Raw genomic sequence first — 54,836 nt, forward strand, 5'->3', positions numbered from 1 at the left:
TGCCGGTGGAAGCCCGCGATCATGGCCTCGCGTCCGGGCAGGTTGAAGGCGCGGCCGAGCGTGCGCATGATCGAGTCCGCGGTCGGGCGGTAGAGGCCGCGCGGGTAGTAGCCGCCGCCCTCGTAGGCGCCGACGGTGCCGCCGTCCGGTGAGGTCTGGCCGATCCACCGGTACCACTTCTTCTTCTGCGCGGTGAGCTGGGCGGCCGTCAGCTTGCTGATGTTGGCTTCCCAGGGCTCGGCGCCCGTGTAGGTGCCGTACTCGTCGTACCAGTACTCGTCGGCCAGCTTGCCCAGCGAGTGGCCGGTCTCGTGGACGGCGACCTGGTCGGACTGGGCGTTGTCGGACGAGGCGGTGGCGATGCCGTCGTAGCCGGACGGGGAGGTGATGTCGTTGTAGCCCGCGCCGCCGTACTTGGTGGAGTTGGCGAGGACGATGACGAGGTCGGGGTCCGCGGCCTTCTTCGCGTACGACTCGACCTTGTTGGTGTCGACGCACAGCAGGCGCTCGATGCCGTCGCAGAAGAAGGCGGAACCGAGCGCGGTGTCCTTGACGGTGGTGTTCGTCGGGTCGCCGGAGACGCCGGACTGCCGCGAGACCGCGTCGACGGCCCAGACGTTGAAGAGGCTCTTGTACGAGGCGTACGGCTCGACGGCGGAGATCTTCGCCCACTTGGCGCGCACGTCGGCGTGGAAGTCCGCCTGCTGCGACGCGGTGTAGCCGTCGCCGATGAAGACGACGTCGAGCTTGGTGGCGGTCGGGCCCGCCCGCACGATCGGGACGACGTCGCCGTCACCCTTGATCTGCGCGCGCTCGCTCGGCGAGAGCTCGGGTGACGCGGGCACTTCGGTGTGCCGCGGGTGCGCGCCGGGCCCGGAGAAGTACTCGACGTGCTGGGCCTGTCGGGCGGCCGGTTCCGGGTCCGCCGCGGTGGCCGTGCCCGCGGGGCCGGTGGCGACGGCCGCCGCCGTGAGGGCGATGCCCGCGGAGAGGGCGATGCGCAGCGGCGTGCGTCTGGCACGGCCTGCTGTGCCGGGTATTCGGTCCGTGGGGGGCATGGGCGTCCTTCCGAAGTACGCGATATAAATGGCGGGTTAAGCAGAGTTAAGGCGCGGTTCAACGTAGGGGCTGTCGAGGCGCCAGGCAATGGGTGTGCGACAAGTTGCCTCTTGGGTAGACGAGTTCTCGCCGCCCGCCGTTCGGCGGCGGCGTGAAGTGACGTACGGAGAGGCAGCGGTGGCGCAGAACGTTTCCCGGGAGGGCGCACGCCCCGACGACCCGGCCGCGATCGGGCGGCGCGTCCTGCGGCTGCGCGGCGCGCGCGGCCTGACGCAGAAGCAGGTGGCGGAGCCCGCCTACACGCCCGCCTACGTCTCCACGCTGGAGTCGGGGAAGGTACGGCCCTCCGAGGCCGCGCTGCGCCACCTCGCCGAACGCCTCGGCGTCAGCTACGAAGAACTGGCCACGGGCCGCCCCGCCCACCTGGCCGCCGGACTGCGCCTGCGGCTGACCGACGCCCGGCGCGCCCTGGCCACCGGCGCTCCCGAGGACGCCGCCGAACTCTTCCGCGCGCTGCACGAGGAAGCCGTCGAGCACGACCTCGCACAGGAGCAGGCCGACGCGCTCCTCGGCCTCGGCGACTGCCTCCTGGAGGCCGGTGAGCTCACCGCCGCCCGGGACCGGTTCGCCGCGGCGGAGCGCCTGCTCGCCGACGAGCCGCTGCCGCGCCGCGTACCGGCCGTGCGGGGCCGCGCCACCGCCCACCTGCTCACCGGTGAACTGCGTTACGCCTGCTACCTCCTGGAGAGCACCCTCGACGAACTCGACGCCGCCGGACTGCACGACCCCGAGGCCCTGCTGCTCCTCTACACGGCGTCCATCGCCCCCTACATGGACATGGGTGCGCACGCGCGGGCCGCGCACGCCGCCGAGCTGGCGCTCGCCCTCGCCCCGCGCGTCGACGACCCCGCGCTGGTCGCGGGCATGCACCGCGGGGTCGCCCGTACGCTCATCGCCGAGGGCCGCATCGCCGAGGCCGACGCGTCCCTCGCCAAGGCCCAGGAGCTCTACCGCCAGCTGCACATCCGCACCGAACTCGCGCACTGCCACTGGATGCGCGGCTATGTGCACGCCCAGGGCGGCGACCTGGAGCGGGCCGAGAGCGAGCTGCGCACGGCCCACGACATCCTCAGCGCCAAACGGGCCGCGCTCTTCGCCGAACAGGTGGAGGTCGAGCTGGCCGACGTGCTGCGGCGGCGCGGCAAGGCCGGCGAGGCGGAGGCGCTGCTGCGGCCGTTGCTCACCCCGGGCGCGGACGAGGGCGGGGCCGGGGCGCTGGGAGCCGGGCGCGGGGCCGTCCACGCGGGCGGCGCGCACCGGCTGCTCGGGCTGATCGCCGAGGAGCGGGGCGACACGGATCGTGCCGAGGAGCACTACTGCGCGGCGCTCGCCCTGCTCGAACGCTCCAGCGCCGTGGGGGACTTGGCGGACCTCTGCCGTCTCCTGGGCGACCTGTTGCGCCGCACGGGCCGGGTGGAGGCCGCGATGGACGCGTACCGCACCGGTCTCGGGCACCGGGCCGCTCCCGGCACGACCACGCTGGGGCCCGCGCCCGCCACTCCCCCGATGTGAGCCCGGGCGGTGCACATAAAGATGTAGGGCCATTTCATCCCGGGCTACGACTGCCGTGATCGCGGGGGCGCAGAGGATGGTGCGTAACCCCCTGCCCCACCGGAATCAAGCGGTACCGAGGAGAGACACATGGCCGGCCCCCACCCCCGTACTCCTCCTCCCTCCTCGCGCGTCGCCGCTCTCGGGCGGGCGCTGGGCGGCGGTCTCGTCATGGGCGTGGCGCTCGGTACGGGGACGACGGTGGGGCCCGTGCTCGCCGACGCCGTCGGACTGACCGGGTTCGCGGCCAGGCTCGTCCCGGCCGCGCTGGTCAGCCTCGTGGCCGTGCCGCTCGTCGTGCTCGCGGTGCGCCGCCGGGGCGGCTCCCTCGAGGCCATCGGCTTCGGCGGGCCGCGCGAGAGCCTGTGGGCCCTGCTGGCGGGCGCGGGCGTGACGGTGGGCGCCGCCTCGCTCGTGCTCGGCGCGGGGACGGCCGCCGGGCTGCTGCGCTGGTCGCGCCCCGATCTGCCGGAACTCGCCGGATTCCTGGTGGCGAACGGCGTGGTCGCGCTGCTCCTTGAGGCCCTGCCCGAGGAGACGACGCTGCGCGGCCACGCCTGGACGTCCCTGCGCGGCCGGTTCGGCGGCGTGGCCTCGGCGCTCGGCACGACGGCCGTCTTCCTGGTCGTGCCCGGTCTGTCGACGGTGACGGAGGCCGCTGTCGCACCGCTGGTCGGCACGCGGGCGGGCCCGGTCGGGTTCGCGCCCGGCGGGCAGAACCCCGTCGACTATCTGATCCTGCTCGGCGTGTTCGGCCTGATGCTCGTCGCGGCCCGTACGGCGGTGCGGCGCGCCCCGCTGTGCACCGGCATCGGAGCGCATCTGGCCTTCCTGACCGTGAACCGGATCGTCTTCGAGGGTGACCGGCGCGGTGCGGGCTGGTCCGTGGAGCTGTCCTCCCCGGACGTGGAGCTGCTCGTGCCGGTGTATCTGCTCGTCGCGACGGCCGGGTTCGTGGTGTGGCGACGGCTGGGCCGACGGCGTGGGCAGGGCCGCGCGGCCGTGCCGGGGGCGGCGGACCGCCCGGCTCGGCGCCTCGCCCCGGCGCGCCCCGGCCGCATGGACTGATCCCGGCCGTCGCGCCGACGGCTCATGGACGACGGCGGGCGGCGTGCTGCACCATGGCGGGCAGACAGCTGTTCAGCGTTCCCCGTCACGCCATGACAGCCCAGGCCAACGCCTGGAAGGGAGCGGCCACTTGGCCTCCTCACCGTCTCCTCCGATGCCGCCGACCGGTACGTACCGCACCCTTCCCGCCACCGCGTGCGTCGTGATCGTCGGCGGGGGCGTGATGGGGGCGAGCATCGCGTTCCACCTCGCCGAGGCGGGCGTACCCGGCATCGTCGTCGTCGAGCGCGGCGAACTGGCCGGGGGCAGCTCGGGCAAGCCCATCGGAGGCGTGCGGGCACAGTTCTCCGATCCGCTCAACATCGAGCTGGGCCACCGCAGCCTGCGCGCCTTCCGCGCCTTCCCCGCCCGGCCCGGCGCGGACATCGGCCTCGACACCGTCGGCTATCTCTTCCTGCTCACCAGCGCCTCCCAGGCGGCGGAGTTCGAGGAGAGCGTACGGACGCAGAACGGTCTCGGCGTCCCCAGCCGCATGATCGATCCCCGCGAGGCCCGTGCGCTCTGCCCCTATCTGAGCACCGGGGGCCTGGTGGCCGCCACGTACTCCCCCACCGACGGTCATGCGCGGCCCGCGCTGGTCGTCCGCGGGTACGCGCGTGCCGCGGCGCGGGCAGGGGCCGTCTTCGCGACGCACACCACCGTCACCGGCCTGGACACCGCCGGGGACCGCGTCACCGTCGTGCACACCGACCGCGGCCCGGTGGCCTGCTCGGCCGTCGTCTGCGCCGCCGGTGCCTGGTCCGCCCGGATCGGCTCCATGGTGGGCGTCGAGCTCCCGGTGCGGCCGCTGCGGCGCCAACTCGCCTTCACCGTCCCGCTGGTGCCCGCAGCGCCGCGGATACCCTTCACGATCGACTTCGCGTCCTCGGCGTACTTCCACAACAGCGACGACGGGTTGCTCCTCGGTCTCGCCGACCCCGCCCAGAGCGAGGGTTTCGACACCACGTGGACACCGGACTGGCTGGAGCTGTTCCGCGCGGCGGTCCGGGAGCGGGCCCCCGCCCTCGCGGAGATGGCGACGTCCGGCGGCTGGGCGGGCCTCTACGAGGTCACGCCGGACCACAACGCGCTGATCGGCCGCGCGAGGACACCGGTCAACTTCCTCTACGCCACCGGATTTTCGGGGCACGGGTTCTTGCAGGCGCCCGCGGTGGGCGAGATCGTCCGCGACCTGTTCCTGGACCGGCGGCCGTGCGTCGACGTCGCGCCGCTGAGTGCCGACCGTTTCCGCTCCGGGTCCCAGAGCCGTCCGGAGGCCCATGTGGTGTGAGCGCGCCCGTCCGTCCTCGCCGGATCCCACCGCACCGAAAGGACCATGTGCCGATGCCCGGGCAGGGGCAACTGCGTGCCGCGTTCGCCGCGAGGCTCTCGCGGATGTACGGGCGGGAGGTCCCCGCGTACGCGACGCTGGTGGACGTCTCCCGCGAGGTCAACGAGGACGTCCTGCGCGCACGGGGCGCCGACGCCGAACGCCTGGGGACCATCGGCCGCGTCACCGCCGAGCGGCACGGCGCCATCCGGGTCGGCACCCCGGAGGAACTGCGCCAGGTCGCCCGCGTCTTCGGCGCCCTCGGCATGTCTCCCGTCGGCTTCTACGACCTGCGCGAGACCGCCGCCAGCGCGCTGCCCATCGTGTCGACCGCGTTCCGGCCGGTGGCCGAGGACGAACTGGCCCGCAGTCCGTTCCGGGTCTTCACCTCCCTGCTCACCGTGTCGGACCCCCGCTTCTTCGACGCGGACCTGCGCGCGCGCCTGACCGCGTTCCTCGCGGGCCGCGAGCTGTTCGGCCCGGAGCTCCTCGCCCTCGCCGACCGCGCCGACGCGGAGCGCGAACTGCCCGACGCGGACGCCGAACGCTTCCTCGAACTGGCCGTGCGAGCCTTCGAGTTGTCCGCCGAACCCATCGACGGGGACTGGTACGCGACCCTGGAGCGGGTCTCCGCCGTCGCCGCGGACATCGGCGGCGTACGCAGCACACACATCAACCACCTGACCCCGCGCGTCCTGGACATCGACGAGCTCTACCGGCGCATGACCGAGCGTGGCATCGAGATGATCGACACCATTCAGGGGCCGCCCCGCTGGAGGGGGCCGGACGTCCTGCTGCGCCAGACCTCCTTCCGGGCACTCGCCGAACCGCGGGCCCTGCGCGCCCCGGACGGCAGCGTGACCCGTGGCGCGCTGCGGGTGCGCTTCGGCGAGGTCGAGGCCCGCGGCATCGCCCTCACCCGCGAGGGCCGCGCCCTCTACGACCGGCTGCTCACGCTCGTCGACGAGGAGGCCGCCGACCGGTCCCCCACCGACCGCGCCGCCGTCGCCCGCTCCGTGTGGACCCGCCACCTCCCGCCGACCGAACACGGCCTGGCCGCCGCGGGGCTCGGCTTCTTCACCTACCACGCCGTCCCCGGCCGCCCCGCGGACGGCACCCGCCCGCCCGCCGGTCTCGGCGCTCTCCTGGACGGTGGCTGGCTGCGCGCCGAGCCGATCGTGTACGAGGACTTCCTGCCCCGGTCGGCCGCCGGCATCTTCCAGTCCAACCTCAGCGAGGCGGGGTCCAGGAACAGCGGCCGGGAAGGCAGCGCGTACGACGCCGACCGGCTCTCCGCAGCGATGGGCCGCGACGTCCTCGACCCCTTCACGCTGTACGAGCGGCAGCGGGACCGCTCCCTCGCCCAGCTACCCCGCGCACTACGCCCCCAGGGAGCAGCCTCATGAGCATCGTCCCGCCCTCCACCGACGAGCTGCGCGCCCGTGCCCGCGCCGGACTCGCCCGCATCGGCGTCGACGTCCCCGAGGGCCGCGCCCTGCGGGCCCGGACCCCCGTCACCGGCGAAGACCTCTTCGGGCTGGAGGCCACGGACGCGGCCGGCACCGAGGAGGCGCTCACCGCGGCCCGCGCGGCCTTCCTCGTCTGGCGCACCACCCCGGCGCCGCGCCGGGGTGAACTGGTGCGTCGCCTGGGCGAGTTGCTGCGCTCGCACAAGGACGACCTGGCAGAGCTGATCACCATCGAGGCGGGCAAGATCCGCTCCGAGTCGCTCGGCGAGGTCCAGGAGATGATCGACATCTGTGACTTCGCCGTCGGTCTGTCGCGGCAGCTCTACGGACGCACCATCGCCTCGGAGCGGCCGGGGCACCGCCTGGCGGAGACCTGGCACCCGCTGGGGGTCGTCGGGGTCATCTCCGCGTTCAACTTCCCGGCCGCCGTGTGGTCGTGGAACACCGCGGTCGCGCTGGCCTGCGGCGACACCGTCGTGTGGAAGCCGTCGGAACTCACCCCGCTCGTCTCCCTGGCCTGTGACCGGCTGCTCGCCCGGGCCGCCGACGACGTCGGGGCGCCCCGTGACGTGCACCGGCTGTTGCTCGGCGGCCGGTCCGTCGGGGAACAGCTCGTGGACGACCCCCGGGTCGCGCTGGTCAGCGCCACGGGGTCGACCCGCATGGGGCGCGAGGTCGGCCCGCGCGTCGCGGCCCGCTTCGGCCGCTGCCTGCTCGAACTCGGCGGCAACAACGCGGCGGTCGTGGCGCCCTCCGCCGACCTGGACCTCGCCGTGCAGGGCATCGTGTTCGCCGCGGTCGGCACCGCGGGGCAGCGGTGCACGACGCTGCGGCGCCTCATCGTGCACCGCGACATCGCCGACACCCTCGTCGGCCGGCTGACCGCCGCGTACCAGAAGCTGGCCATCGGCGACCCCTTCGACGACGCCACGCTGGTCGGGCCGCTCATCTCCGCGCGGGCCCTCGACGGAATGCGCGGCGCGCTCGACCGCGTGCGCGGCGAGGGCGGCGAGCTGCTCGCGGGCGGCGCCCGCCGCCCGGCCGAGTCGGCACCGCACGCCGCGTACGTCGAACCGGCCGTGGTGCGCGTCGGCCGGCAGAGCGACCTCGTCCGCGAGGAGACCTTCGCGCCCCTGCTGTACGTGCTGGCGTACGACACGTTCGACGAGGCGATCGCCCTGCACAACGACGTGCCGCAGGGCCTCTCGTCGAGCATCTTCACCCGCGACCAGCAGGAGGCGGAGCGGTTCCTCTCCGCGGAGGGCTCCGACTGCGGCATCGCCAACGTGAACATCGGGACGTCGGGCGCGGAGATCGGGGGCGCGTTCGGCGGGGAGAAGGAGACCGGCGGCGGCCGCGAGTCGGGCTCCAACGCGTGGCGCGCCTACATGCGCTCGGCCACCAACACGGTCAACTACTCCGGCCGGCTCTCCCTCGCCCAGAACGTCAGTTTCGGCTGACGTCCACCGTCACGGCGCCATCTCGTACGTACCGGCCAGCGCCTCCACGCGCTCCCAGACGCGCCCGGAGCGGGCCTCGTCGACGACCGGGCGCCGGACCGCGCCCAGCGCCCAGCTCTGCTGCTCGGCGGTGGCGGAGTCCTTGCCGTGCAGCTCGACGGCGTGCGCGGAGAAGTCCCGTACGAGGACGGCGAAGAGCTCGTCGAGCACGTCCTGGTCGAGGCCGGTGAGGCGCGCCTGCTCCAGGATCAGCTGGCCGTGCACGACGAGCGCGAACAGCTGACCGACGGCGAGGAGCAGGTCGAGGTCGCGGCTCTGCTTCTCGTCGGGGGCGGCGGTGGTGACGAACTCGCAGAGGGCGTCGGCCTGTTCGCGGAAGCGGGCGACGTTGGGCACCTCCGCGTACGCGTCGTAGGCGACGCGCCAGTCGTGGAAGCGGATGGCGCCCAGGCCGCGGGCCGCTCCCTGCCGGAAGAGGAAGTCGTCGTCGGCCGCGTCCAGGCGGGTCGGCACGGGCTCGTAATCGGCCGGGTTCAGCAGGTGGTTGCCCATGAACTTGAGGATCAGGGCGAGGTTGACGTGGACCGTGCCCTCCAGCTTCGGCAGGCCGCGGATCTCGACGGCCGCCTGCGCGAAGTAGTTGTCCTTCTCGAAGCCCTTGGCCGCGATGACGTCCCACATGAGGTCGATGACCTTCTCACCCTCCGTGGTCACCTTCATCTTCGTCATGGGGTTGAAGAGGAGGTAGCGGCGGTCGTCGGGGCCCGCGGAGCGGAAGTAGTCGACGGCCCGGTCGCTGAAGAGCTTCATCCCGACGAGGCGGACGTACGCGTCGGTCAGCTCGCGGCGCACGTGCGGGAAGGCGGTGACGGGGCGGCCGTAGAGGATGCGGCCCGTGGCGTGGGTGACGGCCTCGTACATCGCGTGCTCACAGATGCCGATGGAGGCGGTGCAGAGGTTGAACTTGCCGACGTTGACGGTGTTGAGTGCGGCGTCGAAGGCGGCGCGGCCGGTGTGCAGGACGTCGTCGGGGCCGACCGGGTAGTCCTCCAGGCGGAACTCGCTGACGAACTTGGAGGAGTCGACGACGTTCTTGACCAGGTGGTACGCCTCGTGGCGGCTGTCGGCCGCGAAGAAGACGTAGCCGTCGGGGCCTTCGATGTCGGTGCGGCGGCCGAAGACGGAGACGAGACCGGCGGCGTTGCCGTTGCCGATGTAGTACTTGGAGCCGGTCGCGCGGAAGCCGCCGTCGCCGTCCGGTTCGAGGAGCATGTCGGTGGAGTAGATGTCGGCACCGTGGGTCTTCTCGGAGAGGCCGAACGCGAACACCTCGCCCTGGTCGAGGAGTTCGGCCGCACGGTCGCGGGCCGCGGCGTTGTCGCTCTGCCAGACCGGGCCGAGCCCGAGGATGGTGACCTGCCACGCGTACCAGTAGTCGAGGCCGTAGAAGCCGAAGATCTCGTTGAGCGCGGCGATCCGGGCGGTGTCCCAGCGCTTGTCGTCCTGCCCCTCCCCCGCGGCATCGGCCGGGGTGAGGAAGGTCGCGAAGAGGCCTTCCTCGGCGGAGAACGCGAGGAAGTCCGCGAGCCAAGCGCGGGAGCGGTAGTCCTCGATCAGCCTGCGCTTGCCGCGCGCCTCGAACCAGTCGACGGTGGCGCGCAGCAGCCTGCGGGTCTCCGGGTCGAAGTGGGTCGGGTCGTAGGTGTGCGGGTTGAACAGCAGCTGGTCGGCCATGGTCGGTCGCCTTTCCGGCTCGGGAGGTCGGGGAGTTCGGGAGAGGGGGAACGGGGTGGTCTTGGCAGCGGGTTCAGCGCTCGGGAGCGAGCCGGTGGAGGGTGGCGAGCACGTCGTCGAGCCAGGCGAGCGTCATGCGTTCGTACGCGATGCCGCCGCGCAGCACGACGTGCTGGAGCTCCCGCCCGGCGTCGGGCGGCTCCGGCACCGGCGCGTCGGGGCCGGTGAAGTCGCGCAATTCTCCCGCGAGGTAGTGCGCGAGCCGGTCGGCGTGGGCCCGGCGGTGCCGCTCCACCTCGTGGATCAGCGTGGCGGGGTCGTCGAAGGCCGCGCCGCGGATCTTCACGGCGAGCTCGTGCCGGACGCTCTCGGGTTCGATCGGCTCCTGCAGCCACTGTGCGAGGGCCGTCCGCCCGAGGGCGTCGACGGAGTACTCCTTCTTGTCCGGCCTGTCCTGCTGCGCCACCTCGCGGGCGCCGATCCAGCCGTCGCTCTCCATGCGCTTGAGCACGCGGTAGATCTGCTGGTGCGTGGCGGCCCAGAAGTAGCCGATGGACCGGTCGAACCGGCGGGCCAGTTCGTATCCGGAGCCCGGCTTCTCCAGCAGGGAGACGAGGATCGCGTGCTCAAGCGCCATGCCCGAATCCTTCTATGCAACTAGTTGCATAGACAAGCCGCGCCGGGCAGGTGAGACACGGCTCACCCGGGCGGAGCACCCGCTCCCGGCTCGGCGCCGACGGGCACTTCGTAGATCCGCCCGTCGACACCGGCCCGGTAGAGCCGGCCCGCCGAGAACCCCTGCGCGCCGCGCCCGTAAGCGACGTGAGTGGAGAGGTGCAGTCCGGCCGCGACGGCGCACAGGCGCCCTTCCTCGACCCGCCAGATCTGCCCCGCCGCATGGGTCGCGATCAGTGGCCTGCCCCGGCTGTCCAGGGTGATCCCGTCGGGGAGGGCGAGAGCGTCGGAGAGCGCCGTGGAGACCCAGCGCACCGGGTGGGCGGGATCGTCGGCCGGGATGCGGTAGAGGCCGGGCGCGACGGTGGTCTGGATGACGTAGACGTACGCGCCGTCCGGGGATACGGCGACTCCGTTGGGCTGTCCCACCCGGGCCCAGGCGGGGTCGACCTGCCCGTCCGGTGTGACGCGGCCGATGTTCCGGCCGCCCAGCGTCGTGGTGTACACGGTCCCGTCGGGCGCGAGCGCGACGCCGTCGATGCCGCCGAGCCCCGAGGCGTACGGGGTGACCTCGCCGGACTCCGTATCCACCAGGAGCAGCTTCGACACCGGCAGGGCGTCGCCGGTGAGCGAATGGGCGAGGTCGTTGCCGGTGCCGACGAGGAGACGGCCGTCCGGGCGCACCACGATCCCGCCGTTGGCGCCCACGTTCCCGGTGAGGGGCACGGGCGTGCCGCCCGGTGCGTCGATGCGGTAGACGCGGCCGGTGAAGTACGCGGTGGCGAACATCCGGCCCCGCCGGTCGACGGCGATCGACTCGACCCAGTCGGGGAGGTGCGCCACCTGTTTCGGCGGCGCCGATGCGGGAGCCGGGCAGGCCGGTGCCGCCGTTGCGGAGGCAGGTGCGAGCAGCCCCGCCGCCGCGGCCAGTGCTACCGCGGACGCGATGCCGCTCCCCCGCCCGCGCAAGACTCCGCGGCGCCTCCCGCTCGCCTTCGACCGCATCGGTCCCCCTCCGTCGCCTGGCTTCCCGGACCGGCGAAGTATGGGGTGCGGGGCTCTGCCGCGCCACCCCGCCCCACCGTTCTCGGCCGCCTCGGCCGACCGCCTGGACCACGTCATCTCGGGCATCGGACATCCGAGTTGCGAGGCGGGGGCACCCGGATCTCGCAACGGCATTCGACTTTCGGCTCACGGAAGGGCTCGATCATGAGGATCACGGTCATCGGCGGCACCGGACTGATCGGTTCACAGCTCGTCACCAGGCTCCGCGAGGCCGGTCACGAGGCGGTTCCCTCGTCCCGGTCGACCGGCGTCGACCTGCTCACCGGCGCGGGGCTCGGCGCGGCGCTCAAGGGCGCGGACACGGTGGTCAACGTGTCGAACTCGCCCACCTTCGACGAGGCCTCGCTGGAGTTCTTCCGCACCACCACGGAGAACCTGCTGGCCGCCGGCGAGCGCGCGGGCGTCCGCCACCAGGTGATTCTGTCCATCGTCGGCGTCGACCAGGTGCCGCAGCTGGACCACTACCGTGCGAAGACGCTCCAGGAGGAGCTGCTGCGCCAGGGACCCACCCCGTACTCGATCGTGCGCGCCACGCAGTTCTTCGAGTTCATGGACGCGGTGCTGTCCTGGACCGCCGACGACGACACCGTGCGGCTGCCCGCCACGCCCATCCAGCCCATCGCCGCGGCCGACGTGGTCGCCGCCCTCGCCGACGTCGCCACCGGCACACCGCTGGGCGGCACGCTCGACGTCGCGGGACCCGACGTCTTCCGCCTGGACGAGCTGGGCCGCCTCACCCTGTCGGCCCGGGGCGACGCCCGTACCGTCGTCACCGACGAGAAGGCGGGCATGTTCGCCGCCGTCGAGGGTGACGTACTGACCGCGGGCCCCGGCGCCCGCCTGGCGCCGACCCGCTACGAGGAATGGCTCGGCGCCACCCGGTAGCACCCCGGGTCGGCCGGATCAGCGCTCCGCGAGGCGGCGCACGGCGGTCAGCGCCCGGTCGGCGTGGGCACTCATGCGCAGTTCGCTGCGGACCACTTCGGCGACCACACGATCCTGGCCGATCACGAAGGTGGCGCGCTTCGTCGGCGCCAGGGAGAAGCCGCGCGCCACGCCGAACCGGCCGCGCACCACACCCTCGGGGTCCGAGAGCAACGGGAACCCGAGGGTGTGCCGCTCCGTGAACTCCCGCTGCCGCTCGACCTCGTCACCGCTGATTCCCACGGGCCGCGCCCCGGCGGCCGCGAACTCGGCGGCCAGATCACGGAAGTGGCAGGCCTCGGCCGTGCAGCCGGGCGTGAGGGCCGCAGGGTAGAAGAACAGCACCACCGGGCCGTCCCCGAGGAGTGCGCAGAGGCTGCGGCGCGTGCCGGTCTCGTCCGGCAGCGTGAAGTCCTCGACGGTGTCACCGACCGCCACGCGCGCCGTCATGCCCGGCTCCCCTGCGACGTACGGTCCTTCGGCGACACGCTGCCTCCTCGAATGGCGGGAGCGAAACCCTACTCGATGGGCCGGGCCGCCCCGCCGACAGCCCTCCCGACCAGCCTTGATCCCTCGAAATGCGATCGTGCGATGCTGGGTCACACGCCGGGAGGGCACCGAGAGAGCGACGGGGAGTACGGCATCACGATGGCAGCGGCACGACGGACAGCGAAGGGCGTCTGGGACCGGTATTCGGCATCCGACCCGGGACTCCTGCGACTCATGGCGGGGCTGCGCACGGTCGGGGCGATCCTCCTCGCCCTCGCCGTGCTCGCGCCGCTCGGCACGTCGGTGACCCATCTCGTCGCGGGCGCGATGACGGCCATGGTCGCCACGTTCGCGATCCAGGAGAAGGAGGTCCGGGGGCAGGCGCTCACGCTGGCGCTCGGACTGCCGGTGGCTCTCGCCGCGATAGCGCTGGGGGCCGTGCTCAACCACCGCGTGGTGGCCGGGGACGCCTTCTTCATCCTCCTGATCTTCGCCGCCGTGTACTCACGGCGGTTCGGCGACCGGGGCACCGCACTCGGCCTGATCGGCTTCCAGGTCTACTTCGTCTCGCTCTTCGTGAGCGCGTCCGCCTCGGCGCTGCCGGGGCTCTTCCTGACGCTGACGGTCGCCTTCGCGTGCAGCGCGGTCGTACGGTTCGCCATCGTGCCGGAGACGCCGGAGCGCACGCTGGCGCGGCTGCGCGAGGCGTTCCGGGCCCGGCTCGCGCAGTTGATCGCCCACCAGATCGAGCTCCTGGACGCCGACTCCACCGACGCCCCGGAGAAGGCCCTGGACGACCTGCGGCGCAGCACCGCGCGGCTGCACGAGGCCGCGCTGATGATCCAGGGCCGCCTGGAGGAGGGCACCCGCGACGCGGCCGCGGCGGCGCTGCTGCAGCGCAGGGTGGCCGACGCGGAGATCGCCGCGGAGCGCCTCGGCGTCCTGCTCCTCAACGCGCGCAGCGCGGAACGCGTGGAGACCCTCACCCTGCACCTGCCGAGCGCCCCCGTCCCGCTCACGCGGCGCGGCCGGATCGGTCCCGACGCGGGCACCGCGCTGCGCAGGGACCTCCAGGCCCTGCACCTGCTCGTGGTGCGGCTGGTCCCCGACGACCGCGGCACGGCGCTCCCGTACGTGCGCAACAGGCTGCTCGGCTACCGCGAGGAGCAGGGCCTGCCCCAGGGTTCGCCCGCGATCCAGGACTGCTTCCGCGCGATCGGCGAGGCGGCCCGCGCCATCCTGGGCCTGCGTCTGGCGACCGACGGGGCATCCGACGAGGAGTACGACAGCCCGGAAACGATGCGTTCCCGCGAGGAGTTCGCGGCGGAGGAGATCTCGATATCCGGTGAGGCCGCGGCGGCCGCCGAGGAGGAGCCCACCGGGTTGCGGCGGCCCACCACCAGGGCGGCCGTGCAGGTCTCGGTGGGCTCGGCGCTGGCCATCGTCGGCGGCGAGTTCCTGTCCACGCAGCGGTGGTACTGGGCGGTCCTGACCTGCTGGGTGGTCTTCCTCAACACCGCGTCCACCGGCGAGATCATGGTCAAGGGCTACCGCCGGCTGCTCGGCACGGTGCTCGGCGTGGTGGCCGGGGTGGCGCTGGCCGGCGCCGTCGGGAACCACACGTGGGCCGCGTTCGCCCTCGTCGTCCTGTGCGTCTTCGGGATGTTCTTCACCGCGCCCCTGTCCTACGCGCTGATGTCCTTCTTCGTCACGGCGATGCTGGGCCTGCTCTACACCCTCCTCAACACCTACAGCCTCGACGTGCTCGTGCTGCGCATCGAGGAGACCGCGCTCGGCGCGGCGTGCGGGATCATCGCGGCCGTCCTGGTGCTTCCGGTGCGCACGTCGCACCGGACCGACGAGGAGCTCGGCACGGTGCTCGCCCGGCTGCGCGACGTCGTGTCGGCGGCGGTGGCCCAGCTGAGCGGCGGGCCCGCGATCGACCTCGTGGACCTGGCGCGGGACCTGGACACCGCCCTGGACGACCTGCGCAGCTCCACGAAGCCGCTGACGCACCCGATCGCGCCGCTGCGGGCCCGTCGGCAGACGGCCCGCTACATCGTCGCGCTCCTGGAGACGTGCGCCTACCACGCCCGTTCGCTGGCGGCGACGGCCGAGTTGGTGCCGTCGAGCAAGAGCGTCGCGGCCGACGCCCGTCTCGCGCTGGCGGGCCGGCGGATCACGCACAACATCGACCTGATCGCCGCGCGGGTGCGCGACGAGGAGAACGACGGCACCATCGAGTCGGGGGCCAGTATCGCCGCGATGCTGGACAGCGGCGGCCACGAGGTGCTGCGGACGGGATCGGTGGCGTTCCGCGTGCTGCGCCATCTCCAGCGGCTCGACGAGGGCATCGTCGGCCTGGCCCGACCGCTCGGGGTGCCGCTCGCGGTGCCCGAGGAGAGCGGCGCTGCGCGCCCCGCCTCGCGAGCGCGGAGGTCCTGAGCACGACGGCGTGCGTCACCCCTCGCGCAGTTCCTCGACGACCTCGCGCAGCACCGGCGCCGGAATGTCGGGCAGCAGCATCGCGAAGGCCAGCACGAACTTCCCGAGCAGGAACGTGGTGTCCGGTGTCCTGCGCACGATCTCCTGGACGGCCGCCACGTTCTGGGCCGCGACGGCTTCCAGGAGTTCCCCGGCGTCCGGCCCCGCACCGTCCTCCGTGCGGACGGACCGGTCGCCGAAGTCGGCCCGGCGCACCATGTGCCGCAGCACCCGGTCGCCCGCCTCGGGCAGATACGCCTTGCGCACGCCCTCGTTGGCGATCCAGCACAGCGCCGAGATCAGATCGGCGGTCTGCTCGTCGGCGTCGAACTCCGCGACGAGGGCGTCGTACGCGACCTGATTGCCGTGCCGGAACGCAAGGAGCAGCCGTGCCGCCCGCGCCTTGGCCTCGGCCACCTGCGTCTCGGACGCCTGCTCGCCGGACACGCGCGCGTGAGGCACCTGGGTGGCAGCTACGTCGACCCGATCGCCCGATTCCTGCTTGTTTACGCCCATCTGGCACATGTTAACGATCAACGTGCCGGAGTCTTCAAGACCCCACGCCCCACGGCGGCGAGGTCAACGCATCCAGGCGCTGTACGACATGACCTTCCCTGCCCTCACGCCATAGGTGCGGTCGCTCCTGGTGACCGTGTGCTCCAGGCCGAGCACGGTGCCGTCCGCCGGGTCCAGGATCAGCATCCGCCGCAGGCCGTCGCTCTCGTGCACGTACGCCTGGCCGGCGCGGCCCAGCCGGTCGGTGACCGCGCCCGCCGGGCGCAGGCCCTCGGCGCCGGCGAGCACGCGGGCCAGTGCCGCGTGCTCACGGGCCCCCGGCGTCCAGTGGCGCAGGAACATCGCGACGGCGTCCAGGAGTTCTCCGGTGCGGGTGATCGGGGTGCGGTCGCCCGGGTGGCTGAGCTCGGCCAGATAGGTGCGGAGCGCTCCGGGCGTGTGCGGGGGCCGGGACCGGGGCGGGGCGGTCCCCCGGCTCGGGGGGTAGGTACGGTCGCTGAGGACCTTGCCGTCGTGGACGGTACGCGGCCCGTCGTCGCCGTCGGTGATGACCGGCTCGCCGGGGCGGCGGGGGTCGGTGGCGACGACGAGTTCGGTGTGGCTGCCGTCGGCGCGCCAGGTGGTGACGCGCTCCTCGGGCAGCGTCACGGGCGCGGTGGCACCGGGCCCGGACCGGATGGCAAGGCTCCATGTCTGTACGTGCGTTCCCCTGTGCAGCCGCGGGGCGCCCTCGGCCGACGCCGATGCCGCCGCCCGGTCCGCGATCCGGTCGAGCGTCACCGGCGTGGACCCCGCCCGGAGGGTGAGGGGGCGGGGGGCCGCCGCGGCGGCGGGCGCGCCGCTCGATCCCGCGAGGACGAGGGCCAGGGCGGCCGCCACGGCGAGCGAGACCATCTCGATGCCCCAGACCAGGCGGCGCACTTGGCGCGCCGGGCGCTGCCGGGTGCTCCGCGTGCTGTGCAGGAGCTGGTTCAACTGCCGTTGCGCGTGCGCGGGCAGCGGCCGGTCGCGGAACCGGGGGTCGTCGCCGGGTACGGGGTCGGCGCCGCGCAGGAGGGCGAGTTCGTCGTCATGTGCCATGGCCGTGGTCCTCCGGAACGGTGGCGCGGGTCGCTTCAGGGGCGGGCCGTGCGGCCGGTGCGGGCCGCATGCGGTCGATCTCGGTTCTGAGCCGGCGGCGGGCCCGGTGCAGTCTCATGGCCGCCGCCCGGGTGCCGCAGCCGAGCGCGGTCGCGAGCTCCTCGGTGCCCAGTTCCTCCCAGGCCGTCAGGCGCAGGACCTCCTGGTCGGACGCGGAGAGCAGGTTCAGGGCCTCGTGCACCCAGTCCCCCGGGCGTCCGGCCTCCGGGCCCGCCACCACGTTCCTGCGGTGCCGGCTCTCGTCGTTGCCGATCCGCTCGACCAGGCGTCGGCGACGCCCGTATCCGCGGACCGCGTTCGCCAGACAGCGCCGCGCTATCCCATACAGCCAGGGCAGGGGGGACGGCGGCAGGTCGGCGCGCCGTCGCCAGGCGACGGCGAACACGTCGGCCACCACCTCCTCGGTGTCGTTCGTCGGGCCGCCGAGCCGCCGTGCCACGTAGCGGCTGACCGCCCAGTAGTGCTCGCGATAGGCAGCGGCGAAGGTTTCGTCGTCGCTCACGGTTACGAAGTGTCCGGCATCGCCGCGATCGTCACACCGGCGGGGTGTGATCCATGTCGCTCCGTGCACCTGTCACAGATCGGCGGTCGCCGGACACAGGCGGGGCATGGACAGCAACACCGTGGTGCCGCCACCCGCGCGCGCCTCAGACTCCCCTTCCGTGTCCGTGCGTTCGGCGCTCCGGCCCCGCCGCCCCGGCCATGCCGTCGTCAAGTGGTTCACCACGACCGACCACAAGACGATCGGCACGCTGTATCTGGTCACGTCGTTCGCGTTCTTCTGCATCGGCGGTGTGCTGGCGCTCTTCATGCGCGCCGAACTCGCCCGCCCGGGTACGCAGATCATGTCGAACGAGCAGTTCAACCAGGCGTTCACGATGCACGGCACGATCATGCTGCTGATGTTCGCGACGCCGCTGTTCGCCGGTTTCGCGAACTGGATCATGCCGCTGCAGATCGGCGCGCCCGACGTGGCGTTCCCGCGGCTGAACATGTTCGCCTACTGGCTGTACCTCTTCGGCTCGCTCATCGCGGTCGGCGGCTTCCTCACTCCGCAGGGCGCGGCCGACTTCGGCTGGTTCGCCTACGCCCCGCTGTCGGACGCGGTCCGCTCGCCGGGCATCGGTGCCGACATGTGGATCATGGGTCTGGCCTTCTCCGGCTTCGGCACGATCCTCGGCTCGGTCAACTTCATCACCACGATCATCTGCATGCGCGCTCCGGGCATGACGATGTTCCGCATGCCGATCTTCGTCTGGAACGTCCTGCTGACGGCCGTTCTGGTCCTGCTCGCCTTCCCGGTCCTGGCCGCCGCGCTGTTCGCCCTGGAGGTCGACCGCAAATTCGGCGCGCACATCTTCGACGCGGCCAACGGCGGCACGCTGTTGTGGCAGCACCTGTTCTGGTTCTTCGGCCATCCAGAGGTGTACATCATCGCGTTGCCGTTCTTCGGCATCATTTCCGAGGTCATCCCGGTCTTCTCCCGCAAGCCGATGTTCGGCTACATGGGCCTGATCGGCGCGACCATCGCCATCGCGGGTCTGTCCGTGACCGTGTGGGCGCACCACATGTACGTCACCGGTGGCGTGCTGTTGCCGTTCTTCTCCTTCATGACGTTCCTCATCGCCGTGCCAACGGGCGTGAAGTTCTTCAACTGGATCGGCACGATGTGGAAGGGGTCCTTGTCCTTCGAGACCCCGATGCTCTGGGCGGTCGGCTTCCTGATCACCTTCACCTTCGGGGGTCTGACGGGCGTCATCCTGGCCTCCCCGCCGATGGACTTCCACGTCTCGGAGTCGTACTTCGTGGTGGCGCACTTCCACTACGTCGTCTTCGGCACCGTGGTCTTCGCGATGTTCTCCGGCTTCCACTTCTGGTGGCCGAAGTTCACCGGCAAGATGCTCGACGAGCGGCTCGGCAAGATCACCTTCTGGACGCTGTTCATCGGCTTCCACGGCACCTTCCTCGTCCAGCACTGGCTCGGAACGGGCGGAATGCTCCGCCGCGTCCCCGACTACCTGGCGGTGGAGGGCTTCACCACGCTCAATACCGTGTCGACGATCTTCTCCTTCCTCCTCGGCCTGTCGTTCCTGCCGTTCTTCTACAACGTCTGGAAGACCGCCAAGTACGGCAAGAAGATCGAGGTCGACGACCCGTGGGGCTACGGCCGCTCGCTGGAGTGGGCGACCTCCTGCCCGCCGCCGCGGCACAACTTCGAGTCCCTGCCGCGCATCCGCTCGGAATCGCCGGCGTTCGACCTGCACCACCCCGAGATCGCGGCGGCCGAACAGCGGGCCCTGCGGTGACGGCGATGGACGACAGCACCGTGCAGGTGCGGGCCTTCATCAACGAGGTCGAGGGACACCTCCTCGTCGAGGCGGCCCGCGCCGACGGCCGCACGGCGGCCCAGCACTTCACGCGGCGGCTCCCCTGGCTGAGCGACACACAACGCGCCGAGGTCGAACAGCTCTACATCGAGGAGCACCTGTCGCTCACCCGGCACGGGTGGCAGCACATCGCCCGCCGGGGGCACCAACTGCGCGCCGAGTACGAGGAGACGTACCGCGTCCTGCGCCAACGCCTGCTCGTCCGGGGCCTGCTGGGCCTCGCGCTCGGTCTGTCCCTCGTGGTCCTGGTGGCGGGCTGCGTTCTGTAGCGGCGTGGGTGGCCTCTGTGCGGTGCCGCACGGAGGCCACCCACGCCGTGAGGGCGAAGAGAAGGCCGTCAGCCCTTGAACCTCAGCACCGTCTCCGGCGACGCGTTGCCGTACGCGTCCACCGCCCGCACCCGTGCCACTTGGCGTGTGCCGTCCTTCGCGGCGGGCAGCGGGATGTCCAGGTAGCCCGGGCGCGGCATGAAGTAGTACTCGGCGAGGACCTTCGTCGAGAGCAGTTTGGCGCCGGTCGCCGTGGACTCGACGTCGACGCGGTAGTGGTGCACCATCTGGTCGTCGCGCGCCTGGCGGATGCGCAGGGCCTGGCGGCGTCCGCCGGCCGGGGTCCTCTCCTCGACGAGTCCGAGCGGGCGGCGGCCGGTGAACCGCGGTGCGACCGTGTTGCGCCGGGCGTCCGTGTAGGTGAAGCCGTCCTTGATCTGCTGGGGGCTGTCACCCATCAGACGTACGGTCCACGTCGGCCCGCTGAGCGTGCCCGCGCTGGCGTACGGGGGCTGCCAATGCGCCGACCACTGGCCTCCGGTGTAGATGTCGTGCCGGTCCGCCGCCATGTTGACGCGCGCGATGCGTGTGCGGTCGCGGTACACCTCGACGAACAGCGCCTGCGCGGTCGGGGCCTCGAAACGGTCCGCCAGCCCCGTCTCCGTGACCGCCTGGTAGCCGTGGTCCATCTCGACGTACGACATCGACCCGTCGTTCACGGCGGTGAAGTCCCGCTGGTGGATGGAGCGTTCGTCGTTGATGTTCAGATGGGAGTGGCCGGAGAAGTAGATCACCTGCGGGAAGGCGCTCAGGTCCTCGGTGAGGGCGGGGTTCGCCGCCTGCTGGCCGTCCATCGCGGTGCGGGGCGCGGGGCGGTGGCCCTGGACGAGGACGGGCCTGCGCGCGTTCGCCGGGTCCGCGGTGAGCTCGGCGAGCCGCTTCTTGATCCATGTGCGCTGCGCGGGACTGGAGTTGTAGGTCTCGGTGTTGACGGTGAGTACGTGCAGGCCGCGCACCGTCGACTCGTAGTAGCCGCCGCCGGAGTCGGGGAACCAGGGGCGCGGGTAGTGGGCACGGATGTCGGCGAGGCTCGCGTCGTGGTTGCCGTTGGAGAGCAGGACCTGGGTGTCGTCCATGCGCTTGCGCTTCAGGTTGGCGCGGAAGATCTCCGAGACGATGCGGTGGTCGGCGCCGCGGCCGTCGCCGTTGTCGTTGATCATGTCGCCGTTGGAGAGGATCGCGTCGGGCCGGGGGAAGACGGACCCGATGGTGTCGAAGAAGCTCTCGTACTTCTTGTCGTTGTTCTTGTGGTCCCCGATGTGCACGTCGGACATGACGACGAGGCGCGCGAGGGGCTTCTCCGCGGTCCTGACGAGATAGCCGAAGGACAGCGGGACGCTCGCCCTGCCGCCCCGGAAGGCGACGGCGGTGACGTTGGTGTCCTCGGTGATCCGCAGCGGGCGGCCCGGCACGAAGCGGCTGCTGGTCCGGGTGGGTGTCGTGCCGTCCAGCGTGTAGCGGATCGTGGCGCCGCGCTCGGCCCGCAGCGTCAGGGAGACGGGGTGCTCGTACCGGCCGCCCGGGCTGCTGAAGGCCGGGGCGGCGGGAGCGGTGCGGGCGGGGGCCGTGGCGCGGGCCGTCGGGGCGGTCGCGTGGGCGGCGGCCGGGAGGAGCAGCGCCAGTGACGCGGCGGTGATCACGAGAGGGGTGTGTCGCACGGAGGATCCTTGCCTCTGGCCGGGCCTACGGGGCATGCGGCCCGGCGGGAACTCCGGTGACGCTAGAGCCCGTTGATGAGGTGACGAGGCCAGACCAGTTACCTCCCGGTGACTCGCCCGTGAACCGCTCACCTCACCTCCTCGGCGCGGGCGGGCCGAGGCTGCTGGGGTACGCGGACGCGCGTGTCCCGGAGCCGGCCCCCGGCGAGCCCCGCCTCGCGGAAGGTGGCCGCGGTGCTCGCCCACCGGAGCGAGGTGGTCCGGGGCGCGCTGCCGGGACTGGTCGCCGCTCTTTCCCCGGAGGCCCGGGAGCGGCTGCTCTCCACGGAGTGGTACGTCCGTCACGATCCCGCCCCGGTGGCCGGGCCCCAGAAGGCGCTCACCGCGTGAGCGCCGCGGGACGTCGGCCCCGCGGCGCTCGGGCCGTGCGCGTCACCAGATCCGTACGCGCTCCGCACGGTCCAGCCACAGCCCGTCGCCCTCCGCCGTGCCGAACGCCTCGTGGAACTCGTCGAGGTTGCGGACGATGTTGGCGCGGAACTCCGGCGGCGAGTGCGGGTCGATCGTCAGGTACTGCTGCTCCTGCTCCTTGCGGCGCATGGTCCGCCAGCAGTACGCCCAGTTCATGAAGAGCCGCTGCGAGCCGGTGAGGCCGTCCTTCTCGGGCATCGGCGCTCCGTCGAGCGCGATGAGGTACGCGGTGTGGCCGATGGTCAGGCCGCCCAGGTCACCGATGTTCTCGCCGACGGTCAGCGAGCCGTTCACGAACTCGCCCGGGAGGTTGCGGGGCGAGAAGGCGTCGTACTGCTGGATGAGCGCCTTCGACTTCGCCTCGAAGGCGGTCTTGTCGGCGGCGGTCCACCAGTCGTTCAGGTTGCCCTTGCCGTCGTACTGCGCGCCCTGGTCGTCGAAGCCGTGGCCGATCTCGTGGCCGATGACCGAGCCGATGCCGCCGTAGTTCTCCGCCGGGTCCGCGTCGGGCGAGAAGAACGGCTTCTGCAGGATGCCCGCGGGGAAGCAGATCTCGTTGGTGCCCGGGTTGTAGTACGCGTTGACGGTCTGCGGCAGCATGAACCACTCGTCGCGGTCGACCGGAGCGCCGATCTTGGCGAGCTGCCGGTCGGACTCGAACGCGGCCGCCGCCTGCGCGTTGGCGAGCAGGTCGTCGGCCGAGACCTCCAGCGCGGAGTAGTCGCGGAAGGTGTCCGGGTAGCCGATCTTGGGGCGGAACGTGGCGAGCTTCTCGTACGCCCGTTCCTTCGTCTCGTCGGTCATCCAGTCGAGGCGGCCGATCGACTGGCGGTAGGCCTCCAGGAGGTTGGCGACGAGGTCGTCCATCATCGCCTTGGACGACGGCGGGAAGTGCCGCGCGACGTACTCCTTGCCGACCGCCTCGCCCATGGCCCCCTCGACGAGGGCGACGGCGCGCTTCCAGCGGACGCGCAGCTCGGGCGTGCCGTTGAGGGTGCGGCCGTAGAACTCGAAGTTGTTCCGCACGAACTCGTCCGACAGGTACGGCGCGCAGGAGTGCAGCACGCGCGTGAGGGCCCAGTCCCGCCACTGCTCGATCGGCACCTCGGCGAGGACCGTGGAGAGGTGGGCGAGGTAGGACGGCTGGCGGACGCAGGTCTCCGCGATGGTGGCGTCCGAGCCGCCGAGCCCGGCGACGAAGCCGCGCCAGTCGAACTCGGGGGCGAGCGCGGTCAGTTCGTCGAGGGTGGTAAGGTTGTAGGTCTTCAGCACGTCGCGGGTCTCGGCCCGCTCCCAGTGTCCCGCCGCGAGCTTCGTCTCCAGCGCGAGGACCGTCCGCGCGGCGCCCGCGGGGTCCTCGTGCTTGCCGAGGGTGAGGAGCTCGGTGAGGTGGGCGAGGTACTTCTCGCGGATCTCGGCGAACTTCTCTTCGCGGTAGTACGACTCGTCGGGCAGGCCGAGGCCGCCCTGGAGCAGGTTGAAGAGGTAGCGGTCGGAGTCGCGGTCGTCCGAGTCGATGTACGAGCCGAAGAGGCCGGAGCCGCCGATCCGCTCGAAGCGGCCGAGGAAGGCGGCGAGCTCCCGGGTGTCCCGCAGGGCCACCACCTCGTCGATCAAGGGCTGGGCGGGGGCGAGACCACGGGCGGCGATGGTCTCCTCGTCCATGAAGGAGGCGTACAGCGCGGCGATCTTCCTGGCGTCCTCGGAGGCCGCGCCGGGGTCGGCCGAGGCCTGCGCCGCCAGCTCCTGGATGATCGTCTTGACCTGCTGCTCTGCGGTGTCGGCCAGCTGCACGAAGGGGCCCCAGCTGGAGCGGTCCTCGGGGATCTTCTCGGTGTCCAGCCAGACACCGTTGACGTGCCCGAAGAGGTCGTCCTGCGGGCGGATCTCGGGGTTCATGCCCGGGCGGGCGTCATCCAGAATGCTCATCCGGGAAGCCTATGCGAGCGACCGCCCCGGCACGACGGCCATCCCGGCGGTGACCGTGAGGAGTCACCGGGGCACACCAACTCACGCGCAAAACGTCCCAATAGGAGAGATAGGGTATTGCGTCAACCTCCGTACGCCTGTGACACCCAGGAGAACCCCCGTGACCGTAGCCTTCTCCCCCGCCGAGGACGCCACCGCATCCGAGGCCGGCGCCGCCCCCGAGGAAGCCATGTGGTCCGCGGAGCCCGACGCGGCAGAGCTGGTCGCCGAGGACGCCCGTGACTTCGGGGCGTACGCGCGCACCGGCGGCTGGGCCTTCGGCCTCAAGGTCGCCCGCAGCGTGCGGCCCGGCGGGCAGGGTGCCGACGAGACGCCGAAGGTCTCGGCCAAGGAGTTCGCCGAGCTGGCCGGCTGCTCGGCCGACCGCGTCATGCGCTACTACAAGGCCTGGGACAAGGCCGCCGACGACGGCATGGTCCCGCACTTCGAGGCGCTCTCCCCCGGCATGGACGTCGAACTCCCGGACGCCGACGTCTGGTTGTCGTACTACTCCGCCCGCTCCAGCGCCCTCACCCGGCGCGGCGAGGCGATCACCGAGGCGGCCGAGGCCGAGGGCATCCGGCCCACCAAGGCGCTGGAGGTCGCGGAGAACCCCACCGCCCTGCGCGCCGCGATCCTCGCCGACCCCGGCACCGCCGAAGCGGCCCGCAAGGCCCTGATGGACCGCCTCGACGAGGACCCGGCGCTGCGCACCGAGCTGGTCCGTGACATCGTCCGCGCCGACGACCTCAAGAAGGCCGTCGCGGCCGAGGCGAAGGCGGGCGACCGTGTCGACTACGTCCGCCAGATCGTGGAGAAGGGCCAGGTCAAGACGCCCGCGGGACAGATGATCGACGCTCCCGCCGAGCTGCGCGAGGAGGCCGAGCGGCACCTCTCCCTGATCGACGAGCTGGACGACGGCGAAGAGTCCGGCGAGTGGGCGCGCGAGGCGTACGACACGGTCCGCGACATGGTGGCGCAGACCGTTCAGGGCGACCCGGAGCTGCGGGTGCAGGAGCGGCGCGCGAAGTTCTACAGCAGCCTGCAGAAGGCCACGAAGGTCTTCGAGGAGCTCACGTTCGACGACGTGGACGACATCGACGACATCTACGAGGACGACATGGTGCGGCGGCTCGAGGACCTCCAGCAGGCCATCGGCGCGTGCATCACCGCACTCCAGACGGCGACCGCCCAGCAGGAGCGGGCTTCTTCCTGACGGTCTCCCGCTGCCGGGCCCGGGGCCTGTCCCGTACGTCCCGAGGTTGATCACGGTCCCGCCCGTAGCACTCGAGTCGTACGCGATGACCCGCACCGGGAGGGATTCGCCGCCCCGGGCCCGGCTCGTAGCTTCTTGATCACGCCACTGTGCCGAACGATCGAGAGGCCCCGGATCCATGTACGTCAAGGCATTCGCCCCGGAGTACCAGGGCGAGCTGCGCGCGAAGCTGACCGTCAACTCCTCCTACGAGGAGGTCCGCGCCACCGCGAGCCGTGCGCTCTCCCGGGCGGGCGGCGCGGCCGAGCGGGCGCGTGCCGCCCTCGCGCTCGCCGAGGCCGGCCGGCGGCTCGGCCGGGTCGACGACGCGGGCGCCGCGTGGCGGCAGAGCTACCGCGACGCACGTACCGCCGGGGACGGCGGGGCCATGGCCTGGGCGCTGTGGAGCGGCGGCACCCTCGCGCGGCAGTGCGGTGCGCTGCCGCTCGCCCGGCGGCTGCTCGCCCACAGCGTCGAGCTGGCCACGGGCAGCGGCGACGACCTCGCGCACGGCTACGCGCTCGCGGGCCTCGCCGAGACGGGCCGCATCCAGGGGGACTACGCGGCCGTCGCCGCGCTCCACGAGGAGCTGCTCGCGCAGGGGCGGGAGCGCGGCGAGGCGCGGCACATGGTCTGGGCGATGACGGGGATAGCGCAGATGCACCGGAACTCCGGTGATCACGCGAAGGCCCTGGAACTGTTCGAGGAGTCGGTCCGGATCGCCACCGACGCGGACGACGCGCGGGGACGCGCCTGGTCGCTGCGGGGCGTGGCCGACGTGCTTTCGCTGCGGGGCGAACCGGACCGGGCGCTGGCCCTGCTGTCCGAGGCGGAGGCGGTGTGCCGGGAAATGGACCTGGCGAGCGCACTCGCCTACAACCACAAGATGCGCGGCAACGTCCTCTACCGCGCCGGGCGTTACGCGACGGCGCGGGAGACCTACGCCGTCGCGCTGCAGGAGTTCGACGCGATGGGCGAGCCCCGCGGTTCCGCGCTCTCCCGGCTCGGGCTGGCGAAGTGCCGGGCGCGGCTCGGGCACGACCGGGAGGAGACCCTCGCCGAACTGGCCGTCCTTGAGGCCGACTTCGGCCGTATGGGCCTGCGCCACGCACGCGACATGGTGGTCGCCTTCCGCGCCGAGACAGCGCCCGCCGCGACCACCGCGCCCCTCGCGGCCACCGTCAGCGTGTAAGCGTGATGCGGATTCCCACCGTGCCGTTCAGGCCGCGGCGGATCCTGCTGCCGAACAGGGTGAGGAAGCCGACGACCCCGTACTTGTGCAGGATCAGGGTGCGGTAGCGGGCCGTGACGTCCGGTTCGCAGATCTCGGCCGTGGCGGGCACCTGCTCGCCCGTGGGCTTGCCCCGCCGGTCGCACGGTCCGACCATGACGTCCGCGCGCCTGCGGATCCGCTTCGCCTTCCACGAGTCCCCGGGCGTCCAGATGCCGAGCGCGTCGTCGTCCGCGACGACCCAGACGGGGCTCGGGACGAGCGTGCCGTCCTTCTTGTAGCTGCTGACCAGCAGGTATTTTCCGGAGCTGAGCTGCGTCAGCAGGGTGTCGGCCATGCCGAGAGTCTAGGTCCGGCCCGGTGGAGGGGCCCGGCGGCCCGGGCAGCCGGGCAGCCGGGCAGCCGGGCAGGACACGTAACCCCTTATTTTGGTTACATGGAACAGCCTCTGCCGCCCCCCGGCATGCCGATGACGTCCCGGAGCGGATCCACCTACCGCTTCGACCCCGGCGCGCTCTGCCTGGAACTGCTCACCACCGGCGGCCCCGGCGAGTTCAAGCGGTACGAGACGCTGCACGCGCCCGGCGATCTGACCGCGTGGGCGGAGCGGTCGCGGCTGCGGCCCACGCCGGTGGCGGAGGTGTCCGACGCCGAGGTGAGAGCCGCCCGGCGGCTGCGGGACGCCCTGTTCCGGGTGACGACCGCCCGAGCCCTGGACGATCCCGCCGACCCGGCCGACATCGACGTCATCAACGAAGCCGCCGCCCACCCGCCGCTGATCCCCGCCGTCGCACCGGACGGCGGGCGCGGCTGGGCGGGCCCCGCCGACGGGACCCGGCTGCTCGCCACCGTGGCGCGCGACGCGGTCGAGCTCCTGACCGGACCGTTCGCGCACCGCATCCGGATGTGCTCGGCGGGAAACTGCTCCCTGGTCTACGTGGACACCTCGCGCCCCGGCCGCCGCCGCTGGTGCTCGATGGAGCACTGCGGCAACCGCAACAAGGTCAGGACGCTGCGCGCGCGCCGCTCCGACGAGGACACCGCCTGATGGACCGCCGATGAGCCGTCAGGAGACGGAAGGGCCGGTGGGGACGCTGCGCTCCGTGGATCTGGCGCGCGCGGCCGGTCTCTCGCCGCAGCAGATCCGCAACTACGCCGACGCGGGCATCCTGCCGCCCGCCCCGCGCTCCCCCGACGGCGCTGGAGCGGCGGGCACGGGCGATGCTGGAGGGCGCGGCGCACCTGCACGGCTACCTCGCGGGCCGGTCCGACGCCGAAGGCCCGCCGGCGGCTGCCGTCAGGCCTTCGGCCACGGGGTCACTTCGGTCACCGCGTCCACGGGCAACGGCCCGTAGAGGTGCGGGAACTCGGCGCCGCCGGGCTTCGCGGCCTCGAAGCGCAGCGGCGCGGTCAGGCGTTCGCTGTCGATGGTGAGGACCACCAGCTCGTCCGGGCCCGCGTAGTCCCCGTAGACGAACTCGGCCACGTCCCGCAGCTGGTCCGGCAGCGAGCAGTGGATGAAGCCTTCCTCGCCCAACGTCTTTCCGCGGGTCGACATCTCGTACGTCCCGGCCCGCCGGGCCGCGTCCCACAGGGCGCGCTCGGTGATGTGCAGCAGTCGTGTCATGGATCAACGGTACGGGGCGGGCGGCTCACCCCGGCGGGAATATCGCGCGAGCTCCGGACGAAGACCCGTGTACGCTCCACGGGCCTTCGATGCTGCCGGTGAGAGGAGCCAATGGGATGCGGTCCATGAGCGAGAGCGAGTGGCGGTCCTTCGTCCTGGAGGGAACGCGTACGGGGAAGCTCGCGACGAACCGGGCGGACGGGCGGCCCCACGTGACGCCGGTGTGGTTCCTGCTCGACGGGGACGAGCTCGTGTTCACCACGTGGCACGAGTCCGTCAAGTACAAGGCACTGCGCCGCGAGCCCCGCTTCTCGCTCTGCGTCGACGACCAGGCGCCGCCCTTCTCGTACGTGATGCTGGAGTGCACCGCGGACTTCACCGACGACCCCGGCGTCCTGCTCGACTGGGCGACCCGGATCGGCGGCCGGTACATGGGCGCCGATCACGCGGAGGCATACGGTAAACGGAACTCCGTACCGGGCGAGTATCTGGTGCGGGCCCGCGTCGACCGCGTGATCGCCTTCGGGGGCATCGCCGACTGACCTCGCCCCACCACGGCGGGCCCGGGTCAGGGCCGCGCGGCCTCCAGGGCTTCGGCGAGCGCGGTGTGGAAGTAGGCGTGCTGCCGTGCGCTGGGCGGCAGTTCGGGGTTCCACGGCAGGCTGGGGACGCCGGGGCCGAAGACGTCGCCCAGTGGCGCCGCATTGCCGCGCACGTCGGTGAGGACGAGGTCCGGCTCCAGCGCGGCCGCCTCCGTCCAGGTGGTCGTGGACCAGTTGGCGCCCTGCCCGGGGTCCGGGTCCACGAGGCCGACGCCGAAACCGGCGAGCGCGGCGAGGTCGGGCCAGGCGTACGGCCTCGCCAGGTGGACGGAGTCGGGTCCCGCCGGGGAGAGGGCGAGCACCCGGGACCGTGCGGGTCCCGCGGCCGCGGCGGCCAACCGGCGCTCGGCGGCGGCGAGTTCGGCGTCCGCCTCGGGCCGCGCCACGGCGCCCAGGCTGCGCGCGAGGGCGGTGAGACGGTCCCGGATTCCGGCGAGGCCGCGGCCGCCGCCGACGTCGAGCACGACCAGCGGGACCTGTTCCTCCAGGTGTTTGGCGGCCTCCGGGTCGATGCCGTAGACCTGACCGCCGCCGTAGGTGAGCGCCACGACCAGATCGGGCGCGGCGGCGAGGAGGGCGTCAAGGTCGAGCGCGGAACCGGCACCGAAGTAGGGGATCCCGGTCAGGGGAAGGTCGCCCATCTTGGCCGGGTCGGGCAGGGCCGGGTCGTCGTGCGCCGACCCGAAGAGGCCGGCGGGGCGTATGCCGTGGTCGTACAGGGCGGCGCCGGTCGGCACGTAGGCGACCGGCCGGGACGGGCGGCGCCCGGTCCTCACCAGGTGGCCCCGGTCGTCGGTGAACTCCCAGCCCCGGTCCGCGCCTCGTGCCATGGTGCCCGACCCCTCCCGCCGTCCCGTGCCGCGGCCCCTCGTGCCGTGGCCGTCCCGGTGCTACCTGCCCGGGCGTGCCCCGGAGTACACGGGACCGGTCACTTCGCGGTGTCAGGCGTCCAGGCGGCGCCGGGAGAGCCAGGCGACGATCTCCGGGTCGTGGTGGTCGAAGAACTGCGACTCCCCGGTGTCCAGCGTGGTGATCTGGGCCATCTGGTGGTCGGACAGTTCGAAGTCGAAGATGTCGATGTTCTCCGCGATGCGTCCGGCGCGGACCGACTTGGGGATCGCGCCGATGCCGCGCTGGGTCAGCCACCGCAGGACCACCTGCGCCACGGACTTGCCGTACTGCCTGCCGATCTCCCGCAGCAACGGGGTGGCGAAGAGGTCGTTCCTGCCCTCGGCGAAACCGCCCCAGGACTGGATCCGGACCCCGTACTCGCGCAGGACGTCGTGGTCGGCGGCGCGCTGGAAGAACGGGTGGGTCTCGATCTGGTTGACCGCGGGCGTGACGGCGTTGTTGAGGCTGAGGTCGATCAGCCGGTCGGGGGAAAAGTTGGCGACGCCGATCGCTCTGGCGTGGCCCTCGCGGTGGAGGGCCTCCATGGCGCGCCACTGTCCGTACACGTCGCCGTAGGGCTGGTGCATCAGATACAGGTCGAGGTAATCCAGACCCAGTTTGGCCAGCGACGTCTCGAAGGCGCGCCGGGTGTTGTCCTCGGCGGGGGCGTCCTGCACCCAGAGCTTGCCGGTGATGAACAGTTCCTCGCGCGGGATGCCGCTGCTCTTGACCGCCCAGCCGACGGCCTCCTCGTTGCCGAAGGCGGCGGCGGTGTCGATCAGCCGGTATCCGGCGGCGAGGGCCTCGGAGACGGCCTGCTCCGTCAGCTCCGGCGGGATCCGGTGGACGCCGAAGCCGAGGATCGGCATCTCGGTGCCGCTGTTCAGGGTGACGTGCTCCATGGTGCCTCCTTCGTTCTCCGGTTCCTCGTCCACCGGCAGCTCCACTGTGGCCCGCGCGCCCCGGCGGCGCCCGCCCAGACGGCCGACCGGGGCCCCGCGCGGCCGGTACCGCCCCCCGTATGGCGCAAGCGGCCGGCGCGGGCGCGGAACCGGGCCCCGGCGGGCAGGGTCACGCGGAGACGGTCACGTGAGACACCTGGGGCACGTAAGGGGCGTCACGGAGAGCACGTCACTTCTTCGCGCACAGCACGGTGTCCACGAGCCGGTCGGTGCGGTCGTCGCGGTCCTCCTTGGCCATGTTGGTGGAACGCATCACGATGACCCCCTTCTTGCCCTTGTCGACGAAGCCGTTGGTGTTCAGGTGGCCGAGCGTGGTCCCGCCGTGGCCCCAGTACCCGCCTCCGCAGCTGAGCCGCGTCCAGAAGATGCCGAGGCCCATCCGGGTCTCCACCTTGTCGCTCGCTTCGGGGGCCGGCACCGTCTTGAGCATCTGCGCCATCTGGCGCGGCGCCAGCAGCTTGCCGCCGAGGAGGCTCTGCCAGAAGCGGGTGAGGTCGTTCGACGTGGTGACGAGGTCGCCCGCCGAGCCGCCCCAGGTCATGCTCACCTCGGTGCTGTCGACCAGGCGGCCCCCGGGCTTGAACTGCTGGTAGCCCTTGGCGTGCGGCCGGGGCAGGCCCGTGCGCGTGCCCGCCGAGAAGGTGTGCTTCAGACCGAGGGGCTCGATGATCCGCTTTTGCACCTCGTCGCTCCAGTGCCGCCCCGTCACCTTCTCGATGATCATCCCCGCCAGGATGTAGCCGGTGTTGGAGTAGCTCCAGCCCTTGCCGGGCTCGAAGAGGGGCCGGTGGCGGAGGGCAAGGTCGACCAGGTCGCGCGGCGCGTAGCGGTCGAAGCGGTGCTTCTGGAACTCCTCCTCGCTGGTGATGGGCAGGCTCTCGTCGTAGTCGGGCAGCCCGCTGGTGTGCTGCAGGAGCTGGCGTACGGTGATCCGCCGGCCGTCGTTGCCGTTGGCGTCGACCACGCCGGGGAGCCACCGGTGGACGCTGTCGTCCAGGCCTATGCGGCCCTCGCCGACCAGTTGCAGCATCACGGTGGAGACGAAGGTCTTGGTGTTGCTGCCCATCCGGAAGTAGCCCTGGTGCGGGACGGGCCGGCCGGTCTCGCGGTCGGCGGTTCCGCTCCGCACGGAGGTGCGGCGCTCTCCGTCCACCAGGGTGCCCTGGGCGCCCACCACCCCGTCCTTGCGCACGATGTCGTCGAGGCCTCGCTGGAGGTCCGCCGCCCGGCCGTGTCCGGCGCGGTCGTGGTCGGCCGTGGCCCACGCGGTGGAGACCGGCATCGCCAGCGTCGCCGCCACCGCGATCGCCGCCACCGAGCCGAGGGCGGCCCTGCGGCGCGTCGAGGCGGGCCGGGGGCCGGCTCCCGCGGTCCCCCCGGCTCCCTGGGCGTCCGGACGGGCCGGGGTGCCCGAGGCGTCACGGGTCGAGTTTCGCAGCTGCGTCATGGCGGTTACCTCACCTCGCTGGAAGGAGCTCGAAGGAACCCCAACAGCCCTGTGGGCAGCGGGTGTTGGAGTGTCGAGCAGCGGCCGGGCGGTTCGTCCGGCGCAAGATCATTCACCCATGCGAGAACGGTGGCCCGCCATGGAGGAGCCCCCCTGACGGAAGGTACGGAGAACCCCACCTTGATAGGCAAGTCGATGCTTGCCTATCGTGGAGGCGTGACGGACGATGTCTTCAAGGCGCTGGCCGACCCCACCCGCCGGCGCATCCTCGACGAGCTGGCGGAACGGGACGGCCAGACGCTGTTCGAGATATGCGCGAGGCTGGTGTCCAGGCACAACCTGGGACTGTCCCGCCAGGCGATCAGCCAGCACCTGGCCGTACTGGAGTCGGCGGGCCTGGTCCGCTCGCGGCGCCAGGGCCGCTGCAAGTTCCACGACCTGACCCCCGAACCCCTTGAGCACATCGTGACCCGATGGCTCACACCCCGCCCCGATACACCGGAGGACCCCCCATGAGGATCAACCTGACCAGCGTCTTCGTCGACGACCAGGAGAAGGCCCTGCGTTTCTACACGGACGTACTGGGCTTCGTGAAGAAGACCGAGATCGCGGTGGGCGAGGGCGGGGACCGCTGGCTGACCGTGGTCTCACCGGAAGAGCCCGACGGGACCGAGCTGCTGCTCGAACCGGACGGGCACCCCGCGGTGAAGCCGTACAAGTCGGCGCTCGTCGAGGACGGCATCCCGGCCGCGGCCTTCGCCGTGGACGACGTGCAGGCGGAGTTCGACCGGCTGCGCGCGGCCGGTGTGCGCTTCACCCAGGAGCCACTGGAGATGGATGAGGTCACCGTCGCCGTCCTGGACGACACCTGCGGCAATCTGATTCAGATCATGCACACCAAGTAGGGCGGCGCGGACGGGGCACCGGACCGGCGCCACGGCTCCTCGCCCGACCGGCCGGGTGGACGCACGTCACCTCCGCAGCCAGTGCCCCGCACCCCACGCCCAGTCGGTGAACAGGGCCTCGTCCCCCAGTACTTCGATGCCCTCGGTGGCGTCGGGCCTGCGGCGCTGGTACAGGCGCAGCAGGAGGTCCGCCAGCGGGCCGCGTACGGCGGTGGTCGCCTTCTCGTGGGCGCGGGTCCAGGTGATCGGCTCCTCGCTGAGGTCGATCAGCCACTCCCCCGTGCCCTCGGGGGCGTCCGTCGCGTGCAGGTGGAGCGTGCGGCCGGGACCGAGCAGCGCACGCCGCGTGTCCTGCGACTCGTACGCCTGGTTCAGGGCGCTGAACTCGATCCACTCGTCGAGGCCGTCGAGCGCGACGTCCGCGTCGAGGGTGTACGTCCCGCCGACGGCCGCCGTCGCGTCGAAGCGGTGGACGACGGTTTCGTACGTCATGCGGCGGGCCCAGAAGAGCGGGGTGCCGCCCGGGGCCACCGTCCACACCGCGACGTCGGGACCCGCCTCGCGCAGGGTCTCCGCGAACTGGGCGGCCCCTTCGGTGAGCCATGCGGAGAGCGCGGGGATGTCGTCGTCGGCCTCGGGCGTCACGTGATTGACCTGCTCGTCCGGGACCGGTCCGGTGGCCCGGGTCCGCACGACCGTCTCGGCCCAGCGGTGCGTGCCGCCGACGTGGCGCAGCAGGTGCGCGAGGGTCCACCCGGGGCATCCCGGCACGGGCGCGGTCGCCTTCGCTCCGGCGACGGCAGAGGTCAACTGGGCTGTCTGGTCGACGATTCGGTCGGCGTAACGGTCATGAACCGCTCTGCGGCTGGGGCGCGTCATGTCGTCACGGTAGTCCACGGGTTGCAGGATGCCGGGCACGAACCAGGGACTGATGAGGACCGAGGGGCGTGCGGGGGTGGAGTGCGAAGGGTCCGAGCGCGGAGGTGCGGGTCGCGGGGGCACGGGCTGCGGGACATCGGTCAACGGGGGACCTGAGTAAGGGAGTTCGGGCGGCGCGGGCTCCGAGGCCCCGGGCCGCGCGGGTCCTTGCCGCGGGCCAGTGGTTCGCCGGAGGGTCGGCCTCGTGGGCCGCGGGCTCTCGGTCATGCCGACGTCGCCAGGAACTGGGTCGCCGCCAGCTCGCCGTACAGCGGGTCCGCCGCGACCAGTTCGGTGTGCGTGCCCACCGCCCGTACCTTTCCCGCGTCCATCACCACGATCCGGTCCGCCAGCGTCACCGTGGACAGGCGGTGCGCCACCACCAGGACCGTGACCTCGCGGGACACCTCGGCCACCACGTCCCGCAGGGCCAGTTCGTTCACCGCGTCGAGCTGGGAGGTCGCCTCGTCGAGCAGCAGCAGGCGGGGCTTACGGAGCAGGGCCCTGGCGATCGCCACCCGTTGCCGCTCGCCGCCGGACAGCTTGGAGCCCCGGTGGCCGACCACCGTCTCCAGGCCGTCCGGCAACCGGTCGACCACGGCGTCGAGCCGTGCGCGGGCCAGTACGTGCCGGACTTCGGCATCGGTGGCGTCCGGCGCGGCGAAGAGGAGGTTCTCGCGCAGGGTGCCCGCGAGGACGGGGGCGTCCTGCTCCACGTACCCGATGGCCGCCCGCAACTCGGCGAGCGGCCACTCGCGCACGTCCCTGCCGTCGACGAGGACCCGGCCGCCCGTCGCCTCGTAGAACCGCTCGATGAGGCCGAACACGGTGGTCTTGCCCGCGCCCGAGGGACCCACGAACGCCGTCATGCCCGGGCCGGGGACGTCGAAGTCCACGCCGTGATGCACGTACGGGAGGTCGTCGCGGTAGCGGAAGGTCACGTCGTCGAAGGTGACGGACGCCGCGCCGGGAGGGGACGCGGTCCCTACCGCCTCCTCCGCCTCCGGCCCGTCCGTCCGCTCGGTCTCCAGGCGTTCGGCCTGCACGATGCGGGCAACCGCCGCCGACCCCACCTGGTACTGCGACACCGCCCCGACCAGGCGCGACACCGGGTCGATCAGGTAGAAGAGGAAGAGCAGGAAGGCTACGAGGGTCGAGACGGATATCGCGCCCGACGCCACCCGCGCGCCGCCGATCCCGAGCACCGCGAGGAACGACACCTGCACCGCGAGGCCGACCGCGCTCCACGCGAGCGACTGCCATTTCGCCGACCGCACCCCGTGCCGCCACGCGTCCTGCGCGGCCGCCTCCACCGCGGCCGCCTCACGCTGCTCGGCGCCGGATGCCTTCAGCGTGCGGAAGGCGCCGAACGCCCGCTCCAGCGCGGTCGAGATGGTGCCGACCGCCGCCTGCGCCCGCTCCGTGGACTGCGCGATCTTCGGCATGACCAGGGACACCGCGCCGCCGATGAGCACGATCACGCCCATCGTCACGCCGAGCAGCACCGGGTCCATCAGCCCCATCATCACGATCGTCGCGAGGAAGGTGAGCCCGCCCGACGCGGCGGACACCACGGACTGGGTCGTCACCGCCCGCAGCAGCGTCGTGTCCGAGGTGACCCGGGACATCAGGTCGCCCGGCTGGGTCCGCTCGACCTCCGCGAGACGCAGCCGCAGCAGCCGTCCGATCAGGGTGCGCCGCGCCGCGAGCACGACGGACTCGGCGGTGCGCTCCAGGACGTACGCGCCGACGGATTCGATCGCGGTGCCGAGCACTACCAGGGCGGTGAGGAGCACCAGGATGCCGGTGATGGAGTCGTCGCTGCCCAGCCGGTCGACCAGGGACTTGGCCGCCAGCGGCTGGGCGAGGCCGGTCGCCGAACCGATCAGCGTCAGGAAGGCACCGAGCGCGACGGCACCGCGGTGCGGCCGGAAGTGCCGGTACAGGGCGCGCCAGGTCTCCTTGGCGGGCATCCGCTCCGGCTCCCCGGCGGCTTTGCCGATCGGTTCGATTCCGGCGGGGGCGGGTTCTGGGGTCGGGGAAGCGTCGGTCACGTCCGGCAGGACGCGGTACGGCGAGAACCACCTGACTGGGATGGCACACCCATGCGCTGGGCCCGAGCCCGACCTCGTCCGCACTGGCGTGCCCTGTGTCACTGACCCGTGTGATTCGACTCGGCGCTTCAGTACCCCGGCCGCGGAAGAGAAGTTAGCCGATCGGTCGAGACCGGTGCAGTGACGATTCTGCACAGGCGGAGGCGGGGCGGGCGGTGAGGCTCGTGGCGGCGGAGTGCGCGAGCGGAGTGGATGGCTGTGCGAGTACGGGGACAGGACAAGGACGCCGGGCGGGAGCGGTCGGCCGGGGCGACCGGCGCTCTGGTCGGCCGGGGCGAGGAGCTCGGGGCGCTGCGCGGCATGCTCGCGCGGGGCAGACTGGTCACGGTGGTCGGCGGCGCGGGCGTCGGCAAGAGCCTGCTCGCCGAGCACGCGGCCGTCGCGGCGGGCGGTTCGATGCCGGACGGTGTGGTGCGGGTGCGGTGGTGGGACGGGACTCCCGCGCGGCGGCGGTCGGTCGCGGAAGCGGTGGCCGAGGCGATGGACGACGTGGAAGGCGGGGCCGGGGCGCCCGTGGGCGTCGCGGAGTTGGCGGCGCGGCTCCGCTCGCGCCGGCTCCTGGTGGTGCTGGACGACTTCGATCCGGTGCGCGGCGAATGCGTACGGCTCGTCCGGGCGCTCCTCGACGACGCGCCGGAGGTACGGGTCCTGACCACTGGACGCCACCCGCTCGGCCTCGGCGAGGAGGCGGTGCTGCGGCTCGGGCCGCTGGGCGTCGCGGGGTGCGGGAGGGGCGGGGACGGAGACGGCGGGTCGGACACGGGGGCTGACGGCGTCGGCGGCGATGACGGGATCGGCGACGCGGAGCAGGCAGTGGCCCCCGCCGTCGCACTGTTCCTGCACCGGCTGCGTGCCGCACGGCGCCGCTCGGGCCAGGACGGCGGGCCCGCGCCCGAACACCACGGCCCCGCCCAACGCCACGGCCCCGCCCGCGGCGTCCACCCCGACGAGCTGCGCCTCGCGGGCGACATCTGCCGACGGCTCGAAGGCGTGCCGCTGGCCGTCGAGTTGGCGGCGGCGCAGGCCGCGCAGTACCCGCTGGCCCAGCTCGCGCGGATGCTGGAGTCCGCGCAGGGCTGGCTCGGCGTGGTCGACGCGCCGTTGCGCAGGCACCGTTCGCTGCGGGCCGCGGTGGGCGCGGGGTACGCGCTGTGCGGGACGGCGGAACGGACCGTGTGGGCCCGGCTGAGCGTGTTCTCCGGCGCCTTCGACGAGGACGCGGCCGCGTACGTCTGCTCGGGCGGCGGAATCGAGGCGCAGGACGTGCCCGCCACCCTGGCCCGCCTCGTCCTCGCCTCGGTCCTGGAACCCGTCGGCGACCCCGGCGGCGTCCTCACCCCGCGCTACCGGATGCCCGCGGCGGCCCGCGGCTTCGGCGCCGAACGGCTGCAGTCCGCCGGAGAGACGGCGTCGGCCGTCAGTCGGCACCTGTACTGGTACGGCCATGTCGCGTCCACCGCCCACCACTTGTGGAGCACCGGCATGCACGAGCGGGCCGCCTCGCTCGTACGCGACGACGAGGCCGAGCTGCGCGCCGCCCTCGCCCGGGAACCGAGCGGCGCCGACCAGGCGTCGGCGGCGCTCGCGCTCGCCGTCGACCTGTGGTTCTGGTGGGCGGTCTGCGGCCACGCCGACGAGGGCCGCTCCCTGCTCGGCCGCCTGCTGCCGCTCGCCAGGCCCGGGGCCCGTATGGCGGGGCAGGCCCTGTGGCTGGCGGGGTGGCTCGCCGTGTGCACGGACGCCCCGGAGGCCGCCGAACTGCTCGGTCAGGCCTGGTGCGTGGGCGTGCTCGCGGGCGACGACGCCACGGTCGGGCGCGTCTCGCACGTGCTCGGCGCGCTCGCCCTGAAGGACGGCAGCACGGAGCGGGCCATCGCCCACCTGCGGGAGGCCGCCGACACGATCCCCGTGCACGCGGAGCACGGCCCGGCCGCCGCCGTCAGCTGGGCCCTGCTCGCCGTGGCGCAGGCCAGGGTGAGACCCGCCGACGCGTGGCGCAGCGTGCGCCGCGCGTCAGCGGGCCCGCAGCCGCGGCACGACCTCTGGACCCGTTCCATGACGCAGTACGCCCAGGCCTTCGTCGACCACGTGCGCGGCCGCCGCAGCCGCGCCTGGCGCCGCGCCCACAAGGCACTCGCCGGCGCCCTCGGGGTGGCGGGGGCGGCGACCGCCACGGTGGCGGGGCCGCCCGGCGCCGCGCTCATCCATCAGCTGATCGCAGACATCGAGACGGGGACGCCCCTTGCCTAGCAAGCCCTACGAGGGGCGCTACGGTTCGACGGCACCCCGCACAGACGGCGGAGGGCCCGGCGCGTCGGCGATCACCGCACCGCCCGCCCCTCCAACACCCCCTGCCACCCCGGCGCCGCTAGCAGTGAGGATTCCGTTCGGGGCGGTGTGGCGCGGCGGCCGCCTCGGCTGAAGAAGTCGGCCAGGGGCAGCGTCGCCGCGCCCACCGTGACCGCGTCGGGGCCCAGTTGGCCCAGTTCGACGGTGGCGCGGGTGGCGGGGTGGCGCAGGGCGTACGCGTCGGTGTACTCACGGATGGCGGGCAGCAGGCGCGGGCCCAGTTGGAGGCCCGCCCAGCCGCCGACGAGCACGCGTTCGGGGCCGAAGAGATTGATGAGGTCGGAGATTCCCGCGCCGAGGTATTCGGCGGTCTCGTCGAGCACGGCCGCGGCGACCGGGTCCGGTGCGGTGCCGTCCTGCGGGTGGGCGGCGTCGAGCAGGGCGCTCAACGCCGTCTCCTCGTCGGCGCCGGGCGGCAGTCGGCCGCCCTCCTCCTGCCAGCGCGCCAGAAGCGCCTCGGCTCCCGCGTACGCCTCGAGGCAGCCCCGCGCGCCGCAGCGGCAGCGGCGGCCCCGGAGGCTGACGGTGAGGTGGCCCCACTCGGCGGGGCCGCCGCGTGCGCCGCCGTGGATGACGCCGCCGGTGACGACGCAGGCGCCGACGCCCGAGCCGATCAGCACGATCGCCGCGTCGCTCGCACCACGTCCGCCGCCGAACCACATCTCGGCCTGGCCCAGGGCCCGCGCTCCGTTGTCGACGAAGTACGCCGTATCGACGGGGAGTTCGATGGCCTCGCGCAGCATGCGTTCCAGCGGGACGGCGTCCCAGCCGATGGTCTGGCCGTGCACCACCGTGCTGCCGTCGTCGTCGCGGTCGACGATGCCGGGCACGCCCACCCCCACGCCGATCAGCGAGCCGTCCGGGGCGCCGGGCTCGATGCCCGCCTCGGCCCGCACCTGCGCCACGCCCTCCCGGATGTGCCGGACGATGGTCGCGACGTCGTAGCCGGAGTCGGTCAACGGGTGTTCTGTGCGGGCGAGTTCCTTCAGGCCGAGGTCGAAGGCCTCCACCCGGACGCGGGTCTCTCCGACGTCGACCCCGATGAGGCGGCCGCTCGACGGCGCGACGCGCAGCAGGGTGCGCGGCCGCCCGCCGTCGGACTCGACGCTGCCCGCCTCCTCCAGGAGACCGTCCGCGGTGAGCTCGGCGACGACGTTGCTCACGGAGCCCGAACTCAGGCCGGTCGCCGGTCCCAGCGCCTGGCGGCTCATCGGCCCGCCGAAATACAACCGTTGCAGTACCGAGGCGCGGTTGCCCACGCGCAGGTCGCGCACCGTTCGACTGCTCCGCTCGGCCATGTGGCTCCTCTCCGGTCGGCAACATACCCGTGCGCGACCCCTTGACGCGACTATCTCTCAGGTTTTAACTCACGTCCTAAATTAAGCCGTGAATTCGTTCGGACGCCGAACTCGGCACGCTCCCATGCCCGTTCTCAATCCCTGCCATCAACCTCGAAAGGGACGGATCCGCCATGCGCAGACTCCGAGCTGTGGCGACTCTCGCCACCGTGACCGCTCTCACCGGTGCCACCCTCACGGCCTGCGGCGGCGGCACCGGCACAGGGGGCGAGGGCAGCAACGCCTCGCCCAGGACGCTCACCTACTGGGCGTCCAACCAGGGACCGAACCTCGCGGCGGACAAGAAGATCCTCACGCCCGAGCTGAAGAAGTTCGAGGCGGAGACGGGGATCGAGGTGAAGCTGGAGGTGGTCCCCTGGTCCGATCTGCTCAACCGGATCCTGGCGGCGACCACGTCGGGCCAGGGCCCCGACGTCCTCAACATCGGCAACACCTGGTCGTCCTCGCTGCAGGCGTCCGGCGCCCTGCTGCCGTGGGACGCGAAGAACTTCGACGCGATCGGCGGCAAGGACCGCTTCGTCGACGCCGCGCTCGGCTCGACCGGCGCCGCGGGCAAGGACCCGGCGGCGGTGCCGCTGTACTCACTGTCGTACGCGCTCTACTACAACAGGGCTATGTTCAAGGAGGCGGGCATCAGCAAGCCACCGGCCACCTGGGACGAGCTGGTCGCCGACGGCAAGAAGCTCTCCAAGGGCGGCAAGTGGGCGCTGGGGGCGGAGGGTTCGAACCTGGTGAACAACATCCACCAGGCCTTCGCCCTCGGCAAGCAGCACGGCGCCGACTTCTTCGACGCGCAGGGCAGGCCGACCTTCACCTCGCACGGTGCCGTGGCCGCCGTGAAGCAGTACGTCGACTTCATGGCCAAGGACAAGATCATCGCCCCTGGCAACGCCGAGTACGCGCAGAACCAGTCGCTGCGGGACTTCGCCCAGGGCAAGACCGCGATGGTGCTCTGGCAGGCCGCCGCGACCACGTTCGACGCGCAGGGCATGAAGCCCGACGAGTGGGGGGTCGCTCCGGTCCCCGTGGCATCGGGCAAGCCCGGCGCGGGCCGGCGGGTCAACTCGATGGTCGCGGGCATCAACCTGGCCGTCTTCAAGAACACCGACAATCTCGACGGCGCGCGCAAGTTCGTGAAGTTCATGACGAGCGACGCCGAGCAGGCCCGCCTCAACAAGGCGTACGGATCGATCCCGCCGGTCAGGACGGCGCAGGAGGACGCCGCCTTCGACCGCGCCGACACCGCCGTACTGCGCGACACGCTCCGCAAGAGCGCGGCGCCGCTGCCGCAGGTGCCCAACGAGTCGCAGTTCGAGACGTCGGTGGGCACGGCCATCAAGAAGCTGTTCGCCGACGCGGCGGCGGGACGGGCGGTGACCACGGAATCCGTGACGTCCGAACTGTCCAAGGCCCAGCAGCAGATGCCGAAGAGCTGAGCCGCTGCCGATGACCACGCTCACCACGCCGCCCACGCCCAAGGAGCGGGCCGCGTCGCCCTCCGGCGGTCGCAGACCCCGCCTGCGCCTGCCCGCGCGCCTGCGCCGCGTCTCGCTCCCCTACCTCCTGCTGCTGCCCGCGCTGCTCCTCGAACTCGTCGTCCACCTGGTGCCGATGGCCGTCGGCATCCTGATGAGCTTCAAGGAGCTCACCCAGTTCTTCATCCGCGACTGGGGCGCGGCGCCCTGGACCGGCCTGGACAACTACGAGCTGTCGGTGGACTTCGACGCCCCGGTGGGCGAGGCGCTGCTGCACTCGTTCTTCGTCACCGTGGCGTTCACCGTCCTCTCCGTGGGCCTGTGCTGGCTCATCGGCACCGCGGCGGCGGTCTTCATGCAGGAGAACTTCCGCGGCCGCGGCCTGCTGCGGGCCGTCTTCCTCATCCCGTACGCGCTGCCGGTGTACGCCGCCGTCATCACCTGGTCGTTCATGTTCCAGCGCGACACGGGCCTGATCAACCACGTCGTCCACGACCAGCTCGGGCTCACCGACAGCAGGCCCTTCTGGCTGATCGGCGACAACAGCTTCATCGCGCTGCTGACCGTGTCGGTGTGGAAGGGCTGGCCGTTCGCCTTCCTCATCGTCATGGCGGGGTTGCAGAACATCCCCAAGGAGCTGTACGAGGCGGCCTCGATCGACGGGGCGGGGATCTGGCAGCAGGTGCGGCGCATCACGCTGCCGTCGCTGCGTCCGGTGAACCAGGTCCTCGTCCTGGTGCTCTTCCTGTGGACGTTCAACGACTTCAACACGCCGTACGTCCTGTTCGGCAAGTCGGCGCCCGAGGCCGCGGACCTGATCTCCATCCACATCTACCAGTCGTCGTTCGTCACCTGGAACTTCGGCACGGGCTCCGCCATGTCGGTCCTGCTGCTGCTCTTCCTGCTCCTGGTGACGGCCGGCTATCTGCTGGTCACCTCGTGGAGCCCACGTGGTGCGCGCGGGTGGCGCGGAAGGAAGGCCGCCGATGTCTAGCCGCTCACCGATGGCCGCGCCGCGTTCGTTCGCGTGGTCCCGGCGGATCTTCCTGACGCTGCTGACCGGTTTCGTCCTGCTGCCCATCCACGTGATGGTGAGCAGCTCCCTCAAACCGCTGCAGGACGTGTCGGGTTCGTTCCGCTGGCTGCCGAGCGGGTTCACCGTGCGGCCGTACATCGACATCTGGAAGACGGTGCCGCTCGCGGACTACTTCATGAACTCGCTGATCGTGGCGGGCGCGGCGACGCTCTGTTCGGTGGTCATCGCGGTCTTCGCCGCGTACGCGGTCAGCCGGTACCGCTTCCGGGGCAGGCGGGTGTTCACCGTGACCGTCCTGTCGACGCAGATGTTCCCGGGCATCCTCTTCCTGCTGCCGCTCTTCCTCATCTACGTCAACGTCGGCAACGCCACCGGCATCGCGCTGTTCGGATCGCGCGCCGGGCTCATCCTCACCTACCTCACCTTCTCGCTGCCCTTCTCCATCTGGATGCTCATCGGGTACCTCGACTCGGTGCCGCGCGAGCTGGACGAGGCGGCGCTGGTCGACGGGTGCGGGCCCCTCGGCGCGCTGTTCCGCGTCGTGGTGCCCGCCGCGGTCCCCGGCATCGTCGCGGTCGCCGTCTACGCCTTCATGACCGCCTGGGGAGAGGTGCTCTTCGCCTCCGTCATGACCACCGACGCCACGCGCACCCTCGCCGTGGGCCTGCAGGGCTACGCCACGCAGAACGACGTGTACTGGAACCAGGTCATGGCCGCGTCCCTCGTCGTGAGCGTCCCCGTCGTCGCCGGCTTCCTGCTGCTGCAGCGCTATCTCGTCGCCGGGCTCACCGCCGGAGCCGTCAAGTGACCCCTGCCGAAAGGAACTCCGTGACCGACCCCTCCTCCTTGGACCTCTCCGCGCTCCCCCAGGACTTCGCGTGGGGCGTGGCCACCTCGGCGTACCAGATCGAGGGCGCCGTCGACGAGGACGGCCGCTCGCCGTCGATCTGGGACACCTTCGCGCGTGTCCCGGGCGCGATCGAGGGCGGCGACACCGGTGACGTGGCCTGTGACCACTACCACCGCTGGCCCGAGGACATCGCGCTGCTGCGGGAACTCGGCGTCGACGCCTACCGGTTCTCGCTGGCCTGGCCGCGCGTGGTGCCCGGCGGTGACGGGCCGGTCAACGCGGCGGGGCTCGACTTCTACGACCGGCTCGTCGACGCGCTCCTGGCGGCGGGCATCTCCCCGAGCGCGACGGTCTACCACTGGGACCTGCCGCAGGCGCTGCAGGACCGCGGGGGCTGGCCCGAGCGTGAGAGCGCCGAACACTTCGCGGCGTACGCGTCCGTGGTGGCCGAGCGGCTCGGCGACCGGGTCACCCACTGGGCCACGCTCAACGAACCGCTCTGCTCCGCCTGGATCGGCCACCTGGAGGGCCGCATGGCGCCGGGCCTGACCGATCTGACGGCGGCCGTGCGCGCCTCGTACCACCTGCTGCTCGGGCACGGGCTCGCGACGCAGGCGATCCGCGCGGCGGCGCCCGGCGCGCAGGTCGGCATCGTCAACAACCTCTCCCCCGTACGGCCCGCCTCGGACCGTCCCGAGGACATCGCCGCGGCCCGGCGCGCCGACGGGCACACCAACCGCTGGTGGCTGGACCCGCTGCACGGGCTCGGGTTCCCCGCCGACATGCGCGAGGTGTACGGCGTCGAGCTCCCGGAGCGCGCGGGCGACGCGGCGACCATCGCGCAGCCGCTGGACTGGCTGGGCCTCAACTACTACTTTCCGGCGGTCGTCGCCGACGACCCGGCGGGCCCGGCGCCGTTCGCCCGCCAGATCCACCGCCCCGAGGTCCGGCACACCGGCATGGACTGGGAGATCGACGCGGACGGCCTGGAGAGCCTCCTGATGCGGCTGACCGGCGAGTACGGGGCGCGCAGGCTGTACGTCACCGAGAACGGCTCGGCCTACCCGGACGTCGTGCGCGCCGACGGCACCGTCGACGACCCGGAGCGCGTCCGCTACCTGCGCGAACACCTGGCGGCGTGTGCCCGCGCCGTGCGCAGGGGCGCCCCGCTGGCCGGCTATTTCGCGTGGTCGCTCCTCGACAACTTCGAGTGGGCGTACGGCTACGACAAGCGCTTCGGCCTGGTCCACGTCGACTACGCCACCCAGCGCCGCACGGTGAAGTCCAGCGGCCGCCACTACGCGGACCTCGTGCGGGCCCACCGCCTGCGGACCGCGCGGGCGGCCTGAGCGGAGCCCGGCCGTCCGCAGGGGTGCGCTGCTGCCCGGCCTCAGCACGTGAGGCCGGGCGGCGGGCTGCTCAGCTCGCTGGTCCCGCGCCCGCCCTCAGCGTGTGATCGCGCCCAGCAGCGCCTTCGCGCACAGGTCCCTGACCTGCTCCCGCGTCAGGTCCGGTTCCTCCAGCCACTCCAGGCAGACCGCGACCATGAACGCGAGCCAGCCCCGCACGGCCAGACGCACCGCGGGCGGGTCCTGGGTGATGTCGGCGGCGCCCGGGTCCGCGGCGAGCGCCGCGAGGATCTGGCGCTCCTGTGCGGCGAGGCCCTTGCGGTAGACCTCGCGGACCAGCGGGTCGCCCGCCGCCTCGGCGCGGTGGAAGGCGCGGAAGCCCTGTGCGTGGCTCTCCACGTAGCCGAGGAACGCGTCGAGTCCGGTGGTGATCTGCTCCTGCACCGGCAGTCCGGGCTCGGCCGCCGTCAGGCGCAGCATGCGCTCGCTCTCGCGGTGCACGACGGCGGCGAAGAAGTCACGTTTGGTCGGGAAGTAGTGGTACAGGAGGCCGCGCGAGACGCCGGCGATCTCCGCGACCTGCTCGATCCACACGTCGTCGTAGGGCTTCTGCGCGAACAGCCGGGCCCCGACCGAGAGCAGCTGCTCACGCCGCTCGCCCGTGCTTAGCCTGCGGCGCGTGCGCTCCTGTGGGTTCGCGGCCATGCACGCACCTTACTTGACGCGAATTCAATAGCGGTACCAGACTGGGATCTCCTATTGAATCCACGTACAACAGGCCCAACGGGCCCGTCGGACAAGGGAGATGGGCACATGGCGCAGACGACGCGGTCCGCGGCGGCGAACAGTGCGGACGGGACCGGCGCGCCCGGCCCTCTCCAGAAGGGTTTCCGCAGCGCCGAGCTCGGCTGGCCCGAGCTGCACCGGATCCCGCATCCGCCCCGCCGGCTGCCGCTCCTCGGCGACGTCCTGGGCGCCAACGTCCGGACCCCGCTGCAGGATTCGATGAGACTGGCCCGCAGGCTCGGGCCCATCTTCCGGCGCAAGGCCTTCGGCAAGGAGTTCGTCTTCGTGTGGGGCGCCGAGCTCGCGGCGGACATGGCCGACGAGTCGCGGTTCGCCAAGCACGTGGGTCTCGGCGTCGCCAACCTGCGGCCCGTGGCGGGCGACGGCCTCTTCACCGCGTACAACCACGAGCCCAACTGGCAGCTGGCGCACGACATCCTCGCCCCCGGGTTCAGCCGCGAGGCGATGGCCGGCTACCACCCGCTGATGCTGGACGTGGCGCGGCAGCTGACGGCGCGCTGGGACGAACGGGAGTCGGCGGGCCGGGCCGTGGACGTGCCGGGCGACATGACGAAGCTGACCCTCGAGACGATCGCCCGCACCGGTTTCGGGCACGACTTCAGCTCCTTCGAACGGTCCGCACCGCATCCCTTCGTGTCCGCGATGGTCGGCACCCTCTCCTACGCCCAGCGGCGCAACGTGGTGCCGCCGCTGCTGACCCCGCTGCTCCTGCGCGGCGCCGACCGGCGCAACGACGCGGACATGGCGTACCTCAACCACACCGTCGACGCGGTGGTCGCCGCCCGCCGCGCCGCACCCGGTCGGGGCGGCCAGGGCGATCTGCTCGACCGCATGCTGGAGGTCGCCCACCCCGACACCGGCGAACGGCTCACTCCGGAGAACATCCGCCGGCAGGTCATCACGTTCCTCGTCGCCGGGCACGAGACGACGTCCGGCGCCCTGTCGTTCGCGCTGCACTACCTCTCACGCAACCCGAGGGTGCTCGCCCGCGCGCGAGCCGAGGTCGACGAGGTCTGGGGCGCCGAGGGGGAACCCGCGTACGAACACGTGGCCAAGCTGCGCTACCTGCGGCGGGTGCTCGACGAGTCGCTGCGGCTCTGGCCGACCGCGCCGGGGTTCGCCCGCGAGGCACGGGAGGACACCGTCCTCGGGGGTACCCATCCGATGCGCCGCGGCGCCTGGGCGCTGGTCCTCGCGACGATGCTGCACCGCGATCCGGCGGCCTGGGGCGAACACCCCGAGGAGTTCGACCCCGACCGGTTCGCCCCTTCGGCCGTACGCGCCAGGCCCGCCCATGTCTTCAAGCCGTTCGGCACCGGCGCCCGCGCCTGTATCGGCCGTCAGTTCGCCCTGCACGAGGCGACGCTGGTCCTCGGCCTGCTGCTGCGCCGCTACGACCTGCACGCCGATCCGGGCTACCGGCTGCGCATCGCCGAGCGGCTCACCTTGATGCCGGACGGCCTCACCCTGCGGCTCACCCGGCGCGCGCCGGGCACGTAAGGCGCCGTTGTCAGACCCGTGCGCAAGAGTAGGGGTGGCATCCCGCGATGCCGTACACGCCACCCAGCGCAGAGGAGTCGCTCGACATGACCGGCACGACGTCCGAGGAACTGCTCGCCGCCCAGGCCTGCTTGCGTCTGCTGCACACCGCCCGCGCCGCGCTCTCCGACTCCGCGTCGGTCTCGCCGGTGGCCGCGGCGACGCTGCTGGCCGGGCCGCTCGCGGAAGCGGACGAAGCACTGCGCCGCGCGGGCTTCGCGGGCAACGAGGCAGCGCTCATCGACCGGATCTACGATCTGGCACCGCCCCCGCGAGCCGCGGAGGGTGGCACTCGTTCCGGCCGGGTACCGATGACCCGGTCCTGCGCCCGAGAGGGGAGTCAGTCATGAGTGCGGACGAAGGCAACGCCTCGTACGGCCACAAGGAGTTCAAGCGCTCCAAGAGCCACTTCGCGGACCGGATCACGGCGGACGGCCGCGGCGGCTGGCCCGTCGAGGCGGGGCGCTACCGCCTGGTGGTAAGCCGGGCCTGCCCCTGGGCGGGCCGGGCCCTGGTCTCCCGGCGGCTGCTCGGCCTGGAGGGCGCCCTCTCGCTGGGCGTCACCGACCCGATCCAGGACGACCGGAGCTGGCGGTTCACGCTGGACCCCGACGACCGTGACCCGGTCCTCGGCATCCGCTTCCTGAGCGAGGCGTACGAGGCGCGCGAGAGCGGCTATCCGGGAGGGGTCAGCGTCCCCGCTGTCGTCGACGAGCCGAGCGGCAAGCTGGTCACGAACGACTTCCAGCAGATCACGCTGGACTTCGCCACGGAGTGGACCGCCCTGCACCGCGAGGGGGCGCCCGACCTGTATCCCGAACCGCTGCGCGACGAGATCGACTCGGTGATGGAGGGCATCTTCCGCGACGTCAACAACGGCGTGTACCGGGCGGGCTTCGCGCCGGACCAGTCGACGTACGAAGCGGCGTGCCGCGATGTCTTCCGCCGTCTGGAGCTCACCTCGGAACGCCTGACGAGCCGCCGCTATCTCGTCGGGGACTCCCTCACCGAGGCGGACATCCGCCTGTTCAGCACACTGGTGCGGTTCGACGCCGTCTACCACGGCCACTTCAAGTGCAACGTGCGCAAGCTGACCGAGGACCGGGTCCTGTGGGCGTACGCCCGTGATCTGTTCCAGACCCCGGGGTTCGGCGACACCATCGACTTCGACCACATCAAGCGGCACTACTACCAGGTGCACGCGGGCATCAACCCGACCGGCATCGTGCCGCTGGGCCCGGACCTCGCCGAGTGGCTGACGCCGCATCACCGGGAGGAACTGGGCGGGCGGCCCTTCGGCGACGGCACACCTCCGGGACCCGTGCCCGCCGGGGAGGAGGTGCCGGCCACCGGGCGGCCCTGAGAGCCTGTCCTCGCGGTCCGCCCGGCCCGCCCCGGCGGGTCAGCCCATCGCGGTGCCCGGGTCCGTGAGCGGTTCCCGGTCCGGCTCCACGATCCGCTCCTCCTCCCGGCCCGGGGCCTGCCGCCAGGTGAACTGGTCGCCGCCCACCCAGCGCACCGTGTCCGGGTCGTCGAGGTCGTGCACGGTGATGCCCGCCATGGCGGCCGCGTCCAGGACGTCCGTGACGGTCTTCGCCTTGCCGACGACCTGGCCGTCGATCTCGACGATGCGGAAGGGCGGGTGCCCCGGCTGCACGCCGAGGACCGTGATCCGGGGATTTGCCATGTAAAAGTACGCTTCGGTCATGCCTGGAACCCTTCCACGGCGACCGGCGCGGCCACCTCGCCTGTCGGCCGCTCGGGCTACACAACGCGAGGTTGTGACCCGGGGCAGGGCGGTTGTTTGATCAGCCGGACGGTCGCTCGCTTGGATGTCACGCGGCAGCACGAGGCTGCCGGTGAGTCTTTCGGGGAGCGGCACGAGATGGCGGGCAGGCGGTCGCTGGGGCGACGGTTCGGGTGGCTGTGGGCGGCGTACGCGGTCAGCACGTTCGGGACGCGGCTCGCGTTCGACGCGTTCGCCATGATCGCGATCCTGACGCTGGACGCCGGGGCGGCCCAGGTGGCGGTGCTCGCGTCCGCGGGGCTCGCGGTGGGGGCCGCGGCGGCGATCCCGCTCGGGCCGTGGGTGGAGTTCCGCCGCAAGCGGCCCGTGATGGTGGCGATGGACCTGGTGCGGTGTGCGGCGCTGCTGAGCGTGCCCGCCGCGTACGCGCTCGGCCTGCTCGGCTTCGCGCAGCTCCTCGTCGTCTCGGTGGTGGTCGCCGCGGCCGACATCACGTTCGGGGCGGCGAGCGGCGCGTACCTCAAGACGCTCGTCCGCCCGGAGGACCTGCTCGTCGCCAACGGCCGCTTCGAGTCGACGACGTGGACGGCCACCATGCTGGGACCGCCGCTCGGCGGGGCCGCGGTCGGCCTGTTCGGGCCGCTGATGACCGTGGCCGCCGACGCCGTCAGCTATCTGCTCTCCGCGGTGGGACTCCGAGCGATCGGCGGTCTCGGCGGCGAGGAAGCACCTCCCGTGCGCTCCGGAGAGGCGAAGCGGCTGCGTGCGGGCGATGTGCTCGACGGCTGGCGGTTCATTTTGGGCAGCCCGGCGCTGCGCCCGCTGTTCCTCAACACCGTCCTGGTCAGCGGCCTGATCATGGCGGTCTCGCCGCCGCTCGCCGTCCTCATGCTCGGCCCCCTCGGCTTCGCGCCCTGGCAGTACGGCCTCGCCTTCGCGCTGCCCTGCCTGGGCGGACTCGTCGGGGCGCGCCTGTCCCGGCGCCTCGTCGCCCGCTACGGGCAGCGCGCGGTGATGCTGGTGGCGGGCACTCTGCGCGCCTGCTGGTCCGTCGGGCTCGCGTTCGTCGGCCCCGGCACCGCCGGGCTCGTCCTCGTCGTGACCGTGGAGTTCGGGCTCATCACGTGCATGGGTGTGTTCAACCCGGTGTACGCCACGTACCGGCTGGCGCGGACCCCGGCCGACCGCGTCGCCCGCACCCTGTCCGCCTGGTCGGTCAGCAGCAAGGCCACCGTCGCCGTCCTGACCGCGCTGTGGGGTCTGCTCGCCGGTCTCACCGGCCCCCGCACCGCCATCGCCGTCGCCGGTCTCCTCCTGCTCGCCACCCCGCTGCTGCTGCCGCGGAACGACCGTACGGTCTCCGAAACGGCCCGTGTGCCAGCCGCCTAGACCAGCCGCTCGACCGCCTTGAGGACCTCTCCCGCGCCGTCCTCCGCGGCCATGGTCCGGGCGAGGCCGGTGGCGGCCCGCGCATACGTCTCCTCGCGCACCGCACGGCCGAGCGCGTCCGCGAGACGGGGTGCGGTCAGGTCCTCGAAGGGGATCGGGTCGCTCGCCGCGCCGAGGGAGGCGAGGCGGCCTGCCCAGAAGGGCTGGTCCGCGGTGACCGGCACGGGGACGGCCGGGACGCCCGCACGCAGCGCCGCCGCCGAGGTGCCCGCGCCCGCGTGGTGCACCACGGCCGCCACCTCGGGGAACAGCAGGGAGTGCGGCACCTCACCGACCGTCAGGACGTCGTCGCCGGACGCCGAGAGACCGGCGCGCCCCGCCTGCAGCACGCCCCGCAGCCCGGCCGTGCGCAGCGCCTCCACCGCGAGCTCGCTCAACCGCTCGCCCTCCCCGCCCGCCATGCTGCCGAACCCGATGAACACCGGGGGCGGCCCGGCCCGCAGGAAGTCGTCGAGCTCCGGTGGCAGGCCGCTCGCCGGGTCGTGGTGCGGCCACCAGTTGCCGACGACGTCGAGCCCGGCCCGCCAGTCCGCGGGCCTCGGCACCACGGCCGGACTGAAGCCGTGCAGCACCGGCCAGCCCGCCCGCTCCTGCCGGGCGCGGACCCGGCCCGGCGCCGCGGCGGGCAGCGAGAGGCGGACGCGCAGGTCGCGTACAGCGTCGGCGTAGACGCGGTCGACCATGCGCAGGGCGAGGCCGCCGAGGACACGGTTGCCGAAGCCGCCGAGGGACCGCGTGGCACCGACGACGGGCGGGAACGCGCGGGTGGGGTGCGCCGGTTGGAGGTACGCCCCGAGAACCGGTATGCCCATGGCCTCGGCCACCTGCCAGCCGAGCGGCGCCGTCGTCGTGGAGAGCACCAGCAGGTCCGCGCCGCGCACGGCCGCGTCGACGAGACCGCCGCCGAGTGCGCGTACGAAGCCCGCGGCCGCCCGCAGGAGTTCTCTCCGCCCGTCCGCGCGCCGCTGGTCGTCCGAATCGCCGGGCAGTTCACGGAACCGCAGGCCGGCGGCCGCGACGAGCGGCGCGAACGAGCCGTGCGTGGCGAGCGCGACGTCGTGTCCGGCTTCGCGGAGCCGGAGGCCGAGGCCGGTGTAGGGGGCGACGTCGCCGTACGAACCGGCTGCGGCGATCAGGATGCGCGTCATCGGTTTCCTCCGGGGTCCGAGCCGGCTCGGCGGCCACTCTCAACCTCAGCTGTAGGGTGAGGGTCGCCGGTCGTCCGGCCACCCTCACGCTCATGTCGAGCCTCCCGCTCGCACCCGGCCCCCTGGCCCGTCCGGGTCTCCGCGTTGGCGCGTACCGCCGTCCGCAGGTACGCGGCGAGCCCCGGCCGCTGCTGGGACGTCGGCACGACGAGGGCGAAGGCCCGCGGGTCGTCGGCGAAGTCGTCCGCGATGCGCAGGTGCATGTCGGGCGGGCACGGGGTGAACCAGCGGGCGAGGTGTCGCCGGTGCGCTTCCGCCAGATCACGGGCGCGTTCGCCCTCGGCGGGCTCCCCCGCGTCGAAGGCGGCGAGCAGTTCCTCCCGCCACCGCGCGGCCTCGCCCATGAGCCGCGCCCAGTCCTCCTTGGAGTGCGCGGCGGCGCTCTCCATGGCCGCCCGGTGCCCCGCGCTGTCCTGCCACTTCAGCTCGGCCTCGGTGGCGTAGCTGAGGTCGAAGGTGATCTCACCGAACACCTCGGACCGTTCCTGGGGGCTGAGACTCACCCCGGTCCGCTGCAGCTCCATGGCCCGCTCCGCGACGTCCGCGAGGCGCTCGAGCTGGTCGATCTGTTCGCGCAGCGCCCGGTGCCTGGCCTTCAGCCGGCCGAGGGCGTCGGCCTGCGGTCCCGTCAGGATCCCGGCCGTCTCGTCGAGGGTGAAGCCGAGCTCTCGGTAGAAGAGGATCTGCTGCAGACGGGCCAGGTCCGCGTCGTTGTACAGGCGGTAGCCGCCGGGGCTGCGCTCGCCGGGCGTGAGCAGCCCGGAGCGGTCGTAGTGGTGCAGGGTGCGGACGGTGACGCCCGCGAAATCGGCGACCTGACCGACGGTGTAACTCATGGACCTTCGCCTTTCGTCGACGCTCAGCCTGCAGCCTGACGCGGCGTAAGGGTCAAGCCAGGGGCGTCAGGTCAGCTGGTGCAGCAGATGGGCGCAGGCCGCCGCCTCGTCCGCGTGCCGGGCGAGGGGGTGGTGCACGCCCCGTTCGTACATTCCGACCTCCCACGCCCCGTCGTCGGCTCTGCGCAGGTAGACGAAGTCGGGTGGCGTGGGGGCCGGTTCGTGGACGCCCTCGATCCAGTAGTAGCCGTCGGCGACGTGGGCGGCGCGCAGGGCGGCCGCTGCTTCTCGGACGTCCACGGGTGGGGCTCTCCTCTCCGCCGCCGGTACGGCGGCGCGGTCGGCGGGGCGCGGTCAGGCGTTGGCGGTCAGGCGTGCGCGGGCTTGAGGTAGCCGTGGTCGAGGAGCCACTTGACGTTGAGGCGCTGCCCCTCGCCCGGGTCCACGAAGGCCGGGTCCAGCTTGATCTGCTGTCCGTCGCCCGGCTGCTCGAACCACGGGGCGATGCTGCCCTGCCAGACGCGGAACGGCTTGGTCACCTCGTAGACGTGGTAGTCGCAGGAGAACGCGGCGTCGCGGGTGTTGAGGTTCTGCGGGGGCAGGGCGCGCTCGGCGTAGGAGTCCCCGGCGGGCGCGAGGTATCCCCCGTACTCCGAGCCGAAGCGGTCCAGCGTCTCGCCCCGCTCCAGGCGCTCGCGGTGCTTGTCGACCTTGCCGTCGACGGTGCCGAAACCGTCGTTGGGCGGGTACTTCCAACTGCCGCTGTCCGCGGGGCCCTCCCAGTACTTCTTCAGGAAGGCCTTCGGGGACAGCTTGCCCGTCCGCTTCCAGTTCTTCAGAAGCGGCCCGACCGGCCGCTGCCACCGCTGGGGGAGCCGGGCCGGGCCGAGCCGGGCGTCGCCGTGGAACTCTCCCGTGCATATCTCGTGCGTCGCGGCGGCGCCCACCGGGGGCGCCGGTGCGGCGGAGGCCGTGGCACTGACGGCGGGGGCGGCCGCTGTGGCCCCCGCCACTGCTATCGCGGCCAGAACGGTACGGATCCGGATCACACGGCTGTGGTCCACTCGGCAACTCCTCCTGCGGGTACGCGCGTTCAGGTCGGTTCGCGCCGACCGCACTGCGCGTGCGGTCCGGCGTCAAATTCGCGCACACCGTATAGGAGCAGTGGCTCTCAGTGGCCGACTCGTCGTGGAAAGCGCCTTCTGTTGGCCGAAATCCCATGGCCTCCAAGCACCGTCAAGGTGCGCTGCCAGGACCGGCAGGGCCCGTACCACGCGCCGGGCTCGGATCAGCCCGGCCCACGCCCGCCCGCACCGACGACACATCGGACACGGCCCGCTTCGTCCCTTGCCCGATCAATCATGTACGGGACACTGTGTCTGCCACATCCGTCACCACCGACGCACGAGGTGCAGGCATGAACGAGGTGCGGGCATGAACAGTGGAGCAGAGCCGGTCGCGGGTTCCGGCGGCGGTTCCGGGCGGCGGCGGTTCTTCGGCGCGCTGACGGGAGTGGCCGCCGCGGGGGCGGTGTCCGCCGCCGCGGGCTGCGCCTCCCCGACCGCTGCGGAACGTGAGCGTCCCGAGCGCGCCCGCCGTAACACCGCCTCCTCCGTCACCCACCGGCCGCGCGGCGAACGGCAGTTGTTCCTCGGCACGTACACCTCGCGGGAGGGCGGCGGCGGGGGCATCGGCCTGGCGACGTACGACGACGCGACGGGACGGGTCACCGGCACCGGCACGATCACCGGCGTCCCGGACCCCTCCTATCTGGCGCTGCACCCCTCGGGCCGCACCCTCTACGCCGTCAACGAGCGCGAGAAGGGCGGCGTGACCGCCGTCGCGCTCTCGCCGTCCGGCGACCACGAGGTGCTCGGCACCCGCGACACCGGCGGCGCGGGACCCTGTCACCTCTCCGTGCACCCCGGCGGGCGGTGGCTGCTCAGCGCGAACTACGCCTCCGGCAGTGTGGCCGTCCACCCCGTCGAAGCGTCCGGGGCGCTCGGCGAGCGGACCGACCTGGTCGAGCACTCCGCGCCGCCGCCCGGCCCCGGCCAGCAGGGTCCGCACGCCCACCAGATCAGCACGGCGCCGGACGGCCGCCACGTCCTCGCCGTCGACCTCGGCAACGACACCGTCTACACCTACCGCCTCGACGAGAAGGCGGGCACGCTCAGCCGCGTCTCGCACGTGACCGTGCGGCCGGGCGCGGGCCCCCGCCACCTCACCTTCCACCCTTCGGGCCGCTTCGCGTACCTCGCCAACGAAGTCGACAACACGCTCGTCGTCTGCGCGTACGACCCCGCCACCGGCCGCATCACCCCGGGCGAGCCGCAGGCGACGGGCTCCGGCGGAGGAACCAACTATCCGGCCCAGCTCGTGGTGACGCGCGAGGGCCGCTTCGCCTTCCTCGCCAACCGGGGCCACAACAGCATCGCGCGGTACGCCATCGAGCGCGGCGGCGCCCGGCTGCGGCTTCTGGACACGGTCTCCGTCGACGGCGACTTTCCGCGACAGCTCGCGTTCTCGCCGTCCCAACGGCTTTTGTTCACCGCGAACCAGAAGTCGAATTCGGTGAGTGTCTTTCAGGTCGACGGACGCACCGGAAAACTCCGGCTGACGGGCAAGCCGTTCACGGCGCCGATCGCGGTGTGCGCACTGCCGCTCTGAAAGTGCTGCCGGTCGAGAACACCTCACCCAGGACAAGAGGGGGAGGAATGCGCGGTCACCCGCCGATGTACCAGCTGAATCCGCCGGAGGCGGCGACGGCCACCAGCACGATGAAGAGGATCACGTCAACGATGCCCAGGATGACGGACGCCTTCGCCATGCCGCTGCTGCCCGCCTTCTGACGCAGGGCCACAGCACCGAAGATGATGGCGAGCGGTCCGAGAATGATGCTGAGGAAGAACAGCCCCACGATGCCGCAGACAAGACCGGCCACCGCGAGGCCATTCGTCCGGGAACCGGAAGACGCCGCTGACGGGCTACCGTAGAACGACATG

Annotated in this window: 50 protein-coding genes and 2 pseudogenes (1 of these 52 running past the window's edge); 27 read left to right on the forward strand and 25 right to left on the reverse strand. The window is 72.4% G+C overall.

Annotated elements, in window-relative coordinates:
* Window positions 1-1,058 carry the 5' portion of a M64 family metallopeptidase gene (locus ACZ69I_RS09895; protein ID WP_470831321.1) on the reverse strand. Its footprint begins 286 nt before the window's first position, so the window shows 1,058 of its 1,344 coding nt (coding positions 1-1,058); the start codon lies at window positions 1,056-1,058; its stop codon lies off the left edge, out of view.
* Between the two features lie 178 nt (window positions 1,059-1,236).
* Between ACZ69I_RS09895 and ACZ69I_RS09900 the strand changes: the two genes are divergently transcribed.
* From ACZ69I_RS09900 to amaB, 5 genes are all read left to right on the forward strand, one after another.
* The gene (locus tag ACZ69I_RS09900; protein ID WP_470831323.1) at window positions 1,237-2,631 is read left to right on the forward strand and encodes a helix-turn-helix domain-containing protein; all 1,395 of its coding nucleotides are present in this window, start codon (window positions 1,237-1,239) and stop codon (window positions 2,629-2,631) included.
* Between the two features lie 129 nt (window positions 2,632-2,760).
* On the forward strand, window positions 2,761-3,738 hold the full coding sequence (locus tag ACZ69I_RS09905) for a type II CAAX prenyl endopeptidase Rce1 family protein (RefSeq protein WP_470831324.1): 978 nt from the start codon (window positions 2,761-2,763) through the stop codon (window positions 3,736-3,738).
* 154 nt (window positions 3,739-3,892) lie between these two features.
* Entirely contained in the window at window positions 3,893-5,068 is a 1,176-nt protein-coding gene (locus tag ACZ69I_RS09910; RefSeq protein ID WP_470831326.1) for an NAD(P)/FAD-dependent oxidoreductase, read from the forward strand.
* 53 nt (window positions 5,069-5,121) lie between these two features.
* Window positions 5,122-6,513 carry a 2-oxoadipate dioxygenase/decarboxylase gene (gene hglS, locus ACZ69I_RS09915; RefSeq protein WP_470831327.1) on the forward strand — a complete coding sequence of 464 codons (1,392 nt, stop codon included), beginning with the start codon at window positions 5,122-5,124 and terminating at the stop codon, window positions 6,511-6,513.
* Window positions 6,510-8,036: an L-piperidine-6-carboxylate dehydrogenase gene (gene amaB, locus ACZ69I_RS09920; RefSeq protein WP_470831329.1), complete on the forward strand. Its 1,527-nt coding sequence runs from the start codon at window positions 6,510-6,512 to the stop codon at window positions 8,034-8,036. The genes hglS and amaB overlap by 4 nt, the downstream gene beginning before the upstream one ends.
* A gap of 9 nt (window positions 8,037-8,045) precedes the next feature.
* Here amaB and ACZ69I_RS09925 read toward each other — a convergent pair whose 3' ends face one another.
* The 3 genes from ACZ69I_RS09925 to ACZ69I_RS09935 all read right to left on the reverse strand — a co-directional run bounded on the left by ACZ69I_RS09925 (window position 8,046) and on the right by ACZ69I_RS09935 (window position 11,414).
* Window positions 8,046-9,770, reverse strand: a complete 1,725-nt coding sequence (locus ACZ69I_RS09925; protein ID WP_470831331.1) for an acyl-CoA dehydrogenase family protein — start codon at window positions 9,768-9,770, stop codon at window positions 8,046-8,048.
* 73 nt (window positions 9,771-9,843) lie between these two features.
* The gene (locus ACZ69I_RS09930; protein ID WP_470831332.1) at window positions 9,844-10,407 is read right to left on the reverse strand and encodes a PadR family transcriptional regulator; all 564 of its coding nucleotides are present in this window, start codon (window positions 10,405-10,407) and stop codon (window positions 9,844-9,846) included.
* A gap of 62 nt (window positions 10,408-10,469) precedes the next feature.
* On the reverse strand, window positions 10,470-11,414 hold the full coding sequence (locus tag ACZ69I_RS09935; RefSeq protein ID WP_470831333.1) for an SMP-30/gluconolactonase/LRE family protein: 945 nt from the start codon (window positions 11,412-11,414) through the stop codon (window positions 10,470-10,472).
* 240 nt (window positions 11,415-11,654) lie between these two features.
* Here ACZ69I_RS09935 and ACZ69I_RS09940 point away from each other — a divergent pair, with 240 nt between their 5' ends.
* Window positions 11,655-12,395 carry an SDR family oxidoreductase gene (locus tag ACZ69I_RS09940; RefSeq protein ID WP_470831334.1) on the forward strand — a complete coding sequence of 247 codons (741 nt, stop codon included), beginning with the start codon at window positions 11,655-11,657 and terminating at the stop codon, window positions 12,393-12,395.
* An 18-nt stretch (window positions 12,396-12,413) separates the two neighbouring features.
* Here ACZ69I_RS09940 and ACZ69I_RS09945 read toward each other — a convergent pair whose 3' ends face one another.
* Window positions 12,414-12,884, reverse strand: a complete 471-nt coding sequence (locus tag ACZ69I_RS09945) for a peroxiredoxin (protein WP_470831336.1) — start codon at window positions 12,882-12,884, stop codon at window positions 12,414-12,416.
* A 198-nt stretch (window positions 12,885-13,082) separates the two neighbouring features.
* On the opposite strand from ACZ69I_RS09945, the gene ACZ69I_RS09950 reads away from it, so the two are divergent.
* Window positions 13,083-15,368 (forward strand): FUSC family protein, encoded by a 2,286-nt coding sequence (locus ACZ69I_RS09950; RefSeq protein ID WP_470831338.1) that lies wholly within the window; start codon window positions 13,083-13,085, stop codon window positions 15,366-15,368.
* A 15-nt stretch (window positions 15,369-15,383) separates the two neighbouring features.
* Here the strand turns inward: ACZ69I_RS09950 and ACZ69I_RS09955 are convergent, their stop codons facing one another.
* The 3 genes from ACZ69I_RS09955 to ACZ69I_RS09965 all read right to left on the reverse strand — a co-directional run bounded on the left by ACZ69I_RS09955 (window position 15,384) and on the right by ACZ69I_RS09965 (window position 17,565).
* Window positions 15,384-15,923: a hypothetical protein gene (locus tag ACZ69I_RS09955; RefSeq protein WP_467677830.1), complete on the reverse strand. Its 540-nt coding sequence runs from the start codon at window positions 15,921-15,923 to the stop codon at window positions 15,384-15,386.
* Between the two features lie 63 nt (window positions 15,924-15,986).
* A complete protein-coding gene (locus ACZ69I_RS09960; protein ID WP_470831339.1) occupies window positions 15,987-17,003 on the reverse strand; it encodes a CU044_5270 family protein in 1,017 nt (338 codons plus the stop codon).
* Window positions 16,993-17,565: an RNA polymerase sigma factor gene (locus tag ACZ69I_RS09965; RefSeq protein WP_470831340.1), complete on the reverse strand. Its 573-nt coding sequence runs from the start codon at window positions 17,563-17,565 to the stop codon at window positions 16,993-16,995. The genes ACZ69I_RS09960 and ACZ69I_RS09965 overlap by 11 nt, the downstream gene beginning before the upstream one ends.
* A 193-nt stretch (window positions 17,566-17,758) precedes the next feature.
* Here ACZ69I_RS09965 and ctaD point away from each other — a divergent pair.
* Window positions 17,759-19,369 (forward strand): annotated as a pseudogene (ctaD, locus tag ACZ69I_RS09970) (aa3-type cytochrome oxidase subunit I); the annotation flags it as partial.
* 5 nt (window positions 19,370-19,374) lie between these two features.
* Window positions 19,375-19,719, forward strand: a complete 345-nt coding sequence (locus ACZ69I_RS09975; protein WP_470831342.1) for a hypothetical protein — start codon at window positions 19,375-19,377, stop codon at window positions 19,717-19,719.
* Window positions 19,720-19,787: 68 nt separating this feature from the next.
* Here ACZ69I_RS09975 and ACZ69I_RS09980 read toward each other — a convergent pair whose 3' ends face one another.
* Window positions 19,788-21,437 (reverse strand): chitobiase/beta-hexosaminidase C-terminal domain-containing protein, encoded by a 1,650-nt coding sequence (locus ACZ69I_RS09980; RefSeq protein WP_470831343.1) that lies wholly within the window; start codon window positions 21,435-21,437, stop codon window positions 19,788-19,790.
* A 234-nt stretch (window positions 21,438-21,671) separates the two neighbouring features.
* Between ACZ69I_RS09980 and ACZ69I_RS09985 the strand changes: the two genes are divergently transcribed.
* A complete protein-coding gene (locus tag ACZ69I_RS09985; protein ID WP_470831345.1) occupies window positions 21,672-21,827 on the forward strand; it encodes a hypothetical protein in 156 nt (51 codons plus the stop codon).
* 42 nt (window positions 21,828-21,869) lie between these two features.
* Here ACZ69I_RS09985 and ACZ69I_RS09990 read toward each other — a convergent pair whose 3' ends face one another.
* Window positions 21,870-23,837: a M13 family metallopeptidase gene (locus ACZ69I_RS09990; RefSeq protein WP_470831347.1), complete on the reverse strand. Its 1,968-nt coding sequence runs from the start codon at window positions 23,835-23,837 to the stop codon at window positions 21,870-21,872.
* Window positions 23,838-24,066: 229 nt separating this feature from the next.
* Between ACZ69I_RS09990 and ACZ69I_RS09995 the strand changes: the two genes are divergently transcribed.
* Both ACZ69I_RS09995 and ACZ69I_RS10000 read left to right on the forward strand, forming a co-directional pair.
* Window positions 24,067-25,092: a hypothetical protein gene (locus ACZ69I_RS09995; RefSeq protein ID WP_470831583.1), complete on the forward strand. Its 1,026-nt coding sequence runs from the start codon at window positions 24,067-24,069 to the stop codon at window positions 25,090-25,092.
* A 178-nt stretch (window positions 25,093-25,270) separates the two neighbouring features.
* Window positions 25,271-26,323 carry a tetratricopeptide repeat protein gene (locus ACZ69I_RS10000; protein ID WP_470831348.1) on the forward strand — a complete coding sequence of 351 codons (1,053 nt, stop codon included), beginning with the start codon at window positions 25,271-25,273 and terminating at the stop codon, window positions 26,321-26,323.
* Here the strand turns inward: ACZ69I_RS10000 and ACZ69I_RS10005 are convergent.
* Window positions 26,313-26,699 (reverse strand): PPOX class F420-dependent oxidoreductase, encoded by a 387-nt coding sequence (locus ACZ69I_RS10005; protein WP_470831349.1) that lies wholly within the window; start codon window positions 26,697-26,699, stop codon window positions 26,313-26,315. The two genes, ACZ69I_RS10000 and ACZ69I_RS10005, sit on opposite strands and share 11 nt — an antisense overlap.
* Window positions 26,700-26,798: 99 nt before the next feature.
* On the opposite strand from ACZ69I_RS10005, the gene ACZ69I_RS10010 reads away from it, so the two are divergent.
* Complete coding sequence (locus ACZ69I_RS10010) at window positions 26,799-27,410, forward strand: CGNR zinc finger domain-containing protein (RefSeq protein WP_470831351.1); 612 nt, start codon at window positions 26,799-26,801, stop codon at window positions 27,408-27,410.
* Window positions 27,411-27,420: 10 nt separating this feature from the next.
* Window positions 27,421-27,561: pseudogene (locus tag ACZ69I_RS10015) on the forward strand (MerR family DNA-binding transcriptional regulator); the annotation flags it as partial.
* Between the two features lie 98 nt (window positions 27,562-27,659).
* Here ACZ69I_RS10015 and ACZ69I_RS10020 read toward each other — a convergent pair.
* On the reverse strand, window positions 27,660-27,989 hold the full coding sequence (locus tag ACZ69I_RS10020; protein ID WP_470831352.1) for a DUF952 domain-containing protein: 330 nt from the start codon (window positions 27,987-27,989) through the stop codon (window positions 27,660-27,662).
* Between the two features lie 125 nt (window positions 27,990-28,114).
* On the opposite strand from ACZ69I_RS10020, the gene ACZ69I_RS10025 reads away from it, so the two are divergent.
* Window positions 28,115-28,531 carry a PPOX class F420-dependent oxidoreductase gene (locus tag ACZ69I_RS10025; RefSeq protein ID WP_470831354.1) on the forward strand — a complete coding sequence of 139 codons (417 nt, stop codon included), beginning with the start codon at window positions 28,115-28,117 and terminating at the stop codon, window positions 28,529-28,531.
* A gap of 26 nt (window positions 28,532-28,557) precedes the next feature.
* Here ACZ69I_RS10025 and ACZ69I_RS10030 read toward each other — a convergent pair whose 3' ends face one another.
* The 3 genes from ACZ69I_RS10030 to ACZ69I_RS10040 all read right to left on the reverse strand — a co-directional run bounded on the left by ACZ69I_RS10030 (window position 28,558) and on the right by ACZ69I_RS10040 (window position 31,891).
* Entirely contained in the window at window positions 28,558-29,421 is an 864-nt protein-coding gene (locus tag ACZ69I_RS10030; protein WP_470831355.1) for an ABC transporter substrate-binding protein, read from the reverse strand.
* 111 nt (window positions 29,422-29,532) lie between these two features.
* The gene (locus ACZ69I_RS10035; protein WP_470831584.1) at window positions 29,533-30,384 is read right to left on the reverse strand and encodes an aldo/keto reductase; all 852 of its coding nucleotides are present in this window, start codon (window positions 30,382-30,384) and stop codon (window positions 29,533-29,535) included.
* A 229-nt stretch (window positions 30,385-30,613) separates the two neighbouring features.
* Window positions 30,614-31,891 (reverse strand): serine hydrolase domain-containing protein, encoded by a 1,278-nt coding sequence (locus ACZ69I_RS10040; protein ID WP_470831357.1) that lies wholly within the window; start codon window positions 31,889-31,891, stop codon window positions 30,614-30,616.
* A gap of 216 nt (window positions 31,892-32,107) precedes the next feature.
* Between ACZ69I_RS10040 and ACZ69I_RS10045 the strand changes: the two genes are divergently transcribed.
* Both ACZ69I_RS10045 and ACZ69I_RS10050 read left to right on the forward strand, forming a co-directional pair.
* Window positions 32,108-32,407 carry an ArsR/SmtB family transcription factor gene (locus ACZ69I_RS10045; RefSeq protein ID WP_470831358.1) on the forward strand — a complete coding sequence of 100 codons (300 nt, stop codon included), beginning with the start codon at window positions 32,108-32,110 and terminating at the stop codon, window positions 32,405-32,407.
* Window positions 32,404-32,796, forward strand: a complete 393-nt coding sequence (locus tag ACZ69I_RS10050) for a VOC family protein (RefSeq protein ID WP_470831360.1) — start codon at window positions 32,404-32,406, stop codon at window positions 32,794-32,796. Before ACZ69I_RS10045 ends, ACZ69I_RS10050 begins: the two co-directional genes overlap by 4 nt.
* Window positions 32,797-32,862: 66 nt before the next feature.
* Here ACZ69I_RS10050 and ACZ69I_RS10055 read toward each other — a convergent pair whose 3' ends face one another.
* Complete coding sequence (locus tag ACZ69I_RS10055) at window positions 32,863-33,675, reverse strand: maleylpyruvate isomerase family mycothiol-dependent enzyme (RefSeq protein WP_470831362.1); 813 nt, start codon at window positions 33,673-33,675, stop codon at window positions 32,863-32,865.
* A 263-nt stretch (window positions 33,676-33,938) separates the two neighbouring features.
* The gene (locus ACZ69I_RS10060; RefSeq protein WP_470831586.1) at window positions 33,939-35,687 is read right to left on the reverse strand and encodes an ABC transporter ATP-binding protein; all 1,749 of its coding nucleotides are present in this window, start codon (window positions 35,685-35,687) and stop codon (window positions 33,939-33,941) included.
* Between the two features lie 333 nt (window positions 35,688-36,020).
* Between ACZ69I_RS10060 and ACZ69I_RS10065 the strand changes: the two genes are divergently transcribed.
* Window positions 36,021-38,078, forward strand: coding sequence for an ATP-binding protein (locus ACZ69I_RS10065; protein WP_470831364.1), 2,058 nt, complete (start codon window positions 36,021-36,023; stop codon window positions 38,076-38,078).
* A 71-nt stretch (window positions 38,079-38,149) separates the two neighbouring features.
* On the opposite strand, the gene ACZ69I_RS10070 is transcribed toward ACZ69I_RS10065, so the two are convergent.
* Window positions 38,150-39,475 (reverse strand): ROK family protein, encoded by a 1,326-nt coding sequence (locus ACZ69I_RS10070; RefSeq protein ID WP_470831366.1) that lies wholly within the window; start codon window positions 39,473-39,475, stop codon window positions 38,150-38,152.
* 173 nt (window positions 39,476-39,648) lie between these two features.
* Between ACZ69I_RS10070 and ACZ69I_RS10075 the strand changes: the two genes are divergently transcribed.
* From ACZ69I_RS10075 to ACZ69I_RS10090, 4 genes are read left to right on the forward strand one after another with little or no spacing between them, the layout of a single operon-like run.
* The gene (locus tag ACZ69I_RS10075; protein WP_470831367.1) at window positions 39,649-40,971 is read left to right on the forward strand and encodes an ABC transporter substrate-binding protein; all 1,323 of its coding nucleotides are present in this window, start codon (window positions 39,649-39,651) and stop codon (window positions 40,969-40,971) included.
* Between the two features lie 10 nt (window positions 40,972-40,981).
* A complete protein-coding gene (locus ACZ69I_RS10080; RefSeq protein WP_470831368.1) occupies window positions 40,982-42,004 on the forward strand; it encodes a carbohydrate ABC transporter permease in 1,023 nt (340 codons plus the stop codon).
* Window positions 42,005-42,014: 10 nt separating this feature from the next.
* The gene (locus tag ACZ69I_RS10085; protein ID WP_470831587.1) at window positions 42,015-42,854 is read left to right on the forward strand and encodes a carbohydrate ABC transporter permease; all 840 of its coding nucleotides are present in this window, start codon (window positions 42,015-42,017) and stop codon (window positions 42,852-42,854) included.
* 20 nt (window positions 42,855-42,874) lie between these two features.
* Window positions 42,875-44,245, forward strand: a complete 1,371-nt coding sequence (locus tag ACZ69I_RS10090; RefSeq protein WP_467677789.1) for a GH1 family beta-glucosidase — start codon at window positions 42,875-42,877, stop codon at window positions 44,243-44,245.
* A 96-nt stretch (window positions 44,246-44,341) separates the two neighbouring features.
* Here ACZ69I_RS10090 and ACZ69I_RS10095 read toward each other — a convergent pair whose 3' ends face one another.
* On the reverse strand, window positions 44,342-44,950 hold the full coding sequence (locus ACZ69I_RS10095; protein ID WP_470831370.1) for a TetR/AcrR family transcriptional regulator: 609 nt from the start codon (window positions 44,948-44,950) through the stop codon (window positions 44,342-44,344).
* A 108-nt stretch (window positions 44,951-45,058) separates the two neighbouring features.
* Between ACZ69I_RS10095 and ACZ69I_RS10100 the strand changes: the two genes are divergently transcribed.
* The 3 genes from ACZ69I_RS10100 (at window position 45,059) to ACZ69I_RS10110 (ending at window position 47,954) form a co-directional block, all read left to right on the forward strand.
* Complete coding sequence (locus tag ACZ69I_RS10100; protein ID WP_470831371.1) at window positions 45,059-46,552, forward strand: cytochrome P450; 1,494 nt, start codon at window positions 45,059-45,061, stop codon at window positions 46,550-46,552.
* Window positions 46,553-46,638: 86 nt separating this feature from the next.
* A complete protein-coding gene (locus tag ACZ69I_RS10105; protein WP_470831373.1) occupies window positions 46,639-46,941 on the forward strand; it encodes a hypothetical protein in 303 nt (100 codons plus the stop codon).
* On the forward strand, window positions 46,938-47,954 hold the full coding sequence (locus ACZ69I_RS10110) for a glutathione S-transferase family protein (RefSeq protein ID WP_470831374.1): 1,017 nt from the start codon (window positions 46,938-46,940) through the stop codon (window positions 47,952-47,954). Before ACZ69I_RS10105 ends, ACZ69I_RS10110 begins: the two co-directional genes overlap by 4 nt.
* Before the next feature lie 39 nt (window positions 47,955-47,993).
* Here ACZ69I_RS10110 and ACZ69I_RS10115 read toward each other — a convergent pair whose 3' ends face one another.
* Entirely contained in the window at window positions 47,994-48,299 is a 306-nt protein-coding gene (locus ACZ69I_RS10115) for a hypothetical protein (RefSeq protein WP_467677779.1), read from the reverse strand.
* A gap of 177 nt (window positions 48,300-48,476) precedes the next feature.
* Here ACZ69I_RS10115 and ACZ69I_RS10120 point away from each other — a divergent pair, with 177 nt between their 5' ends.
* Window positions 48,477-49,727 (forward strand): MFS transporter, encoded by a 1,251-nt coding sequence (locus tag ACZ69I_RS10120; protein ID WP_470831588.1) that lies wholly within the window; start codon window positions 48,477-48,479, stop codon window positions 49,725-49,727.
* On the opposite strand, the gene ACZ69I_RS10125 is transcribed toward ACZ69I_RS10120, so the two are convergent.
* The 4 genes from ACZ69I_RS10125 to ACZ69I_RS10140 form a co-directional block, all read right to left on the reverse strand.
* Window positions 49,724-50,935 carry a glycosyltransferase gene (locus ACZ69I_RS10125; RefSeq protein WP_470831376.1) on the reverse strand — a complete coding sequence of 404 codons (1,212 nt, stop codon included), beginning with the start codon at window positions 50,933-50,935 and terminating at the stop codon, window positions 49,724-49,726. The two genes, ACZ69I_RS10120 and ACZ69I_RS10125, sit on opposite strands and share 4 nt — an antisense overlap.
* The gene (locus ACZ69I_RS10130; protein ID WP_470831378.1) at window positions 50,932-51,831 is read right to left on the reverse strand and encodes a MerR family transcriptional regulator; all 900 of its coding nucleotides are present in this window, start codon (window positions 51,829-51,831) and stop codon (window positions 50,932-50,934) included. Before ACZ69I_RS10130 ends, ACZ69I_RS10125 begins: the two co-directional genes overlap by 4 nt.
* Window positions 51,832-51,897: 66 nt before the next feature.
* Window positions 51,898-52,131 (reverse strand): hypothetical protein, encoded by a 234-nt coding sequence (locus ACZ69I_RS10135; protein ID WP_470831379.1) that lies wholly within the window; start codon window positions 52,129-52,131, stop codon window positions 51,898-51,900.
* 68 nt (window positions 52,132-52,199) lie between these two features.
* Window positions 52,200-52,880, reverse strand: coding sequence for a TNT domain-containing protein (locus tag ACZ69I_RS10140; protein WP_470831590.1), 681 nt, complete (start codon window positions 52,878-52,880; stop codon window positions 52,200-52,202).
* 385 nt (window positions 52,881-53,265) lie between these two features.
* Here ACZ69I_RS10140 and ACZ69I_RS10145 point away from each other — a divergent pair, with 385 nt between their 5' ends.
* Complete coding sequence (locus tag ACZ69I_RS10145; protein WP_470831381.1) at window positions 53,266-54,501, forward strand: lactonase family protein; 1,236 nt, start codon at window positions 53,266-53,268, stop codon at window positions 54,499-54,501.
* Window positions 54,502-54,556: 55 nt separating this feature from the next.
* On the opposite strand, the gene ACZ69I_RS10150 is transcribed toward ACZ69I_RS10145, so the two are convergent.
* Window positions 54,557-54,835: a DUF4190 domain-containing protein gene (locus tag ACZ69I_RS10150; RefSeq protein WP_467677769.1), complete on the reverse strand. Its 279-nt coding sequence runs from the start codon at window positions 54,833-54,835 to the stop codon at window positions 54,557-54,559.
* Between the last annotated feature and the right edge of the window lies 1 nt (window position 54,836).

It is taken from the genome of Streptomyces sp. NPDC036815 (genome assembly GCF_055609205.1).

Coding starts and splice junctions, on each gene's coding strand:
- ACZ69I_RS09905 (WP_470831324.1), top strand. CDS start 2,761: ATGGCCGGCCCCCACCCCCGTACTCCTCCTCCCTCCTCGCGCGTCGCC.
- ACZ69I_RS09910 (WP_470831326.1), top strand. CDS start 3,893: ATGCCGCCGACCGGTACGTACCGCACCCTTCCCGCCACCGCGTGCGTC.
- hglS (WP_470831327.1), top strand. CDS start 5,122: ATGCCCGGGCAGGGGCAACTGCGTGCCGCGTTCGCCGCGAGGCTCTCG.
- amaB (WP_470831329.1), top strand. CDS start 6,510: ATGAGCATCGTCCCGCCCTCCACCGACGAGCTGCGCGCCCGTGCCCGC.
- ACZ69I_RS09925 (WP_470831331.1), bottom strand. CDS start 9,770: ATGGCCGACCAGCTGCTGTTCAACCCGCACACCTACGACCCGACCCAC.
- ACZ69I_RS09930 (WP_470831332.1), bottom strand. CDS start 10,407: ATGGCGCTTGAGCACGCGATCCTCGTCTCCCTGCTGGAGAAGCCGGGC.
- ACZ69I_RS09940 (WP_470831334.1), top strand. CDS start 11,655: ATGAGGATCACGGTCATCGGCGGCACCGGACTGATCGGTTCACAGCTC.
- ACZ69I_RS09945 (WP_470831336.1), bottom strand. CDS start 12,884: ATGACGGCGCGCGTGGCGGTCGGTGACACCGTCGAGGACTTCACGCTG.
- ACZ69I_RS09950 (WP_470831338.1), top strand. CDS start 13,083: ATGGCAGCGGCACGACGGACAGCGAAGGGCGTCTGGGACCGGTATTCG.
- ACZ69I_RS09955 (WP_467677830.1), bottom strand. CDS start 15,923: ATGGGCGTAAACAAGCAGGAATCGGGCGATCGGGTCGACGTAGCTGCC.
- ACZ69I_RS09960 (WP_470831339.1), bottom strand. CDS start 17,003: ATGGCACATGACGACGAACTCGCCCTCCTGCGCGGCGCCGACCCCGTA.
- ACZ69I_RS09975 (WP_470831342.1), top strand. CDS start 19,375: ATGGACGACAGCACCGTGCAGGTGCGGGCCTTCATCAACGAGGTCGAG.
- ACZ69I_RS09990 (WP_470831347.1), bottom strand. CDS start 23,837: ATGAGCATTCTGGATGACGCCCGCCCGGGCATGAACCCCGAGATCCGC.
- ACZ69I_RS09995 (WP_470831583.1), top strand. CDS start 24,067: ATGTGGTCCGCGGAGCCCGACGCGGCAGAGCTGGTCGCCGAGGACGCC.
- ACZ69I_RS10000 (WP_470831348.1), top strand. CDS start 25,271: ATGTACGTCAAGGCATTCGCCCCGGAGTACCAGGGCGAGCTGCGCGCG.
- ACZ69I_RS10005 (WP_470831349.1), bottom strand. CDS start 26,699: ATGGCCGACACCCTGCTGACGCAGCTCAGCTCCGGAAAATACCTGCTG.
- ACZ69I_RS10010 (WP_470831351.1), top strand. CDS start 26,799: ATGGAACAGCCTCTGCCGCCCCCCGGCATGCCGATGACGTCCCGGAGC.
- ACZ69I_RS10020 (WP_470831352.1), bottom strand. CDS start 27,989: ATGACACGACTGCTGCACATCACCGAGCGCGCCCTGTGGGACGCGGCC.
- ACZ69I_RS10025 (WP_470831354.1), top strand. CDS start 28,115: ATGAGCGAGAGCGAGTGGCGGTCCTTCGTCCTGGAGGGAACGCGTACG.
- ACZ69I_RS10030 (WP_470831355.1), bottom strand. CDS start 29,421: ATGGCACGAGGCGCGGACCGGGGCTGGGAGTTCACCGACGACCGGGGC.
- ACZ69I_RS10035 (WP_470831584.1), bottom strand. CDS start 30,384: ATGGAGCACGTCACCCTGAACAGCGGCACCGAGATGCCGATCCTCGGC.
- ACZ69I_RS10040 (WP_470831357.1), bottom strand. CDS start 31,891: ATGACGCAGCTGCGAAACTCGACCCGTGACGCCTCGGGCACCCCGGCC.
- ACZ69I_RS10050 (WP_470831360.1), top strand. CDS start 32,404: ATGAGGATCAACCTGACCAGCGTCTTCGTCGACGACCAGGAGAAGGCC.
- ACZ69I_RS10055 (WP_470831362.1), bottom strand. CDS start 33,675: ATGACGCGCCCCAGCCGCAGAGCGGTTCATGACCGTTACGCCGACCGA.
- ACZ69I_RS10060 (WP_470831586.1), bottom strand. CDS start 35,687: ATGCCCGCCAAGGAGACCTGGCGCGCCCTGTACCGGCACTTCCGGCCG.
- ACZ69I_RS10065 (WP_470831364.1), top strand. CDS start 36,021: ATGGCTGTGCGAGTACGGGGACAGGACAAGGACGCCGGGCGGGAGCGG.
- ACZ69I_RS10070 (WP_470831366.1), bottom strand. CDS start 39,475: ATGGCCGAGCGGAGCAGTCGAACGGTGCGCGACCTGCGCGTGGGCAAC.
- ACZ69I_RS10075 (WP_470831367.1), top strand. CDS start 39,649: ATGCGCAGACTCCGAGCTGTGGCGACTCTCGCCACCGTGACCGCTCTC.
- ACZ69I_RS10080 (WP_470831368.1), top strand. CDS start 40,982: ATGACCACGCTCACCACGCCGCCCACGCCCAAGGAGCGGGCCGCGTCG.
- ACZ69I_RS10085 (WP_470831587.1), top strand. CDS start 42,015: ATGGCCGCGCCGCGTTCGTTCGCGTGGTCCCGGCGGATCTTCCTGACG.
- ACZ69I_RS10095 (WP_470831370.1), bottom strand. CDS start 44,950: ATGGCCGCGAACCCACAGGAGCGCACGCGCCGCAGGCTAAGCACGGGC.
- ACZ69I_RS10100 (WP_470831371.1), top strand. CDS start 45,059: ATGGCGCAGACGACGCGGTCCGCGGCGGCGAACAGTGCGGACGGGACC.
- ACZ69I_RS10105 (WP_470831373.1), top strand. CDS start 46,639: ATGACCGGCACGACGTCCGAGGAACTGCTCGCCGCCCAGGCCTGCTTG.
- ACZ69I_RS10110 (WP_470831374.1), top strand. CDS start 46,938: ATGAGTGCGGACGAAGGCAACGCCTCGTACGGCCACAAGGAGTTCAAG.
- ACZ69I_RS10115 (WP_467677779.1), bottom strand. CDS start 48,299: ATGACCGAAGCGTACTTTTACATGGCAAATCCCCGGATCACGGTCCTC.
- ACZ69I_RS10120 (WP_470831588.1), top strand. CDS start 48,477: ATGGCGGGCAGGCGGTCGCTGGGGCGACGGTTCGGGTGGCTGTGGGCG.
- ACZ69I_RS10125 (WP_470831376.1), bottom strand. CDS start 50,935: ATGACGCGCATCCTGATCGCCGCAGCCGGTTCGTACGGCGACGTCGCC.
- ACZ69I_RS10130 (WP_470831378.1), bottom strand. CDS start 51,831: ATGAGTTACACCGTCGGTCAGGTCGCCGATTTCGCGGGCGTCACCGTC.
- ACZ69I_RS10145 (WP_470831381.1), top strand. CDS start 53,266: ATGAACAGTGGAGCAGAGCCGGTCGCGGGTTCCGGCGGCGGTTCCGGG.
- ACZ69I_RS10150 (WP_467677769.1), bottom strand. CDS start 54,835: ATGTCGTTCTACGGTAGCCCGTCAGCGGCGTCTTCCGGTTCCCGGACG.